The following is a 57671-nucleotide window of genomic DNA, read 5'->3' as shown; positions in this document are numbered from 1 at the left end:
CCCGCGTGGCGTCGCCGCGTGCGGTGACCTCCGGCGGCATGGCGTTGTCCAGCGCGAACGCCAGGCCGCGGCTGCGCGCCATCGGCCCCATCATCGCCTCCAGTTCGGCGATCAGCCGGCCCAGGTCGAACGGCTGCTGGTCCAGTTCCAGGCGCCCGGCCTCGATCCGCGCCAGGTCCAGCGCATCGTTGACCAGGCGCAGCAGATGCGAGCCGGCGTCGCGGATCGATTCGGTGTAGCGGCGCTGCCTGGCATCCAGCGGCGTGGCCAGCAGCAGTTCGCTCATGCCCAGCACCCCGGTCATCGGCGTGCGCACCTCGTGGCCCAGCGTGGCCAGGAAGCGGGTCTTGGCCAGCGAGGCCTGCTCGGCCACCTCCTGCTTGTGCACCGCCAGTTGCCAGGCGGCGCGCCGGCGCAGCCGGCGCCGGTACAGGTACGCGAGCAGCCACAGCGCCAGCACCGCCAGCACCGCCAGCCCGGCCACGCCCCAGGGGCTGCGCCACCACGGCGGCAGCACGCGGAAGCGCAGCGTGACCACCTTCGACCACACCTTGTCGGCGGTGCGCGCCTGCATCTCCAGCACGTAGTGGCCCGACGGCAGACGCGAGAACAGGCGCTCGCCGCTGGCGCCCACGTCGACCCAGTCCGGGTCGTAGCCGCTGAGGCGGAAGCGATAGCTGTTGGCCTCGGTATCGGAGAACGACAGCAGCCGCGCGACCACGTGCAGGTCGCGGTCGCCTTCCTGCAGCACGATCTGACCGGCGTGCAGCAGGTCCAGCCCGCGCTCGCCACGACGCACGCCGATCCGCTCGATCACCAGCGGCGGCTGCCGCCGCGACGGCACCACCTGCGCCGGCTCGAACAGCACCACGCCGTCGGGGGTGCCGCCGAGGATCTGGCCGCTGCGCGCCTGCACCAGGCTGCGGGTCTGGAACTCCTGGTTGGGCAGGCCGTCGTGCACGCCATAGGAGCGGATCGCCTTGCTCGCCGGGTCGACCCGGATCAAGCCGCGCATGCTGCTCAACCAGGCGACGCCGCTGGCATCGACCACCAGGCCGTTCGGCGCCAGCGCGGGGAACTCCTGCTCGGCGTCGATGCGGTCGAGCAGGCTCAGCCGGCGGCCATCCCACAGATAGCGCTCCAGGCAGCCGACACTGGCCAGCCAGACCACGTTGCCGTCGCTGATCGCCATGGCGCTCAAGGGGCGCTGCGGCGCGCCCGGCACCGGCTCGAAACGCGCCTGCGCCGGGTTCCAGGCCAGCAATCCATGCTGCCCCAGCAGCCAAGGCTGACCCTGCGGCCCTGGGCCTGCCTGCTGCACCACCAGGTCGGCGGGCACGCCGGCGGTCCCCGGCGTCATGTTGCGCAGCACGTGCCCGTCGAGGTCGCGCACCTGCGCGCCGCCGAGGTCGCTGAAGATCCAGACATGGCGGTCGCCGCTGAAGGCGATCCGGTCCACCAGGTCCATGATCGGCGCATCGGCACCGGCGTCCTTTTCCCAGCGCCGGACCTCGCCGGTGGCCGGGTCGTAGCGCAGCACGGCCCCGGCTGCGGCCGCCCACACCCGGCCCTGCGGGTCCTCGGCGATCGCCCGTGTCCAGTCCATACCGAACATCGCCCGCATGTGCCGATGCACCGCGCCGGTGGCCGGATCCAGCTTGTCCAGCACCCCGCGCGTGCCGGCCAGCCATACGCCGCCATCGCGGGAGGCGGCGGTGGCCAGCACATAGGGATTGCCCATCGACTCCGGGTCGTCGACCCGGTAGGACAACACCGAGAACTGCTGCCAGTTGGCCGGCAGGTGCCACAGGCCGGCATTGGTGCTGGCGAACCAGAGGCCGCCCTCGCGGTCCTCGAAGGCCAGCGACCAGTTCGGCTTGACCAGCCCATGCGCGGAATTGCTGTACAGCGGCACGTTGCGGATCACCGCGGATTCGCTTTCGCGGCCCAGCCCATCCAGGGTGTCGAACCAGCGGGTACCGTGGCGATCATGCACCAACATGCCCAACACGCTTTCGCCGGGCATGTTGCGCCAGTACGGCTCCACCACGCTGCCGTCGGCACGCACCAGGCGCACCCCGCCGGTGGTGGCGACCCACAACGTGCCATCGCGCTCGGGGGTCAGCCCCTGCACGTCCGGCCGCGGCAGCGCAGTGGCGGCGACGCGCTGGAAATCGTGCCCGGTCCAGCGCGCCAGGCCGCCGCGGGTGCCCACCCACAAGGTGCCGTCCGGGGTGGTCGCCAAGTGGGTGATGCTGGCCGAGGGCAGGCTGCGCGCGTCGCCGGGAATCGGCATGAAGCGGCGCAGGCGCCCATCCGGCTGCAGTTGGTGCAGGCCGCCGGCGGCGGTACCGAACCAGACGCTGCCGTCCGGCGTGGAGGTGATGGCCCAGACGGTGGTGGAGCCGATCTGCGGATAGGTGCTGCGATCGTAGTAGCGGAACTGCCGGCGGTCGGCCGACAGCACGCCCAGGCCCGCGCCGTCGGTGCCGAACCAGACCCGGTTCTGCGCATCCACGTGCACCGACCAGATCTTGTTGTGGTGCAGGCCGTCCTCGATGCGCCAGATGCGGTAGCCGCGTCCGTCGAAGCGGGCCAGGCCGTCGCTGCTGGCCAGCCACAGATAGCCGAGCTTGTCCTCGGCGAAGCCATTGATGCTGTTGGACGGCAGGCCGTCGGCCACGGTCAGTTGGCGCGGCTGCGGCGTCGGCGGCACCGCCGCGGCGGCGACCGCGGACCACGCCAGCAACAGCCATCCCAAGATCCGTCTCGCCCGCATCGCCTTTGTCTCCCCCGACAGGCATCCGTCCCGCGTCACCGGCGCCATCGTCGGCGATAACCGCCGGCGCTGGCAACCGCGCCGCCTGGGTCGGCTCAGTTGGGCGGGGCGCCGTCCAGCACCGCGTCGATGGCGTCTTCGAGCATCTGCCCGGTGACCGGCTTGCGCACGAATCCGGCGAACCCGGCGGCGCGCGCCGCGGCCTCGGCCTCGCCGTCGGAGCGCGCGGTCACCGCCAGCAGCGGGAAGCCATAGCCCAGCGCGCGCAACTGCCGCGCCAGTGCCAGGCCGTCGAGCGCCGGCAGGTCCAGGTCGAGCAGGCCGATGTCGAAACTGCCCTGGCTGGCCTCGGTCAGCGCCTCCAAACCGTGCGCGGCCCAGGCCACCTGGTGGCCGCGGCCGCGCAGCAGTTCGACCATCACCTGGGCCACGGTCGGTTCGTCCTCGACCAGCAGGATGCGCAGCGCGGTGCGCGCACGCGCGGCCGGCGCCGGCGTCGCCGCGGGTTCCTGCGCCGGGCACCAGCGCAGCGGCAGGCGCACGCGGAAACGCGCGCCATGCCCGAGCCGGCTCTCGACCTGGATGCGTCCGCCCATCGCCATCGCCAGTTCCTGGCTGATCGCCAGGCCCAGGCCGCTGCCGCCCTGGCGCACCGCGGTGCGCGGACCGTCGCCCTGTTCAAAGCGCTGGAACAGCCGCGCCTGCTGCTCTGCGCCGATGCCCGGGCCGGTGTCGGTCACCTCGATGCACAGCCCGTGGCCGTCCTGCGTCGGCACGACCTTCAGCCCCACCGAGCCGCTGCTGGTGAACTTGATCGCGTTGCCGAGCAGGTTCAGCAGGATCTGCCGCACCCGCAGCGCATCGCCCTCCACCGTGGTCGGGCCGGGCATGCCGTCGTGCAGATCGAAGCGCAGCCCGCGCGCCTGCGCCAGCGGCGCCATCAGGTTGACCACCTCGGCGATCAGCGCCTGCAGCGCGAACGGTTGCGATTCCAGGCGCAGGCGCCCGGCCTCGATCCGCGCCAGGTCCAACGCGTCGTTGACCAGGTGCAGCAGATGGGTGCCGGCGCGGCGGATCGACTCGGTATAGCCGCGCTGCTTCGGATCCAGCGGCGTGGCCAGCAGCAGCTCGCTCATGCCCAGCACCCCGGTCAGCGGCGTGCGCACCTCGTGGCCGAGCGTGGCCAGGAACCGGGTCTTGGCCAGCGAGGCCTGCTCGGCGAGTTCCTGCTTGTGCAGCGCCAGCTCCCAGGCGTGCTGGCGGCCCAGGCGGCGCCGGTAGGCGCGCAGCGACACCAGCAACAGCAGGCCGGCCACGGCGAGCAGCCCGACGATGCCCCAGACGCTGCGCCACCACGGCGGCTGCACCTGGAACGGCAGGCGCAGCGTCGGCGACCAGGCGCCGTTGCGGGTCCGCGCCTGGATCTCCAGCACGTGCGCGCCGTCGGGCAGCTGCGGCAGGGTGCGTTCGCCGCTGGCGCCGGTGCTGACCCAGTCGCGGTCGTAGCCCGGCAGGCGGAACCGGTAGACGATGTGTTCGGGATCGATGTAGGACAGCAGCCGCACCGCCACGCGCAGGTCGCGGTCGTCCGAGCGCAGGGTGAAGCCGCCTTTGGTCGGCAGCGCCAGCAGGCGCGGGCCGCGCCGCACCTGCACGCTTTCCATGCTCAGCGCCAGCGGCACCGGCACCGGGTCCGGCTGCTGCGTGTCCAGCAGCGCCACGCTGCCGTCGGCGGCCGAGGCCACCAGCACGCCGTCGGCGGTCATCAGCAGGCCGCGCCGCACCAGTTCCTGGCTGCCGAGCCCATCGCGGGTGCCGAACGCGCGCACCGCCGGCGTGCGCCGCGGATCGACCCGGAACAGGCCGCGGCGCATGCCCAGCCAGGCGCGCCCCTGCGGATCGGCGACCAACGCGCTGGACTCGGTAGCCGGCAGTCCCTCGGCCACCGCATAGCGCTGGCTGCGCTGCCAGTGCGTGCCGGTGCGCCGCCACAGTTCCAGCCCGGACAGCCGGTGCACCCACAGCGTGCGCGCATCGGCGAAGGCGAACGACTGCACTTTTTCGCCGGCCAGTTCCGGCGGCGTGCGGAACTGGCCGGCCGCCTCGTCCCAGTGCTGCAACTGTTCGTCGGCCACCCACGGCGTGCCGTCCGGGGCCATCGCGAACGCGGCGATGTCGGTGCCGGCCAGGCCGTGCTGGCCGCCGGGGATGTTCTGCAGGACGTGGCCATCGCCATCGCGCACCTGCACGCCATAGCCCGGCGCGGCGATCCACAGCCGCTGACGCGCGTCCAGTTGCAGCCAGGCCAGAGTGCCATCGGGAATTGCATCGGCCTCGCCGGCGGCGCGGGTCCAGCGCTGCAGGTTGCCGCCGTCCAATGGACCGCGCAGCAGCGCGCTGCTGCCGCCGATCCACAACGCCCCGCGCGGGTCGTCCAGCACCGACAGCGTGCGTCCGCTGGGCGCGCCGTTAGCCCAGTGCGGCGCGCTCAGCGTCCCGCTGGTGGTGTCCAGGCGGAACACGCTGGCGCCGGAGCCGAGCAACCACACCCCGCCGGCGTGCGCCGGCGCCAGGCCGACGTACTGGTCGGCGGGCAGGCCCTGCGCGGTGCCCAGCACCGCCAGGCGGCGCCAGTCCGGACGCAGGTAGCCCAGGCCGCGCGTCGGCAGCGGCACCCACAGGCCGCCTTCGCGGTCGCGCAGCACGGTTTCCACCACGCTGGCACCGGACACCGCCGCGCCGCCGGTGTCCACCCGCCGCGCCGGCCCGTCGGCCGGCTTGTGCCACAGGCCCTCGCCATTGCCGAGCCAGTAGCCGCCCGCACCGTCTTCGGCGATCGCGCTGACCGCGCGGTGCAGGTCGTCGACCCAGTCCGCGCGCAGCCAGCGCCCGGCGCGGTCGCGCCGGAACAGGCCGGTGTTGCCGCTGAACCACAGGCCGTCGCTGAGCGGGGTGATCGACGTGATCACCTGCGCCTTGTCCGGCACGCCGTCGTCGATGCGATACGCACTGACGCGCTGTCCGTCGTAGCGCAGCAGGCCCTTGAAGGTGCCGACCCACAGCATCCCGGCATCGTCGAAGGCCAGGGTCAGCACCGCGCTGTCGAGCAGCGCGTCCACGTTCGGGTCGCCGGCGCGGATGCGCTGCACCCGGCCATCGCCGCCCAACCGGTACAGGCCGCCGCGGTAGGTGCCGAAGAACACCGCATCGCCACGGCTGGTGATGGCGAACACTTCGTCGCTGCGCATCGCCGGCTGCGTGGCCATGTTGAAGTGGCGGAAGCCGCGCCGGTCGGCGCCGAGCATGCTGAGTCCGCCGCCCTCGCAGGCCACCCAGATGCGGTCGCGCGCGTCGATGTGCATGTCCTGCACGTAGTTGCAGCGCAGCGAGGCCGGATCGGCGGGGTCGTGGCGCCAGACCCGGAACTCGCGGCCGTCGTAGCGGGCCAGGCCGTCGCCGCTGGCGATCCACAGATAGCCGTCGCGGTCCAGCTGCAACCCGGAGATGTCGCTGGACGGCAGCCCCTGCTCGCTGGAGAACACCCGGAAGCGCGGCAGTTGCGGCACGCCGGCGCAGGCGTCGGCGCAGAGGCCGGCCAACGCCAACAGGCACAGCAGCCCCCAGCGGCGCCACGGGCGTGGGGAACGCGGGATGGGGGACATGGACATCGGCTCCGGCAAGGGACGGCGGCGGATGAACACCGGCGCACTGCCGGGGCCGGACGCGCAGGGCGGCCGCTCCGTATGCCGCTCGCCGCGGCAGCGTTCTTATACCCCGCGGCCGCGGAAAAATCACACCCGCCACGGCGTGCAACGAACCGTTACGCGCGGCGGGTACGCAGCCGGCCCGGACTGTGACTAGAATCCGGCGACCTCCCCGTGCGGCCCGGCTCCATGCTCAAACCCCCTCTCGTGGCGCTCCTGCTGGCCTTGCCGGGCGCCGTCCTGGCCGCGCCGGCGCAGTACGCGCTGGACCCGGTGCACACGCGGGTGCTGTTCGCGATTGAGCACGCCGGGTTCTCCAAGGCGCTGGGCACCGTGTCCGGCAGCACCGGCACCCTGGTGTTCGACCCGGACGACTGGCGCAGCGCGCGGCTGCAGGCGCGGGTGCCGTTGCAGCGGCTGGACCTGGGCGACGAGAAATGGAACCGCGCCGCGCTGGCGCACAACCTGCTCGACGGCGCGCGCTACCCGGAAGCGCAGTTCGTTTCCACCCGCATCGAGCCGATCGACGCGCAGCACGCCAAGGTGATCGGGCAACTGACCCTGCACGGCGTCACCCGCGAAGTGACCCTGGACGTGACCCTGAACGCGGTGAAGCGCCATCCGCTGCCGCCGTTCCGCCGCACCGCCGGCTTCTCCGCCACCACCACGCTGCAGCGCGCCGACTTCGGCATCGACGCCTGGCCGTCGGTGATCGGCGGCACCGTGGAGCTGCGCATCGAGGCCGAGGCCACCCGCGAAGGCGGCGCCAAGGCCGAGCCGGATCCGGCACCGGGCACCACCCCGGCCACCCCCACCGACACCACCGCGCCCGCGGCGCAGGACGACACGCCATGAGCGCCCGCAACACCCCCGACCGCTGGGGCAGCGTCAGCCAGACCCTGCACTGGCTGATCGCCGCGCTGATCCTGCTGCTCGGCGTGGTCGGCCTGACCATGGGCGAGCTGCCGAAGACGCCCAAGTATTTCTGGGTCTACACCGCGCACAAGTCGCTGGGCCTGACCGTGCTGGCGCTGGTGATCGTGCGGCTGGGCTGGCGCCTGTACGCCGGCGCGCCCAAGCCGGTGCCGGGCACGCCCGGCTGGCAGGAGCGCATCGCCAGCGCCACCCACGCACTGCTGTACGTGATGATCTTCGCCATCCCGCTGTCCGGCTGGCTGTACGACTCCAGCAGCGGCCTGCGCCCGTTCCGCTGGTTCGGCCTGGTCGCCGTGCCCAAGCTCAGCCCGCCCGACGAGCACCTGCGCCAGCTCTCGCACGCCGTGCACGAATGGGGCTTCTGGCTGCTGATCGCGGTGGTCCTGGCGCATGCCGGCGCCGCCTTCTACCACCACCTGTTCCAACGCGATGCCACCCTGGCGCGGATGCTGCCGCGCGGTTGGCTCACCCCCAAGTCCTGAGGAGCCGTTTCGATGTCGACCCGTTTCGCGTCCCCCGCCGCCGTCGCCGCCAGCCTGGTGGCCCTGCTCGCCGCCGCCCCGGCGGTACAGGCCGCCGACTATGTGCAGGCCCCCGGCTCGACCCTGGTGTTCGCCAGCAAGTACGACGGCGAAGTGTTCACCGGCCAGTTCCCCGGCTTCGACACCAAGCTCAGCTTCGACCCGGCCAACCTGGCCGGCGCCAAGCTCGACGTGACGATCCCGCTGGCCGGTGCCAAGAGCGGCAACAACGACCGCGACTCCACCCTGCAGGGCGCGGATTTCTTCGACGTCGCCAAGTTCGCCACCGCGCACTACCGCGCCGACAAGTTCCGCGCGCTGGGCAACAATCTGTTCGCCGCCGACGGCACCCTGGAGCTGCGCGGCGTGTCCAAGCCGGTGACCCTGACCTTCACCTGGACCCCGGGCGCGCAACCGGTGCTGGCCGGCAAGGCCACGGTCAAGCGCCTGGATTTCGGCGTGGGCGGCGGCGACTGGGCCGACACCAAGACCATCCCCAACGAAACCGCGATCAGCACCAAGGTCGTGTTCAAGGCGAAGTGATTCGCCACAGGCCGCGGCGCGCGGCCGCTGGGCGGCGGATTTCCTCGTCGGGTCCGCCGCTTTTTTTATGCGCGTTATGCGCGACTCAGGCGCGTTCGTCCGAACCAGCCAGCCAGACGCGCACGCCGGCGGCATCGAACGGCCAGTCCAGTTCGCGCCCGTCGGCGGCGCGCAGCACCGGCACGCGCACGCCGTAGCGCGCCTCCAGGGTCGCCTGGTCATCGATGAAAACGCTTTCCAGGTCGGCCACGCGCGCCTGCGCCAGCACCTGCAGGGCCTGGTCGCACAGATGGCAGTCGTCGCGCTGGTAGAGGGTCAGGGACATGGTCGCGTGCGATGCTGCGCTGCGGACCTGTGCCGCGCGCCGGAAGCATAGAATAGACGGTCTTTCGCCCACCCCTCGGCACGCGCATGGCTGTCAGCACCTTCGACCTGTTCAAGATCGGCATCGGGCCGAGCTCCTCGCACACCGTGGGGCCGATGCGCGCCGCCGAGCGCTTCGTGCACCGCTGGCTGTTCGACCAGGGCCGCCTGCAGGACGTGGTGCGGGTGCGTGCCGAAGTGTTCGGCTCGCTGGCCCTGACCGGGCGCGGCCACGGCACCGACAAGGCGGTGCTGCTGGGCCTGGAAGGCCAGCGCCCGAACCTGATCGACCCGGACATCATTCCCGGCGCGCTGGAGCGCATTCGCGGCAGCAAGCGCATCAACCTGCTCGGCCAGCACGAGATCGCCTTCGACGAGAAGCGCGACCTGGCGATGAACAAGCGGCAGAAGCTGCCGTACCACACCAACGGCATGCGCTTCACCGCCTACGCCGCCAACGACGAAGTGATCGCCACGCGCGACTACTACTCGGTCGGCGGCGGCTTCGTGGTCAACCAGGACGATGCGGCCGACGACCGCATCGTCGCCGACGAGACGCCGCTGCCCTACCCGTTCAAGAGCGGCGACGAGCTGCTGGCGCAGGCCGCGCGCAGCGGCCTGAGCATCGCCGCGCTGATGTTCGAGAACGAGAAGTGCTGGCGCAGCGGGGACGAGATCCGCGCCGGCCTGCGCGAAATCTGGGGGGCGATGCAGGCCTGCGTGACGCGCGGCATCCGCGAGGAAGGCACCCTGCCCGGCGGCCTGCACGTGTCGCGGCGCGCGCCGGCGCTGTACCGCGAGCTGTCGTCCAAGCCGGAGGCGGCGATGCGCGATCCGCTGACCACGCTGGACTGGGTCAACCTGTACGCGCTGGCGGTCAACGAAGAGAACGCCGCCGGCGGCCGCGTGGTCACCGCGCCCACCAACGGCGCGGCCGGCATCATTCCGGCGGTGCTGCACTACTTCGACCGGTTCTGCCCCGGCGCCGACGAACAGCGCGTGTTCGACTTCCTGCTCACCGCCGCGGCGATCGGCATCCTGTACAAGGAAAACGCCTCGATCTCCGGCGCAGAAGTGGGCTGCCAGGGCGAGGTCGGCGTGGCCTGCTCGATGGCCGCCGGCGGCCTGGTCGCCGCGCTCGGCGGCAAGCCGGGACAGATCGAGAACGCCGCCGAAATCGGCATGGAGCACAACCTCGGCCTGACCTGCGACCCGATCGGCGGCCTGGTGCAGATCCCGTGCATCGAGCGCAACGCAATGGGCGCGGTCAAGGCGATCAACGCCAGCCGCATGGCGATGCGCGGCGACGGCAAGCACAAGGTGTCGCTGGACAAGGTGATCCGCACCATGCGCGACACCGGCCGCGACATGCAGGACAAGTACAAGGAAACCAGCCGCGGCGGGCTGGCGGTGAACGTGATCGAGTGCTGAGCCCCCGCCATGGACGCTGGCCCACGCGATCGCCAGCGTCCCCGCCGCTGCGCGGATAAAGATCGGCGCGGCGATGCCGCTAACGACAGTGACGTCGGCCGATCCGGCACTGGCATGCTTTTGCGGTTTCCATACGCCTCCTGGCGCCTGCTGGCGCTACAGCTGACCATGCTCTCGACAGCGTGGAGCGCGTGTGTGCCGCAGGCGCGGGCGCTGCAGCCGGACAAGCAGTTCAATCACTACGAGCGCGAAGGCTGGGGCCTGGACCAGGGCCTGCCGCAGCTGAGCGTGCAGGCGTTCGCGCAAGACCGCCTGGGCTATCTGTGGATCGGCACGATGGGCGGGTTGACCCGCTTCGACGGCGTGCGCATGACCTCGTTCAACGAGGGCGCGCCGGCGCACCTGCCCGGCAATCTGATCAAGGCGCTGCACGTGGACCCCACCGGCACGCTGTGGATCGGCACCTACCGCGGCCTGTCGCGCTACCGCGATGGACGCTTCGCCACGCTGCTGCCGCAGGATCCGCAGGCGCCGCTGCTCAACATCGAGGCGATCGCGACCGATGCGCGCGGCACCGTGCTGGTCGCGGCGCAGGATGGCGTGTACGCAGTGCAAGGCGATCACCTGCAGTTGCGCCACCGCATCGCCGGCGGCGCCAACGCGTTGTTGCCGCGTGCCGACGCGCTGTGGGTGGGGACGCATGGCGCGGTGCTGCGCATCGTCGCCGGCCAGGACGCCCCGGTGGCGCTGCCCTTGCCGCCGGACGCGGGCGCGGCGCCGGTGCAGCACCTGGTGGAGGCGCAAGGCACGATCTGGGCCGGCACCCGCGGCGGCCTGCTGTTGCGCCGCGACGGACGCTGGCAATGGCTGGCCGATGCCACCGGTGCGAGCCGGCGCGCGGTGCAGGCCTTGTTCGAGGACGGCGACCGCAACCTGTGGGTGGGACAGCCCGGCGCGCTGCTGCGCGTGCGCGATGGCGCGGTCGTCGAGCGCACTCCCGAGAGCAAGCCGAACGTCGGCGTCAACGCCATCTTCGAGGACCGCGAGCGCAACCTGTGGCTGGGCAGCAACTGGAACGGCGCGAGCCGGCTGTGGAACGGCTGGACCCGGCGCTACAGCACCCACGAAGGACTGGACGACGCGCTGGTATGGACGCTGGCGCGCGATCCGGACGGATCGCTGTGGGTCGGCACCGACAGCGGCCTGTCGCAGCTGCGCGATGGCCGTTATCAGCAGCGCCTGAGTCTGGCGCAGTTGCACAACGAGGCGCCCTACACCTTGCTGGCCGAACCCGGACAGCTGTGGATCGGCACCCGCCACGGCGCCGCCCTGTACCGCGACGGCCGGCTCGGCCAACCGGCCTGGCTGGCGCCGCTGCGCGAGCTGCAGATCAGCGGCATCGCCCGCGATCGCGCGCAGCGGCTGTGGTTCGCCAGCGACGACGGCCTGTTCCGCAGCGACGGCGCGCGGCTGCGCCGCTACGGCACCGCCGACGGCCTGCGCGATCCGCGCGTGCGCCTGGTCCACGAGACCCGCGACGGCCGCCTGCTGGTCGGCACGCAAGCGGGCCTGTACGAACTGCGCGGCGAACGCCTGGTCGCCCTGGCCGCACCCGGCTCGGCGCTGGCCAGCGCCGACGTTACCGCGATCCACGAACTGCCCGACGGGCAATGGCTGGTCGGCACCCTCAGCGAACAGCTGTGGCTGTTCGACGGCACGCACTGGTCTGCGTTCGGCGAGCAGGACGGGCTGCCGGTGAACGCCGCCTTCTTCATCGCCGACGACGGCCGCGGCGGGATCTGGGTGGCCGGCCTGCGCGGGGTCTACCGCGTACGCCTGGCCAACCTGCAGCGCCACGCAATGGCGCCGCAGGCACCGCTGAACGCGGAACTGATGCTCACCGAGCGTGCGCAGCGCCACGGCGGCGTGCAGGGCATGTGCTGCAACGGCGCCGGCAACGGCAAGGGCTTCATCGAGCACGGCGCGCTGTGGCTGCCCAGCCGCGACGGCGTGGTCGCGCTGGACACCGCCGGGATCGTCAAGAATCCGGTGGCGCCGCAGCCGGTGGTGGAGCGGGTACGCGCGCTGGGCCAGTGGCTGACCCCGCAGGCGCTGCCCAGGCCGCTGCCCGAAGGCGCGCGCGACCTCGACTTCGAGTTCACCGCCGCCTCGTTCCAGGCGCCGCAGAACGTCGAACTGCGCTACCGGCTGCTCGGCTACGACCGCAACTGGCGCACCCTCGACGACATCCGCCAGCGCGCGGTCAGCTACACCAACCTGCCCGGCGGCGACTACGTGTTCGAGGTCACCGGCAGCAACAACGCCGGCGTCTGGGCGGCGGCGCCGGCGCGGCTGCCGCTGCGGATCCAGTTGCACTTCCAGGAGACGGCGCCCTACAAGCTGCTGCTGGCGCTGGGCGCCCTGGCCCTGCTGCTGATCGTCGTGGGCCTGGCGCGGCTGCGCAACCGGCGCCAGCGCGACGCCCTGGAGCGCCAGGTGCGCGAACGCACCCAGGCGCTGCAGGCGGCCAATCAGCGCCTGCAGGAGGCCAGCTTCACCGACGAGCTGACCCAGTTGCGCAACCGCCGCTACCTGTCGCTGCACATTCCCAGCGACATCGCCCTGTACCGGCGCATGGCCGCCAACGACGAGGACATGCTGTCCTCGGGCATGCTGTTCGCGCTGATCGACATCGACCATTTCAAGTCGATCAACGACAGCGGCGGCCACCACACCGGCGACGCGGTGCTGCAGCAGATGGCGCAGTTGCTGGTGCGGCTGACCCGCGAAAGCGACTACGTGGTGCGCTGGGGCGGCGAGGAATTCCTGCTGGTGCTGCGCTCGGCGCCGCGCGAGAACCTGACCGTGGCCGCCGAACGGTTGTGCCGCTCGGTGGCCGCGCACCCGTTCGTGCTCGACCACGGCCGCCAGGGCCGGGTCACCTGCTCGATCGGGCTGGCAGAATTCCCGTTCGTGCACGACCCCGACAACCTGCTCGGCTGGGAACAACTGCTGGTCCTGGCCGACCGCGCGCTGTACCAGGCCAAGGCCAAGGGCCGCAACGGCTGGGCGGCATACCGGCCGGTGCTCGGCGCGCAGGCGGAGCAGGTGCTGGCGGCGCTGCACGAGCCGCTGGCGCAGATGCAGCACCACGCCTGCCTGACCCTGGTGCACAGCGGCGGCGGCCTGCCGCCGGGGTGATGCGTTGACGCTTCGCAAGCACGGACCGGGCTAAGGTCGTGGTCCATCACGCCTGCCGTCCCGCTCCCATGCGCCATTGCCTGCTGCTCGCCGCCCTCGCCCTGTCGCCGCTCGCCTCCGCCACGGCCGCGGACCCACCGCCGCGCTACGGCGCGCAACTGGAAGGCTTCGCCTATCCCTATCCGGTGCATTGGTACCGCTTCGAGTCGCAGCGCCAGCCGCTGCAGATGGCGTACATGGACGTGGCCCCGACCGGCACGCCGAACGGCCGCACGGTGGTGCTGCTGCACGGCAAGAACTTCTGCGCGGCGACCTGGGAATCGACGATCGCCGCGCTGGTCGCGCAAGGCTACCGGGTACTGGCGCCGGACCAGATCGGCTTCTGCAAGTCGAGCAAGCCGCAGGCCTACCAGTTCTCCTTCGCGCAACTGGCGGCCAACACCCACGCATTGCTGCAGCAGGCCGGGGTGAGCCGCGCGGCGATCGTCGGCCATTCGATGGGCGGCATGCTCGCCGCCCACTACGCGCTGCAATACCCGCAGGACGTGAGCCAGCTGCTGCTGGTGAACCCGCTCGGGCTGGAGGACTGGAAGGCCGCCGGCGTGCCCTGGCGCAGCGTCGACGACTGGTACGCCAAGGAGCGCAAGACCGACGCGGCCTCGATCAAGCAGTACCAGCAAACCGTCTACTACGGCGGCCAGTGGAAGCCCGAGTACGACCGTTGGGTGAGCATGCAGGCCGGCCTGTACGCCGGCCCCGGCGGCGATCGCGTGGCCTGGAACCAGGCGCTGACCTCGGACATGGTGTTCAACCAGCCGGTCGTCCAGCGCTTGCCGCAACTGCGCGTGCCGACCACGTTGTTCATCGGCCAGCGCGACCGCACCGCGATCGGCAAGGATCTGGCGCCGCCGGCGCTGGCGGCGACCCTGGGCGACTACCCGGCGCTGGGCAAACGCGCGGCCGCGGCGATTCCCGGCGCGCGCCTGGTCGCGTTCGACGATCTGGGCCATTCGCCGCAGGTGGAAGCGCCGCAACGGTTCAACACGGCCCTGCTCGAGGCGCTGGCCGCCGCCCCCTGAGCGCGCCATGCCGGCGGCTGCGGTCCCCCTCGCCGCGGCGCGCGCGCTTTGCCGCAAGACCGGACCGACGGTCGCCGCGGCGCCGACCACGATCACGACGGCGACCGAACGCTACGGCACGGCCTGCGGCGCGGCGTGGCGCCGGCACGCCCCCTGTGCCGGCACTTCCGCGCGGCGCCCTCGTCGCCATTGCGCTGCAGCATCCTGGCTTGCCATGAAAACGTTGTCATCGCTGCAATCCTGGATCCGTCTCGCATTCGCCGGAATTGTCAGTTGACAACGTTGTCTCTTGACGCGAACCCTGCGCCTGCCCGGCCTGTGCGCACCGCCAAACGATGTCGGCGCCACGCGTCCCCAGCGTCCCGGGTGATCGGATCGAAGGAGAACCAGACAGCGGCCGACCGCCGCTCCTCAGTCGCGCTACCTACCGCATCGGAGGCGTCACCATGCACACGAAATCCGCTGGATCGTGGTTGCTGTTCTGTTGTCTCGTCCTGGCCGGCCTCGCGCCCGGCCGAGCCTGGGCCGCCGCCTGCAGCGGGGTCGCTGCCTGGAATCCGGCCACCGTCTACGCCGCCGGCGACACTCTGACCTACGCCGGCCACCTGTACCGCGCCAACGCTCCGATCTGGAACACCGCACCGACCTACTGCACCAGTTGCGGCTGGTATCAGGACCTTGGCACCTGCGACGGCAGTTCCGCCAACCAGCCGCCGAGCGTGGTCCTGACCGCACCCGCCGCCGGCACCCGCTTCGTGGTCGGCAACACCATCACCCTGCAGGCCTCGGCCAGCGATCCCGACGGCAGCGTCGCGCGGGTCGAATTCTTCCGCGGCGACACCTCGCTGGGCAGCGTGGGCGGCGCGCCGTACACGCTGGCCTGGAGCGGCGCGGCGGCCGGCGACTACCGCCTGACCGCCGTGGCCACCGACGACGCCGGCGCCCGCACCACCTCGGCCGCGGTCGCGATCAGCGTGGCGGCGGTGACGTCGAACGACACCACCGCCCCAAGCGTGCCGACCGGCCTGGCCGCGGCCACGCGCGCCAGCAACGCCATCACCCTGAGCTGGAACGCCGCCGCCGACAACGCCGGCGGCAGCGGCCTGGCCGGCTACGACATCCTCCGCGACGGCAATCGCGTGGGCACCTCCACCACCACCGGCTACACCGATTCGGCACTGACCGCCGACACCGCGTACGCCTACGCGGTCCGCGCCCGCGACAACGCCGGCAACGTCTCGGCCAGCAGCGCCACGTTGAGCGTGCGCACCCTGCCGGCCAGCGCCGGCGGCGGCAAGCGCGTGATCGGCTACTTCACCCAGTGGGGCATCTATGGGCGCAATTACCAAGTGCGCGACATCCAGGCCAGCGGCGCGGCCGCCTACCTGACCCACCTCAACTACGCCTTCGGCAACGTCCGCAACAACCGTTGCGAAGTCGGCGTCACCCAGCCGTCGGACAGCAGCACCGGCGCCGGCGGCGACGCCTTCGCCGACTACACCAAGGCGTTCTCCGCCGCGCAGAGCGTGGACGGCGTGGGCGACACCTGGGACCAGCCGCTGCGCGGCAACTGGAACCAGCTGAAGAAGCTCAAGGCCGCGCATCCGGGCTTGAAGGTGCTGATCTCGCTGGGCGGCTGGACCTGGTCGCGCGGCTTCTCCAGCGCCGCGCACGCCGAGAACCGCCAGGCCTTCGTCGCCTCGTGCATCGATGCCTACATCCGCGGCAACCTGCCGGTCACCGATGGCGCCGGCGGCAGCGCGGCCGCGGCCGGCGTGTTCGACGGCATCGACATCGACTGGGAGTATCCAGTGGCTTGCGGCATCGCCTGCGGCAGCGCCGAGGACCGGCAGAACTTCACCGCACTGCTAGCCGAGTTCCGCCGCCAGCTCGACCAGGTGCGGCCGGGGCTGCTGCTGACCGTGGCGGTCGGCGCCGGCATCGACAAGATCCGCGTCACCGACCCGAACCTGTACGCGCCGTACCTGGACTACCTCAACGTGATGACCTACGACTTCCACGGCGCCTGGGACCCGCAGACCAATCATCACTCCGCGCTGTTCGAGTCCTCCGCCGATCCGTCCAGCGGCGACCAGCGCTACTACAACAGCAACGACGCCATCCAGGCCTTCCTCGACCGCGGCGTGCCCGCCGCCAAGCTCAACCTCGGCATCGGCTTCTACGGGCGCGGCTGGACCAACGTGCCCAACGTCGACCACGGCCTGTACCAGAGCGGCAACGCCGCGCCGGGCACCTACGAGGCGGGGATCGAGGACTACAAGGTGCTGCGCGGCCGCGCCGGCAGCAGCTACGTCGATGCGCAGGCGCACGCGCACTGGAAGTACGACGGCAGCACCTTCTGGAGCTACGACAACCCGGCGCTGGTCACCGAGAAGATGAACTACGTCAAGGCCCAGGGCCTGGGCGGCGCGTTCTTCTGGGAGTTCAGCGGCGACTACCAGGGCGAGTTGCTGAAGACCATGGGTCAGGGGCTGCAATGAGTTGAGGTGCCGGCCGCCGCGCTGCGCGCGACGGCCGCACCGCGTGACCCGCACGCATCGACGTGCGGGCAGCGTTGCCCCCACGCTGACTGCCAGTCGGTATCACCCCGGCCCGAACCGCGAGACCCGCACCTGATGCGGGCCTCGCTTGCGTCGCTCAGCGCACCGCGATCCGCAGCACGTCGTCGAGCAAGGCCGCCGCGGTGACATCGGCACCGGCGCCCGGTCCCTGGATCAGCAGCGGTTGCTGCAGATAGCGGTCGCTATGGATGGCGACGCGATTGTCGGTGCCGGCACCGCTGGCCAGCGGATGCGTCGGCGGCAGCGCGCGCAGGCCCACCGAGGCGCCGTGCGCATCGAAGCGGCCGACGAAGCGCAGGCAGGCGCCTTCGGCCTGCGCCTGCGCCAGGCGCGCCGCCAGCGGCGCGTCCAGTTGTCCCAACGCGGCATCCAGCTGCGCCAGCGGCACCGCGGCCAGGTCGGCCGGCACCAGCGACGCCACCTGCACCTGTTCGGCGCGCAGCGGCAGGCCGGCGGCGCGGGCCAGGATCAGCAGCTTGCGCCGCACGTCCTCGCCGGACAGGTCCTCGCGCGGATCGGGTTCGGTGTAGCCGGCGGCCGCGGCCTCGCGCACGCAGTCGGAAAAGGAACGACGGCCGTCGTAGCGATGCAGCAACCAGGCCAGCGACCCGGACAGCACGCCTTCCACCGCGTGGATGTGGTCGCCGCCGGCGACCAGCGCGCGCAGGCTGCTCAGCAACGGCAGCCCGGCGCCGACCGTGGCGCTGTCGCCGTAGTGGGTGCTGGTCGCATGCCGCGCGGCATGGATCTGTTCGGCACGCGCCAGCGCGGCGCCCTGGCCGAGCTTGTTGGCGGTGACCACGTGCACGCCGCGCCGCAGCCACTCGGCATGGCGCTGCGCCACCGCCTCGCTGGCGGTGGCGTCGACCACGATGTCGCCCTGGCCCAAGTCGTCCGGCAGCGTCACCGCCTGCGCTGCGCGCGCGGCGGCATTGGCCGTGGCCAGCGCCTGCGCCGGTGTCAACGTGCAGGCGGCGACGGTGCGCGAATTGGCCAGCCAGGCGAAGGTCGGCAACCCGGGGCGGCGCTGCTGCAGCGCCTGGTAGCGCGCGACGAAGGCGCGGCCGACGGTGCCGGTGCCGAGCAGGCCCAGCCGCGGGGTTGCCGCGACGGGCGCGGTGCGCAGCGGCGCCGCCGGCGCAGCGGCCAGGCCGCTGCTCACGCGTCCACCCGTTTGCGTGCCAGCGCCTCGCCAGCGCGCTGGGCGCGCTGCAGGCCGGCCTGCAGGTCGGCGATCAGGTCTGCGCTGGATTCGATGCCCACCGACAGGCGCAGCAGGCCATCGGAAATGCCGGCCTTGGCGCGCGCCTCGGCGGTCATCGCCGCATGCGTCATCGTCGCCGGATGCGCGATCAGGCTCTCCACGCCGCCCAGCGATTCGGCCAGGGTGAAGTAGCGCAGGCCATCGACGAAGGCGCGCACCTCGGCCTCGCCGCCGGCCAGTTCGAAGCTGATCATCGCGCCGAAGCCGCGCTGCTGCCGCGCCGCCACCGCGTGGCCCGGATGCGAGGCCAGGCCGGGGTAGTACACCTGGCGCACCGCGGCGTGCGTGGTCAGCAGCTCCACCACCGCCTGCGCGTTCTCCTGGTGCGCGCGCAGGCGCGCGTCCAGCGTGCGCAGGCCGCGCAGGGTCAGGAACGCATCGAACGGCGAGCCGGTCAGGCCCAGCGCGTTGGCCCACCACACCAGCTGCTGGTGCAGCTCGGCATCGGCGGCGATCACCGCACCGCCGACCACGTCGCTGTGGCCGTTGACGTACTTGGTGGTGGAGTGGATCACCAGGTCCGCGCCGAAGGCGATCGGGGTCTGCAGCGCCGGCGACAGGAAGGTGTTGTCGACCACCGCCAGCGCGCCGGCCTTGTGCGTGGCGTCGATGACGAAGCGCAGGTCGGTGATGCGCAGTAGCGGGTTGGACGGGGTCTCGATCAGCACCAGCTTCGGCGCCTGCGCCAGCGCATCGGCCAGCGAGCGCGGATCGGTCAGGTCGGCGGTGATCAGTTCGAAGTGGCCCTTCTTGGCCAGCGCGTTGAACAGCCGCCAGCTGCCACCGTACGCATCGTGCGGCACCACCAGCTTGTCGCCGGGCTGCAGCAGCGCGTTGAGCACCAGGTTGATCGCGCCCATGCCGGTGGCGGTGATCACGCCGCCGGCGCCGCCCTCCAGTTCCGCCAGCGCTTCGCCGAGCAGGTCGCGGGTCGGATTGCCGCTGCGGGTGTAGTCGTACTGGCGCTTGTTGCCGAAGCCGTCGAAGCTGAAGTTCGACGACAGCACGATCGGCGGGGTCACCGCGCCGTAGGCGGTGTCGCGGTCGATGCCGGCACGGACCGCGGCGGTGGCGGTGCTACAGGGCAGATCGGTGTCGTGGGCAGTGCTCATGCGGCAACTCCGGTGGGGCGAAGGGCGGTGGCGAGAATCGCGTCGATGCGATCGGTTTCTTTCAGGAAGGCGTCGTGGCCATAGGGCGAACGCAGCACGCGCAGGCTGCCGCGCGAGCCCAGGCCTTCGACCAGGGTCACCAGGTCCGACAGCGGCACCAGGCGGTCGCCCTCGACCGCCACCACCACCGTGGGCACGGCGACGGCGGCCGGATCGATGCGGTGCAGGTCGATGGATTCGGACAGGCGCAGGTAGGCGTTGACCTGGGTGCGCGCCACGTACTGCGCGCCGGCGGCGTCCAGGTAGTCTTCGGCGGCGACGCGGACGCGGCCGTTGATCACTTCCGGCGCGGCGTCGAAGCGCTCGCCGAATTCCTCGGGGGTGCGGTAGCTGAGCATCGCGAACTGCCGGGCCAGCGACAGCCCGTGGCTTTCGGCGCACTGCAGCTGGCCCAACGCCACCGCACGGCGCTGCAGCGCGCGCCAGGCCGCGGCATACGGATGCGCGCGGTGTGCGCCGCTGACCGCGATCAGCTTCTGCAGGCGCTGCGGATGCCGCACCGCCAGCTGCAGGCCGACCAGCGCGCCGTAGGAGTAGCCGACGAAACCCCGCAGTTGCGGGATGTCCAGCGCGTCCAGCAGCGCGGCGATGGCGTCGGCCTGGTCGGCACTGTCGATCGGCGCGTCCAGGCTGCCGTCGGCGCCGACGAAGTCGAATGCCAGCAGCCGCCGCTGGGTCGGGTCCAGCGCGCGGCCCGGGGCGACCAGGTCTTCGGCCCAGCCCTTTTCGGTAAAGGTGGCATTGGCGGCGAGGTGGCGGTGCGCGGAGATGCCGCCGGCGACGAACACCACCGGCGCGCCCGCGGGACCGCTCAACTCGTAGCGCAGGCGCAGCAGTTGCACGCCGGCGTGGCGCAGCGGCAGCGCCACCGCGATCTCGCCGCGCATCGCGTGCACGCCGTCGGCCGGCGCGGCAACGCGGTCGTGGGACGGGATGGCGGAGGTGGGGCGATCAGGCGAGTTCACGAGGCGCATGGCGGTATCCAGGGAGGAACGGCCATCGAGCTTCGCGGAGCTCGCGTTCGCCATGCGGAGGGCATGGATCGAACCATCTTTCGGCGGACGCGTGGGTCCCCGCAGGATTTGGCACCGACACGGGCGCTCGCGCGTCCGCTGGCTGCCCCGGCATCAAAGGGCCTGTCCCTCCGCCGGTCTCGATGGTGACGCCACGATGCCAGCGATTTTCGCCACTGTCAATCTCTTTATTCGGATGAAGCGATATGACTTTTCGATCCCCGGCCTCGGCCATACTCCGTTTCCCCCATCGCCTCCCGCATCCGTGCGCCGACGCCGCCCCCGCCGCTGGCTTGCCGTGGTCCTGTCGCTGGCGGCGGCCAGCGCGTCCGCGCAGCCGTTGCTGCACTGGAATGCCCCGCCGCCCGTGCCGCAACCGCCCCCGGCCTGGCTGCAGGTGATGCCACGCGACGGCGGCGTGCGCGAGATCGCGCTGGGCAATCCGCTGGGCGGCCCGGTGCAGATCCGCCTGCTGGGCGACAGCGCCGGCTTCACCGCGGTGCCCGCACTGCCGCTGACCGTGGAGCTGGCCGCCGGCGAACGCCGCGTGGTCGCTCGCCTGTATCCGCCCGGCGACCTGGCCGAGACCGGCGGCGACGGCGCCCGGCTGCACATCGCGGCGGTGCCCGGTTCGCCGCGCGCCCATGCCGACGCGGTGCTGTACGCCCTCCCCTTCGCCGATCGCCCGGTGCGCATCGATCAAGGCTTCGGCGGTGCGTTCAGTCACCGCGATCCGGCCAACGCCTACGCCCTGGACTTCGCCCTGCCCGAAGGCACGCCGGTGCTGGCCGCACGCGAGGGCGTGGTGATGGAGGTGCGTGACGACTTCCACGAATCCGGCACCGACCCGCGCCTGGGCCAGGCCGCCAACCTGGTGCGGGTGCTGCACGCCGACGGCAGCATGGCGATCTACGCGCACCTGGCCGCCGGCGGCGTGCAGGTGCGGGTCGGCCAGGCGGTGCGGCGCGGCGAGCGCCTCGGCCTGTCCGGCAACACCGGCCTGAGCAGCGGTCCGCACCTGCATTTCGCGCTGCAGCTCAACCGCGGCCTGCGCCTGGAGTCGGTGCCGTTCCGGATGGCCGGCCCGTTGGGCGAACTGCACTTCCCCCGTCCCGACCCGCCCTGAGCCGCCGCCGGCACGCCGTTCGTCGGCAGACGCCTTGACATCCGCCAAGTGTATTGATGTATTAATACACATGGATGCAAACCACCTCCACGTGCAACCCAGCGCCCCGGAACCGATCTACCGGCAGATCGCCGAGCAGATCCGGCGCCTGGTCGCCGCCGGGCAACTGCGCCCGGGCGACGGCCTGCCCTCGGTGCGCGAGGTCGCCGCCGCCCACGCGGTGAACCCGATGACGGTCTCGCGCGCTTACAGCCAGCTCGAGGCGGAGGGCGTGCTGGAACGCCTGCGCGGCCGCGGCATGGCGGTGGCCGCGACCGCCGCCGCGCCGCAGCGGCAACGCCTGCAACTGATCGAACCGCGTCTGCAGGAACTGGTCCGGCATTGCCGCGAACTGGGCCTGCCGTCCTCTTCCGTGATCGAACGTCTTGAACACCTGTTTGGAGAAACTGGCGATGAGTAGCGTGGTGATGGCGGCCGCAGCCCAGGCCGATCTGGATATGCAACTGCCGCTGGCGGCGCAGGATCTGCACCTGGCCTTCGGCGCCCGCCCGGTGCTGCTGGGCGTGGACCTGCAGGTGGCGCGCGGCGAGGTGGTCGGGCTGATCGGCCGCAACGGCGCCGGCAAGAGCACCTTGCTGGCCTGCCTGCTCGGGCTGCTGCAGCCGCAGCGCGGCCAGGCACGGGTGTTCGGCGGCCCGGCGCTGCGCCTGGACGATGCGCGCAAGGCGCAGTTGGGCTTCGTGCCGCAGCAGCCGCAGGCATTCGGCTGGATGCGCGTGGAGGAACTGCTCGCCTTCGCCGCACAGCTCTACCCCCACTGGGACGCGCAGCGCGCGGACACGCTGCTGCGCCGCTGGGAACTTGACCGCACCCAGAGCATCGGCAAGCTCTCGCCGGGCCAGGCCCAGCGCCTGGCCCTGGTGCGCGCGCTGGCCGCACGGCCGGCACTGCTGGTCCTGGACGAACCCGCCTCGGCGCTGGATCCGGTCGCACGCCGCGACCTGATGCGCGAGATCGTCACCGAAACCTGCGACGCCGGCACCACCGTGCTGTTCTCCAGCCACATCGTCAGCGACCTGGAACGCGTGGCCTCGCGCGTGGCGTTCCTGCACCAGGGCCGGCTGTTGCTGGACCAGCCGCTGGACGAGCTCAAGGACAGCGTGCTGCGGGTGACGCTGCCGCCGAAGGCCGCCGCACTGCTCGGCGACGCCGTGCTGCGCGGCGAACTCGCGCGGCGCCACAGCGCCGACGGCGGTATCGCCGTACTGCTGCATGCCAGCGAACCGCCCTCCGCCCTGCTCGGCGTGCCTGGTCTGCGCGTCGACCGGCTCGGCCTGGAGGATCTGTTCATCGAGGTGGCGGGATGAAGCGCCCGCTCGCCGATCTGCGTCTGCTATACACGGCATCCGGCCGGACCAGATGGGTCTACCCCTGGGTGATCGCTGCGGCGTTCGCCCTGACGTGGGTCGACAATCCGCCATCGCCGCTGGTGCTGACCTGTCCCATCGTGCTGCTGCTCTGGACACGACTCGGCGCACGCTTGCTGAGCCTGCTCGACCAGGCGCATCGCCTACGCCTTCCAGGGCTACGCCGTCGCTTTGCGCGCCTGTTCGCATGGGCGGTGACCGGCACCGTGCTGTTGCCGGTCTTGCTTTACACGCCGCGCGGCAGCGATCCCAGCCTGACGGCACCGACGCTGCTACTGTGCGCGTCCGGCGGGCTGCTGCTGGCAACAGCGCCTGCGTGGTCCAGTACCGCGTTGCTGTGCCTGCCCCCTCTTGGCTTCATGCTGCACTACTGGGTCGGCGTCCCATTGGACGCATACCCGCGCACCACCATGCTGGCCGTCGCTGCAGCCTGTGTCGCGGGCGCGACGTGCGCGTACCGCCTTGGCAACTCGCCTCGCCCCGTTGCGCTAACACCCTGGCTGCGTCCGCTGTGGATGAATCTGCAGCCACGCCCGCCCGGCGACGGCGCCATCAGGCAGGTGGTCGCATCGCAAAACGGGCACTGGGCCTGGATGCAGGGCATTGCGCGCCCCAGCGTTCCCTCGGACCTGCACCGCGCACCAGAACGCACCATTCGCTTCGCACTCGGCCCGGGCTTCGCTCCCGGCAGCGTGGCCGCCACCGTGCTGGCCGTCCTCGCCATGCCGTCGCTGGTGCTGCTGTGGACGCTGTTGCTGGCGGGCACGCAATCGCCGACCCTGCCGCTGATCCTGGCCAACGTTCTGGCCAACCTGTCCAGCGCGAAATTCCTGCAACGGCTGTGGCTGTGGCGCAAGCACGGCAACCTCGGCCTGATGGAAAGCGCGCTGTTGCCCGGCCTGGGCGCACCCGGGCAGATCGGCACGCTGTTCAACCAGGTGGTGTTGAAATGCGCGATCGCGGCGATGCTGCCGTGGCTGGGCCTGTCCTGGCTCCTCGGCCTGCTCAGACACGCCCCGGCCGCCTACTACCCACTGACCATGTCGATCACCCTGACCGGGACCCTGCTAGCCAGCACCATCCTGCTGGCCTGCCTGCGCTGGCCGCGCAGCGTGTCGGCGCTGGTCGTGGCGCACTGCACGCTGGCGCTGCTGGGCGCCATCAGCATCGGCCAGGTCGGCCTGCCCGGCGCCATGGCGCCGCACTGGCTGGCACCAACCTGGAGCCTGCTGCTGCTCGGCATGGTCATCGCCTACAACCTGGTGGCCCGCCAGTCCAGCAAGCGCCCGCATCCCTGGCTGCTCAACTGAACGGCACATACGGGAAGCCCGCTATAATCGCCGGCTTCCTCCGTTGCCGATGACGCCCCTTGCGGGCGTGCCGCCCATGTCCGAAGTCGCCACCGAAGCTGCGCGCCGCCGCACCTTCGCCATCATTTCCCACCCCGACGCCGGCAAGACCACGCTGACCGAAAAGCTGCTGCTGTTCGGCGGGGCGATCCAGATGGCCGGCTCGGTGAAGGGCCGCAAGGCCGCGCGCCACGCCACTTCGGACTGGATGGCGCTGGAAAAGGAGCGCGGCATCTCGGTGACCTCGTCGGTGATGCAGTTCCCGTACGAAGGCAAGATCATCAACCTGCTCGACACCCCCGGCCACGCCGACTTCGGCGAGGACACCTACCGCGTGCTCACCGCGGTGGACTCGGCGCTGATGGTGATCGACGTGGCCAAGGGCGTGGAAGAGCGCACCATCAAGCTGATGGAGGTGTGCCGGTTGCGCGACACGCCGATCATGACCTTCATCAACAAGCTCGACCGCGAAGGCAAGGACCCGATCGACCTCCTCGACGAGGTGGAGACGGTGCTCGGCATCGAGTGCGCGCCGGTGACCTGGCCGATCGGCATGGGCCAGCGCCTCAAGGGCGTGGTGCATCTGGTGACCGGCGAAGTGCATCTGTACGAGCCCGGCCGCAACTTCACCCGCCAGGATTCGACCATCTTCCCGTCGCTGGACGCGCCCGGCCTGGCCGAGAAGATCGGCGAGCAGATGCTGGCCGAACTGCGCGACGAACTGGAACTGGTGCAGGGCGCCAGCCATGCCTTCGACCTGGACGCCTACCGCGCCGGCAAGCAGACCCCGGTGTTCTTCGGCTCCGGCGTCAACAACTTCGGCGTGCAGCCGCTGCTGGACTTCTTCGCCGAGCACGCGCCGCCGCCGCAGCCGCGCGCCACCACCGGCCGCCAGGTGCAGGCCGGCGAGGACAAGCTCACCGGCTTCGTGTTCAAGATCCAGGCCAACATGGATCCGCAGCATCGCGACCGCGTCGCCTTCATGCGCATCTGCTCCGGCCGTTTCGCCGCCGGCATGAAGACCCTGCATGTGCGCACCGGCAAGGAGGTCAAGCTGGCCAACGCGCTGACCTTCATGGCCAGCGACCGCGAGATCGCCGCCGAGGCCTACCCCGGCGACGTCATCGGCATCCACAACCACGGCACCATCTCCATCGGCGACACCTTCACCGAGGGCGAGTCGCTGTCGTTCACCGGCATCCCCAACTTCGCCCCGGAACTGTTCCGCCGCGCGCGCCTGCGCGACCCGCTCAAGCTCAAGCAGTTGCAGAAGGGCCTGGCGCAGCTGTCCGAGGAAGGCGCCACCCAGTTCTTCCGCCCGCTGATGAGCAACGACCTGATCCTCGGCGCGGTCGGCACCCTGCAGTTCGACGTGGTCGCCTACCGGCTCAAGGACGAGTACGGCGTGGACGCCAGCTTCGAGCCGGTCGGCGTGGTCACCGCGCGCTGGGTGCACTGCGACAACCCGAAGAAGCTGGAAGAGTTCCGCGAGAAGAACGCGATGAACCTGGGCATCGATGCCGCCGGCGAACTGGTGTACCTGGCGCCGACCCGGGTCAACCTGCAACTGGCCCAGGAACGCGCGCCGGACGTGCGCTTCGCCGCCACCCGCGAACACGCGCACAGCGTGGCGATGGAATGACCACCGTGTGACCATGGGCGTGCGCCGGCTGAGCGCACGCCCAACCGGTGTCGCAGTGCTGCGCCGCAGCGGATGCGAACCGCTCGCAATTGCGCTACCTTGCGGACCATGGATGCAGACCGGTCGCCCGCCTACTCGAACGCCGACGCGCAGCCTTCCACGGACTGGCGCGACGAACTCGCCAGTGCGCTGACCCACGGCCTCGGCGCGATCGCCGCACTGGCCGGCGGTTCGGTGCTGATCACCCTCGCCGCGATCTACGGCGACGGTTGGCAACTGGCCACCGCCATCGTGTTCAGCGTCACCTTGTTGCTGCTGTACGTGGCCTCCACGCTGTACCACGCCATTTCCCATCCCGGCGCCAAGGCGCGCCTGCAGATCTTCGACCACTGCGCGATCTACCTGCTGATCGCCGGCACCTACACCCCGTTCACCCTGATCGGCCTGCGCGGTCCGTGGGGCTGGAGCCTGTTCGCGGCGATCTGGACCATCGCCGTGGCCGGGGTGATCTTCAAGCTGTTCTTCACCGGTCGTTTCCGCCTGCTCTCGACCATCCTCTACATCGCCATGGGCTGGCTGATCGTGGTCGCGATCGAACCGCTGCTGCGTTCCATCGACGCCTGGACCCTGGGCTGGCTGCTGGCCGGCGGCCTGTTCTATACCCTGGGTACGTATTTCTATCAGCGCGACACCGTGCGCTACTTCCATGCCATCTGGCATCTGTTCGTGCTCGCCGGCAGCGTCTGCCACTTCGTCGCGGTGACCGGCCAGGTGCTCTGAAGCGGCCGATCGCTTTCGCACCCCGTGCACGGCGGCCGCCTAGGATGGCCGCATGGCTCGCGAACCCGTTTCCGCATCCGGCGCACGCCGCCGCTCCTGGCCCTGGCGACGCAACGACGGCCGCCTGCGGCGCTGGCCGTTCGTGCTCGGCGCGCTGGTGCTGCTCCTGCTCGTCATCATCCTGATCTTCGACTGGAACTGGTTCAAGGCGCCGGTGGAACGCGCGGTGCAGGCACGCACCGGGCGCGCCTTCCATATCGACGGCAACCTGGACGTGGACCTGGGCCGCATCGTCACCGTGCGCGGCGATCGCCTGCGTTTCGCCAATGCCGGCTGGTCGAAGCAGGCGCAGATGGCCAGCGCCGACCGAGCCGAGCTGGACATCGCGCTGTGGCCGTTGCTGCGCGGCCGCGTGCGCATCCCCGAGATCCGTCTGACCAAGCCGGATCTGTTGCTGGAGACCGGGCCGGCCGGACAGCCCGGCAACTGGGTGTTCGGCGCGTCCGACGGCGGCCGCCCGGTCGTACTCGGCGCGCTGCTGGTGCAGCAGGGACACCTGCGCTTCCAGGATCCGGCCGGGCGCACCGAGATCGACATCGCCGTCGACAGCCAGGTCGGACAGCGGCGCCGTGGCGATGCCGCGCCGCCGATCGCGGTCAGCGGCGACGGCCGCTGGCGCGGCAATCCCTTCACCCTCAAGGGCAACACCGCCTCGCCGCTGGAACTGAGCGAGAGCGACCATCCGTTCCGCGTCGACCTGCGCGGCAGCGCCGGCAGCACCCGCGCGCACATGCGCGGCACCCTGACCAACCCGTTCCAGTTGCGCGTGTTCGACCTGCAATTGCAGCTGGCCGGCACCGACATGGCCCACCTGTATCCGCTGCTGGGCATCGCCATTCCGTCCACCCCGCCCTACCAGTTGGACGGGCGCCTGCAGCGCGACGGCGATCGCTGGCGCTACCAGGACTTCCGCGGCCGCGCCGGCGACAGCGACCTGGCCGGCACGGTGCAGATCGACACCGCCGGGCAGCGCCCATTCCTGCGTGCCGACCTGCGCTCGCAGCGGCTGGATTTCGACGACCTGGCCGGCTTCGTCGGTGCACCGCCGCGCACCGGCGCCGGCGAGACCGCCAATGCCGAACAGAAGGCGCAGGCGGCCAAGCTGGCCACCGCCGACAAGGTGCTGCCGTCCACCCCATACGACCTCGGCAAGCTGCGCGCGATGGATGCCGACGTGCGCTGGAAGGCGCAGCGCATCAATGCACCGTCGCTGCCGCTGGAGGACATGGACGCGCACCTGAAGCTCGACGACGGCGTCCTGCTGCTGCAGCCGCTGAATTTCGGCGTGGCCGGCGGCGACCTGCGCTCGGACATCCGCATGGACGCGCGCAAGCCCACCCTGCAGACCCGCGCGCAGCTGTCGATCCGCGGCGTGCAGCTGGGCAAGCTGTTTCCCGACGGCAAGCTGGCCAAGGAGGCGGCCGGCGCGATCGGCGGCGAGATCGCACTGACCGGCAGCGGCAACTCGATCGCGCAGATGCTCGGCAGCGCCGACGGCAACGTCGCGGTCGGCATGGGCAAGGGCCGCATCAGCAACCTGGTGATGGAGCTGGCCGGCCTGGATCTGGGCGAATCGCTGAAGTACCTGGTGACCAAGGACCGCGAGATCCCGGTGCGCTGCGCGTTCGGCGACTTCGGCGTGCAGCGCGGGGTGATGACCTCGCGCGCCCTGGCCTTCGACAGCACCGACACGCTGCTGGTCGGCAGCGGCACCATCGACCTGGGCCAGGAGCGCCTGGACCTGCTGCTGAAAGCGCAACCCAAGGACCACAGCATCCTCGCCCTGCGCTCGCCGCTGCGCGTCGGCGGCACCTTCAAGGACCCCAGCTTCCGCCCCGACTTCAAGGCCCTGGGCGTGCGCGGCGCGATCGCCGTGGCCCTGGGCAGCATCGCCCCGCCCGCCGCCCTGCTGGCCACCATCGAGACTGGGCCGGGCAAGGATATTCAGTGCGGGCATTGAAGCCGGGAATGGGGAATCGAGAATAGGGAATGGCAGGATCAAAAGCGCATTGCGCGCGTCGATCTTGTCAGGCGACCGATGTCCCAGGATCGCGTCAGGAGATCGCTGCTTTTGATTTCCTATTCCCGATTGCCCACTCCCGATTCCCAGCCCCTCAGCTCCTGATGTACTCCTGCAACTGATCCAGCTCCTGGCGCTGCTCCTCGATCACCGCCTTGACCAGGTCGCCGATCGAGATCACGCCGACCACGGCGCCGGCGTCCACCACCGGCAGGTGGCGGATGCGGTGTCCGGTCATCAGTTCCATGCACTGCTGCACGCTCTGCGAGGAGTCGACGGTGTGCACCTTGCCGCTCATGATGTCGCGCACCGGCGTGGTCGCCGAGGAGCGGTCCTGCAGGACCACCTTGCGTGCGTAGTCGCGCTCGGACAGGATCCCGGACAGCTGTCCGTCCTGCATCACCAGCACCGCGCCGATGCCCCTGGCGGCCATCAGCCGCAGCGCCTCGATCACCGCCGTGTCCGGCGCGACCGCGTGGATCTCATTGCCCTTTTCGCTCAAGACCTGCCGTACCGTGCGCATCGCTGCCTCCCGGTTCGCTGGATCGCATGGCCGAGCATACTCCTTCGCCCGGTGCACGCCAGGTGTCCACCAGGTACAGCGGTCGTTGCTTGGATTCCTCGTACAGACGACCCAGGTATTCGCCGATCAGGCCCAGTGCGATCAGCTGCACGCCGCCCAGGAACAGGATCACCGCCATCATCGTCGGCCAGCCGGCCACCGGATCGCCCCACAGCGCCGCCTTGACCACCACCCAGATCGCGAACAGGAAGGCGCCGACCGCCGTCGCCAGCCCGAGGTAGGTCGCCACCCGCAACGGCGCGGTGGAGAACCCGGTGATGCCGTCCAGGGCGAAGTTCCACAGCCGCCACAGGCTGAACTTGCTGCGCCCAGCCAGCCGCGGCGCGCGTCGGTACGGCACCGCCAGGCGGCGGAAGCCGATCCAGCCGAACAGCCCCTTCATGAAGCGGTGACGCTCGCGCAACTGCCGCAGCGCGGCCAGCGCGCGCGGCGACAGCAGGCGGAAATCGCCGGTATCGGCGGGGATCGGCGTCTTCGACAGGCGCCCGATCACGCGGTAGAACAGCGCCGCGGTGCCGCGCTTGAGCCAGCTCTCGCCTTCGCGCACCAGGCGCGTGCCGTAGATATCGTCGTAGCCGGCGCGCCAGTGCACCACGAACTGCCCGATCAACTCCGGCGGATCCTGCCCATCGGCATCCAGCAGCATCGCCGCGCCGCGGTCGACGCAGTCCAGGCCCGCGGTCAGCGCCAGTTCCTTGCCGAAATTGCGCGACAGGCGCAGCGCGCCGACCCGCGGATCGGACGCGGCCAGCGCCTGGATCGCCTCCCAGGTGGCATCGCGACTGCCGTCGTCCACGTACAGCACGCGCCCCTCCAGCCCGGGCAGGCCATCGAGCGCGGCGAGGATGCGCGGGTGCAGCAGCGGCAGGCTCTGCACCTCGTTGAACGCAGTGACGACGACGGTGAGACGTTCGGATTCCATCGGCGGATGGTACGGAGCGGCCTGCGCGTTCACCAGCGGCCCGCGCATCGCCTGACGAGTTCCACCCTTCTCCCACCGGGACAAGGTGCCCCGAAGGGGCGGATGAGGGTCCACCTCCGCCGAATCCCAATCCGCCCGTGCGGCCGCACCCTCACCCCACCCCCTCTCCCGATAAGAGAGGGGCTTTGAGTTCCTTCTCCCCTCGGGAGAAGGTGCCCCGAAGGGGCGGATGAGGGTCCACCTGCCGCCGAACCCCAATGCGCACGTGCAACCGTACCCTCCCCAACCCCTCTCCCGACGGGAGAGGGGCTTTGAGTTCCTTCTCCCCTCGGGAGAAGGTGCCCCGAAGGGGCGGATGAGGGTTCGCCTGCCGCCGAATCCCAATCCGCACGTGCGGCCGTACCCTCACCCTAACCCCTCTCCCGACGGGAGAGGGGCTTCAAGCCTACGGCGCCTGCAGATAGGCCGGTCCGCCCAGTTGCCGGGTCTGGCGTTGGATCCAGTTGGCCCGCCCCTGCACATAAGGGCCGGGACGGGCGGCGTTGTAGCGCTGCGGCGCCGGCAGCACCGCCGCCAGCAGCGCGCTCTGCGCCGGCGTCAGCTGCGCCGCGTCCTTGTTCCAGAAGCTGCGCGCCGCCGCCTGCGCGCCGTACACGCCGTCACCGAACTCGGCCACGTTGGCGTACACCTCGAGAATGCGCTGCTTCGACCACAGCGCCTCGATCAGCACCGTGTACCAGGCCTCCAATCCCTTGCGCAGCCAGCTGCGGCCCTGCCACAGGAACAGGTTCTTGGCGACCTGCTGGCTGATCGTGCTGGCCCCTCGCAGGCGCCCGCCGCGCGCGTTGTGGTCGCGCGCCTTCTCGATCGCGTCCAGGTCGAAGCCATGATGGCTGGGAAAGCGCTGATCCTCCGCGGCGACCAGCGAGATCGGCAGGCTCGGTGCGATCTGCGCGGCATCGCGCCAGTCGTAGGCGATGCGGTACGACCAGTCGCCGCCGGCCCAGGCGCCCAACTGCCGCTCCAGCATCATCGCCGAGAACGGCGGATCGACGAAGCGCAGCAGCAGCACCTGCGACGCGCTCGCCAGCACGAAGACCAACGGCGCCAGCAGCACCCAGCGCCGCCAGCGCCTGGAGCGCGGACGCGCCGGCGCGGCGCCACTTGCATCGCGGCGCGCCGCCCCCATTCCTATGCGTTCTTCGACCTGGTCCACCGTGATGATCCACTATCGTGCGGTCGCCATCTTCCCATGCGCAGCGAGGCCGCAATGCATTCTTCCGACGATCGTCTGACCCGCTTCCTGCTGCCCGACGCCGGCGTGCGCGGCGTGCACGTGCGCCTGCACGACACCTGGCGCGAGATCCTGGCGCCGGCCAGCTACCCCGCCGCGGCCACCGAACTGCTGGGCGAGGCCTGCGTCGCCGCAGCCCTGTTCACCGGCCACACCAAGGTCGACGGACGCCTGTCGGTGCAGTTGCGCAGCCAGGGCGCACTGCGCACCCTGTTCGCCGAATGCACCGCCGCCGGCACGCTGCGCGGCATCGTCCAGCTGGGCGAAGGCCAGGACGCGCCGCGCGACCTGCGCGCGCTCGGCGACGACGCCCTGCTGGCGATCACCATCGAGAACCCCGGCCTGGACCCGCGCGAACCGCAGCGCTACCAGAGCCTGGTGGCGCTGTCCTCGGCCGAGCTGGACGAGGCCTTCGAGGACTACTTCCGCCAGTCCGAGCAGTTGCCGACGCGGCTGATCCTGGCCGCCGACGGCAGCCACGCCGCTGGCCTGCTGCTGCAGAAGCTGCCCGGCGACGCCGGCGACGAGGACGGCTGGAACCGCGCCGGTGCGCTGTTCGAGACCGTTGGCGAGGCCGAACTGCTGGCGACACCGGCCGAGACCCTGCTGCACCGGCTGTTCCACGAAGAGACCCCGGAACTGCTGGGCGACCGCCCGCTGCGCTTCGGCTGCTCGTGCTCGCGCGAGCGGGTGGCGGCGATGCTGCGCTCGCTGGGCGAGGAGGAAGCACGGGCCGCCGCCGAGGCCACCGGCCAAGTTGAGATCCGTTGCGAGTTCTGCGGCCGGCACTATGACTTCCCTTTGACGGAATTCGGCGTATTGTTTGCCGTAACGCAGGCTGAACCGACATCCTCGGAGCGCTTGCACTAGCTGAAACGCGCGTCGCGACCGGGGAGTCCGACTTGTTAAAGAAACATAAATCCACTAGCATCGACCACCCTGCCCGGCGGGAACTTTTGTGCCCGCCCCAAGTCTCAGACTGCTGATGCGACCCTTTCTGCGCCTACCGCTCGCCCTGCTGATCGCCCTTGCGGCGAGCACGGGCGCACACGCGCAGAACAAGCCGGCCACTGGCCAGGACCGCACCGTGCTGCCGGTCTGGAACAAGGGCAGCGGCAAGGTCGAGGCACTGTTGTATCTGGAGCCCACCGGCGAGCAGGCGGTCGGCGCGCGCTGGCATTTCGGCCGCAACTCCCTGGATGCCGCGTTCGGCCTGTCCTCCGGTGACTCGCTGGGCCTGCTGTGCAACAGCGCCAGCGGCAGCAGCATCAGCGGGCTGGCCAGCCACTGCATGCTGGCCAGCCTGGGCGACGACGACGGCACCACCGGCCACCACGTCGCCGCCACCACCACCTTCAACCGCCCCGGCGGGCGCCTGTCGCTGTCGGCCGGCACCGGCCGCGAGAACCTCCCCGCCTGGCTGGCCGGCGCCAACAAGACGCCGTCGATGCGGATGGAGCAGAACGACCTGACCGTCTTCGCGCAGCAGAACATTGGCCGCGAGGGCTTCGTCTCGATCGGCGGCACCTACGCCAAGGCGCGCCTGGTCCCGATCGCCGACGCCACCCCGGCGATGCTCGACCGCTGGGACAGCAAGAGCCTGAGCATCGGCGGCGGCTACGGCTCGTTCAGCGCCAACGTCATCGGCCGTGTCGTCGACGCCCCCGGCCAGCCCGGCAAGTGGACCGGCCTGGGCGTGGGCCTGACCTGGCGCACCCCGTGGAGCGGCCAGCTGACCGTCGGCGCCGAGAACGTCATCACCCGCGGCAAGAACCCGTTCTCGCCGAACAACATCAGCACCGAAGAAGGCACCATTCCCTACGTGCGCTACGAGCAGGATCTGTAGCGGCCACTGGCAACGTGCTGTTTCGAAACGAAAAAGCCTCCTCGCGGAGGCTTTTTTATTGCCTGAACAAGCGTGATATACATCACTGAAATTACACGCCCATTAACGACTCTTTAATTTCTCTGAAGACAAAGTTAACATCGGCTTACCCCGCGGTTTTTGGCATCGCTTTTTCGGCGCCTCCGCAGGAGAACTCAGCTGACATACACCTTTCGGAGAGAGAGCCAATGAATTGCAAGACCCATCGCTTGCGCGACGCGATCGCGTGCGCCCTCGCTGCCGGCACCACCGCGTTGCTCAGCACCGGCGCGGCCGTGGCCCAGGACAGCTCCTCCAACGATGCGTCCAAGACCCTGGACACCATCCAGGTCACCGGCTCGCGCGTTGCCCGCGTTGAAACCGAGACCGCCAGCCCGGTGGTCGTGATCGATCGCGCCGCGATCGAGCAGACCGGCAAGCTGACCCTCGGCGACCTGGTCCAGGAACTGCCGGCGATGTCCGGCGCGCCGGCCACCCCGGCGGTCAACAACGGCGGCGGCGACGGCAAGTCCTCGGTCGACCTGCGCGGCCTCGGCGACGAGCGCACCCTGCTGCTGGTCAACGGCCGTCGCGTCGTCAACAACGACGTCAACTCGATCCCCGCCAGCGCCGTGGAGCGCATCGAAGTGCTGACCAGCGGCGCCTCGGCGGTGTACGGCTCCGATGCCGTGGCCGGCGTGGTCAACTTCATCCTGCGCAAGGACTTCGAAGGCCTGGCGGTCAGCGTCGACTACGGTCAGGCGACGCATCTGAACGACGGCGCGCGCAGCGGCGGCTCGCTGACCTTCGGTCAGGTCGGCGATCGCGGCAACATCATGGTCGGCCTGAACTACAACAAGTTCGACGGCATCTCCTCCGCCGACCGCAAGTACTCCAAGGACGCGACCTACCTGTACAGCGGCGCGGTCACCGTGCTCGGCTCCAGCCGCAATCCGCGTGGCCGCATCACCGTGCCGGCCGCCCTGCGTCCCCAGTACGGCGGCTGCTCCACCGTCACCCTGAAGCCCGGTGCGACCGGCGCCTCGCAGGGGGATTATCGCTGCTACTCCGGCGCGACCGACTCCTTCAACTACCAGGCCACCAACCTGATCATGACGCCGCAGGAGCGCACCAACGCGTTCTTCCTGGCCAACTATCAGATCACCGACAGCATCAACGCCTTCGCCCAGGTCTACCACAACAAGACCAGCTCCAACTTCGCGATCGCGCCGCTGCCGTTCGACGCCCGTGGCGACAAGGTGGTGATCTCCGCCAACAACTTCTACAACCCGTTCGGCACCAACTTCGGTGCGGACAACGGCGGCAACCAGTACAACCAGTTGCTGACCCGCTTCACCTCGCTGGGCCAGCGCCGTTCCTACTACAGCACCATCACCGACCAGGTCGTGGCCGGTCTGGAAGGCTTCGTCGGCGACAGCACCTGGAAGTGGGACGCGGCCATGAACTACGGCCACTACACCCGCGAGAACACCAGCTACGGCTACGTGTACTACGCCGGCCTGCGCGACGCGCTGGGCCCGTCGTTCCGCGACACCGATGGCGTGGTCAAGTGCGGCAGCGCCGGCGCGGTGATCGCCGGCTGCACCCCGTTGAACATCTTCAACATCAACGACCCGCAGACCATTGCGACCCTCGGCAAGTACGAGGCGCGTCCGACCTACTCCACCACCTACCAGATGCGCAGCTTCGAAGCCAACGCCAGCGGCGAGCTGTTCTCGCTGCCGGCCGGCGCCACGCAGCTGGCGGTGGGCGTGTCCTGGCGCGAGGAGTACCAGAAGAACGCGGTCGACTACATCGCCATCGCCAATGCCAACGGCAACTGCTTCATCTCGCAGGAAGCCTGCGGCACCCCGCTGAGCGGCAAGTACAACGTGAAGGAACTGTACGCCGAACTGTACGTGCCGCTGCTGTCCGAGGTGCCGTTCGCGCACCTGCTGGCGCTGACCCTGGGCTCGCGCTATTCGGACTACAACACCTTCGGCAACACCACCAACAGCAAGGTCCAGCTGGAGTGGCGTCCGATCCAGAGCCTGCTGCTGCGCGGCACGGTCGCCGAGGTGTTCCGCGCGCCGACGATCGAGAACCTGTACGCCGGCGCCAGCGGCGATGCGCCGAATTTCGCCGATCCCTGCCTCGGCTACGGCCGCACCGGCACCCCGCGCGACCATGAAGCGGCGTGCGGCGCCGGCGCCGGCGCGACCGCCATCCCGGGCGCCACCGGCATCACCCCGAGCGGCATGTCGCAGACCACCGGCGTGTGGTCGGGTTCGGTCGCTGCGGGCTTCGACCTGAAGCCGGAACAGGGCAAGTCGTTCGACTGGGGCGTGGTCTATGACCCGGAATGGCTGCCGGGCTTCTCGGCCAGCCTGGACTACTGGCGCCTGTACCTGAACGACACGATCAACCGCGCCGATGCGCAGACCGTGGCCGACATCTGCTACACCGACAACAACAGCCCGTTCTGCGGCTTCATCAACCGCTATGCCGACGGCCAGGTGAACTTCATCCGCGAGCCGATCGTCAACCTGGGCCGCCTGGATACCAAGGGCTGGGATCTGGCGCTGCGCTACCGTCTGCCGGACACCGCCTGGGGTAGCTACACCTTCGGCCTGGACGGCACCTACATCGCGCGCTACGACAACAAGACCAACCCGGCCGATCCGGCGGGCGTGGTGACCCATATCGCCGGCACCTACAACAAGAGCTACGGCCTGTACTCGCGTGTCCGCGGCCGCCTGTTCGTGAACTGGCAGAAGGGCGACTTGGGCGCGAGCTGGCGCGTGCGCTACGTCGGTCCGTTCGACATCGGCAGCGCCGATCCGGCGCAGAACCGCAGCGCCGACGCCGGCCTGCCGTACGTGGTGGTTCCCTACGGTTCCTACTTCCTGCACAGCGTCAGCGTGAACTACGCGCTGCCGTGGTTCAATTCGAAGGTGGAAGTGGGCCTGGACAACGTGTTCGACAAGCAGCCGCCCATGCTGTATCAGAACAACGTGCTGAACGCCAACACGGACGTGAACAGCTTCGACACCGTTGGCCGCTACCTGTGGGCTCGCTACAGCATGAGCTTCTGAGCTCGCTCAGTCCGCTCCTGACGTGACGACGAGGGCCGCGCGAAGCATTCGCGCGGCCCTCTTTTTTGGCAGACCGGAATGAACGCACCACAGCTGCAATACGCGATCCATCTCATCGAACAAGGCTGGGCCGACGCGGCAGGCGACCTGTGCCGGCAGGCACTGGCCACGGCGCCGCACGATCCCGGCTGGCACACGCTGCTGGCGATGGCGCTGCAACAGAGCGGCGACGTGGCCGGAGCGGCCACGCACTACCGCACCCTGACCCGCCTGCAGCCGCAGGAGTCGGCGCACTGGGCCAATCTGGGCATGGCGCTGCGTACCCTTGGCGAGCATGCCGACGCCGACCAGGCCTACCGGCAGGCGCTCGCCCTCGCGCCGCAGACCTACCACTATCTGGTCGACCATGGCCTGCTGCTGCTGGACATGGGCGACATCGCGCGTGCGCGGCACCGCCTGCTGGACGCGGTCGACCTGGATCCGGCGCAGCCGGAAGCACGCATCCACGCCGCCATCGCCTGCTTCGAGTGCGGCGATGCGCAGCGGGCCGCCGCCCTGCTCCCGCCGCCAGCAGTGTGGCCGCACTTGCCCGACGACCTGCGCGAGGACCTGGCCGGTGCGCTGATCCAGGTCGGCAGAACCGACGAGGCCGAGGCGTTGCTGTCGCAGGCGCAGCACGGCCAGGCGCCGTCGCTCTCCAACCTGATCCGCCTGGCGCAGCTGCACGAACGCACCAATCGCATCACGCAGGCCGAGACGCTGTGGCAGCAGGCGAGCGCTCTCGCCGCGCAGGACGACCGGCAGACCCGCATCGACCTGCTGCAACTGCAATCGGCGCTGGCGCTGCGCCGCAAGGACTACGCCGCCGCGCGCGCCGCCACGACCGAACTGCTGGCCCTGCAACCGCAGGTGCAGATCGAGGCCAACGCCTACTTTGCGCTGGCCGGCATCGACGACAAGCAAGGCGAGCCCGCCGCGGCGATGGCCATGCTGGAGAAGGCGCACGCTCTGCAGTTCAAGCTCGCCGCCGAGACCATTCCGGAAATCGCCCACTCCGGCGAAGAACCGCTGCAGATCTCCAGCCTGTGGCTGGACAACCCGTTCGCCACGGACCCGCACGGCACGGCGCCGGACAGCGACGCATCGCCGGTGTTCATCGTCGGCTTTCCCCGCTCGGGCACCACCATGCTCGAACAGATGCTCGATGCGCATCCGCGCTACGTGTCGATGGACGAACGCGCGATCCTGCAGCGCTGCATCGAATGGATGGAGGCGCAGGGCAAGCGCTACCCGTACGACCTGGACGCGCTGGACCAGGACCAGGTCGCAGCAATGCGCCAGGTGTACTGGGCGGAAGTCGCCAAGGTCGCGACCCTGGCCCCCGGCCAGCAACTGGTCGACAAGAACCCGCTGAACATGTTGCGCCTGCCGGTGATCATGCGCATGTTCCCCGCCGCGAAGATCATCCTCGCCCTGCGACACCCCTGCGACGTGCTGTTGAGCTGCTACATGCAGAACTTCCGCTCGCCGGCCTTCATGGTGCTGTGCTCCACGCTCGAGCGCCTGGCCAAGAGCTACGTGAACGCGATGCGTTTCTGGATCCACCATCAGGCGCTGCTGCAGCCGCAGTTGCTGATCCTCAAGTACGAGGAAACGGTGGCCGATTTCCTTGCGCAGGTGCAACGCATCGGCGACTTCCTGGGCATCGACCAGGCCGGGTTCCTGGCCGATTTCTCGCAACATGCCGCACGCAAGGGCTACATCAGCACCCCCAGTTATGCGCAGGTGGTGGAACCGGTGAACCAGCGCGCGGTGGGCCGCTGGCATCCCTATGCGCCCTGGCTGGCCAGTGCGCTGCCGATCCTGCAGCCGGTCGCGACACATTGGGGCTATGACCTGGAGGCGCGCACCCCATGAAAGCGCTGAGCGACTACATCCGCAGCTACGACGACGCGCTGCCCATCCCGTTCTGCCAGCAGTTGATCGACGGGTTCGAATCGTCCCGCGCGCACCACCTGCGCAACGGCAGCACGCTCCACGCCGCGCTCGCCGAGAGCAACTGGACCGAGCTGGACGTCGGCAAGCTCGCCGATCCGGCCTTCCTGGGCTTTTTCCTGGACCGGATCGAGCACTACCTGGCCCGCTACAACCAGGAGCTGGGCCTGACCCTGCCCATCCCGTACCGGCCGACGATCGACCGACTGATCCTGAAGAAATACCAGGTGGGCGGCACCGATCGCTTCCAGCCGCACTTCGACGCGCTCGACGCGGTCTCGGAGCGCTACCTGGTGTTCCTGTGGTACCTCAACGACGTCGGCGAAGGCGGAAACACGCGCTTCTGCGACCTCGACGTGGAAACCGCGCCCCGCGCGGGCAGGCTGCTGATGTTCCCGCCCTACTGGATGTACCAGCACGTCGGCGAGCCGCCCGTTTCCAACGACAAGTACATCCTCTCGACCTACCTCATGTTCAAGCGCTGAGCTGCGCCGCGGAGCGCACGACGCGCACCGCGGCCGGCGCCGCTCAGACGCCGGCGCGCAGGTTGAACGCGCCGATCGTCTCGACCAGTTGCCGCAGCGCCTGCGTCTCGGCTTCGTCCAGATCCGGGTGCCAGGTGTCCAGGATCGTCACCACCCGTACCCGCTCGCTGCGGTTCCAGGCCTGGTGCAGGCAGGTGTCGTTGAAGGTGACCAGGCGCCCGACCTCCCAGGCATGCGCGATGCCGGCGACCTCGAGCGCGCAGTCCGGCGGCACGATCAAGGGCAGGTGGGTCACCACGCGCGCATTGGTCACGCCGTAATGCGGCTTGATCGTGGTGCCGGGCGCCAGGATCGAGAACAAGACCTCCGGCGCATGCCCGTCGATCCGGGTCAACGGCACCTGTGCCAACGCGGCGGCCGTGCGCGGGCAATGCTGCAGGTTCTGCGGGTAGGCCTGCCCGTGCCGGTAGAAGAAATACGCATCCCAGGCGCCGTCGCCGCGCTGGCCGACGAGATAGTCCTGCGGCGACGCGCCGTTGCTGAAATCCAGGAACGGTTGCACCGACTGCCGCGACGCCAGGACCTGGTGCACCTCCTCGACGATCCCGGCGGCAGCGTCCTGCAGCCGGTCGTACCAGGGGAAGCGCGCAGCCCCCAGATAGGGCGACGGATCCAGATCCGGGACGTACAGGAAGGTCGGATGCTGGCCATCGTCCGCAGGCCGCGCCTGCAGCCCGAGATAGATGCGCAATGCCGCCATCACCCGGCGCAGCGCGGTCTCGCCGAAGCGATCGAGCAACGGCTGGATCGCGGCGACAAACAACGCGTGCCGCCCCTGATCGATCCGCTGCATCGCGGCGACCACGCGCGTCCGTAATTCGGGCGCGGTACTGGCCTGGTCGAGCCAGCGCCCCTTGGCCTGCGCCGTGCGCACCGCCGCGAAGTACATCGGCAGCGCCTCGTCGTGGCGCCCGAGCGCCTCCAGGCTTTCGGCATACCACAGCCGTACCAGGAACGCGTCGGCGGCCAGCTGCAAGGCGCGCTCGAACGCGGGCACGGCCTGCGCATGCTCGCCGAGGCGGGCCAGGCAGATCGCGCTGCGGCTGCATGCCTCCACACTCGGTTCGGCCGCCGCCAGCAGCGCCCAGGCGTGGGCGGCGCGCGCGAACGCGCCGCTGTCCATCAGCAGCAGCGCATGCGCGCGGCGTAGCGCCAGATCGGCGGGCGCAGCGTCCAAGGCGCGCTCGCACAGCGCATCGGCAGCCCGGTAGTCGCCCGCGGCCACATGCCGATGCACGGCCTCCAGGGCGTCGGCAGCGACGGGACCGTGCGCCATCAGCCCGGAATCAAGGTCACGATGACGTGTTCGACGTAGGCCTCGAAGTCCTCGCGCGCCTGCTTGGGCTGGTGCAACTGCAACGACAGCTGCAGGAAGCCGACGTAGGCGGCATAGGCCAGACGCGCGCGGTGCTGCGCGTCGGTGCGGCTGAGTCCGGACTGGCGGAACGAGGCGATCAGATACTCCATGCGCCGCTGCGAGACCCGGTCGATCACCGGCCGCACCGCGGGATGGTCGAGCGCCTTCAGCAACTCGCTGTAGATGACGTGCGGCTTGACCTCGTGCGCGACCAGCTGGAACAGCGCGCGCAGCCGCGTACGCGGATCCGGCACTTCTTCCAGGCTGCCGAACACCTGTTGCTGCTCGACCAGTTCCCAACGCTCCAGCGCGGCCTGCAGCAACGCATCGCGCGACGGGAAGTGCCAGTAGAAGCTGCCCTTGGTGACGCCCAGGCGCCGCGCCAGCGGCTCCACCGCCACCGCGCTGACGCCCTGTTCGGCGATCAGGTCCAGGGCGGCCTGCGCCCAGTCTTCGGCGCTGAGCCGGTTGTTGCGGCCGCCGCCGGAAGCGGCGCCGTCGTCGGAGGAAGGAGCGGGCGCGGTATTCATCCGTGGATTTAACCATACGGGGACGTCGGTTGCAGTATGTGGCCTTCACAAGGCCGGCGCAAATGCCCGGCAGCATTGGCTTTTCGCACCCATACTGCATCGTATTGACATGCCGCGCAGGGCGACCATACTATCTCGTATGGTTTCCGCTGCCGCCACCGTCCCGCATGCCGTCTCGGCCGCCCTGTCCGGCGCCGGCGAGCTGACGCTGGCCGCGACCGTCACCGGTCCCGGCGAGGCCGGATCGGTGCTGTTCGCGCATGGTTTCGGGCAGACCCGGCACGCCTGGACGGCGACCGCCGCGGCGCTGCAGGCGCATGGCTACCGCAGCGTCGCCTACGACGCGCGCGGCCATGGCGATTCGGCCCGCAACCCGGCGGACCTGCCCTATCGTGGCGAGCAGTTCACCGACGACCTGATCGTGGTCGCCGGCGAGATGTCGCCGCCCCCTGTGCTGGTGGCCGCCTCGATGGGCGGGCTGTTCGGGCTGATCGCCGAGTCGCGCTGGCCGGGCCTGTTCCGCGCGATGGTGCTGGTGGACATTACCCCGCGCTGGCAGCCGGCCGGGGTCGAGCGCATCCTCGCGTTCATGACCGCGCATCCGCAGGGCTTCGCCACCCTGGACGCCGCGGCCGACGCCATTGCCGCCTACCTGCCGCAGCGCGCGCGCAAGTCGCCCGAGGCGCTGCGCAGCGTGCTGCGCCAGCACGCCGACGGCCGCTGGTACTGGCACTGGGATCCGCGCCTGGTCGAGGAACTGGCGCGCGACAGCGAACAGCACCAGGGCGCGATCGCGCAGGCCGCCGCGCACGTGCAGTGCCCGCTGCTGCTGATCAGCGGCGGGCGCAGCGACCTGGTCACGCCGCAGACCATCGAAGAATTCCTGTCGCTGGTGCCGCACGCGCAGCATGCGCATCTGCCCGAAGCCACGCATATGCTGGCCGGCGACGACAACGCCGCATTTACCGCCACTGTGTTGCACTACCTGGACGCCCTGCCACCGGCCAGCGCCGGCGCATCGTCCGCCGTCACCGAGTACCTCCCCGGAGCACGCCCATGAGCATCATTGCCCCCTTCCTCGTGTTGTTGCTGGCCGGCGCGTTCGCCGCCTATCACCGCATGCGGCTCGCCGTCTGGGCCGCGTTGAGCGCCACGCTGCTGGTCGCGTGCTGGCTGCTCGGCGCCAGCCACGTCGCCACCATCGTCGCGGCCGTCGTGCTGGCGGTGGTCGCAGTGCCGCTGCTGTTGCCGTTCGTGCGCAAGCCGCTGCTCACCGCACCGATGCTGAAGGTGTTCCGCAAGGTGCTGCCGCCGCTGTCGCAGACCGAGCGCATCGCGCTGGAGACCGGCTCGGTCGGCTTCGAAGGCGAACTGTTCACCGGCGATCCGGACTGGCAGAAGCTGCTGAACTATCCCAAGCCGCAGCTGACCGCCGAAGAGCAGGCCTTCCTCGATGGCCCGGTCGAAGAGCTGTGCCGGATGACCAACGACTGGGAAATCACCCACGTCCACGCCGACCTGCCGCCGGAGCTGTGGAGCTTCATCAAGAAGAACAAGTTCTTCGGCATGATCATTCCGAAGGAATACGGCGGTCTCGGCTTCTCCGCGCTGGCCCACCACAAGGTGATCCAGAAGATCGCCTCGGTCTCGAGCGTGGTCAGCTCCACCGTCGGCGTGCCCAACTCGCTGGGGCCGGGCGAACTGCTGCTGCACTACGGCTCCAAGGAGCAGAAGGACTACTACCTGCCGCGCCTGGCGGTGGGCCAGGAAGTGCCCTGCTTCGGCCTGACCGGTCCGTTCGCCGGCTCCGACGCCACCTCGATCCCCGACTACGGCATCGTCTGCAAGGGCGAGTGGAACGGCGCCAACGTGCTCGGCGTCAAGCTGACCTTCGACAAGCGCTACATCACCCTGGCCCCGGTGGCGACCCTGGTCGGCCTGGCGTTCCGCATGTACGACCCCGACGGCCTGATCGGCGACACCAAGGACATCGGCATCACCCTGGCGTTGCTGCCGCGCGAGACCCCCGGGGTCGAGATCGGCCGCCGCCACTTCCCGCTGAACTCGCCGTTCCAGAACGGGCCGATCCACGGCCGCGAGGTGTTCATCCCGCTGAGCCAGCTGATCGGCGGCGTGGAGATGGTCGGCAAGGGCTGGAACATGCTCAACGAGTGCCTGGCCGTGGGCCGCTCGATCACCCTGCCCTCCACCGCCAGCGGCGGCGCCAAGTTCGGCGCGGTCGTCACCGGTGCGTATGCGCGCATCCGCAAGCAGTTCGGCCTGTCGGTCGGCCGCTTCGAAGGCGTGGAAGAGGCGCTGGCGCGGATCGGCGGCAAGGCCTATGCGATCAGCGCGCTGTCGCAGGCCACCGCCGCGGCGGTGGACCGCGGCGACGTGCCGTCGGTGCCGTCGGCGATCGCCAAGTACCACTGCACCACGATGAGCCGCGAGGTCATCAGCGACGTGATGGACGTGGTCGGCGGCAAGGGCATCATCCTCGGCCCGCGCAACTTCGCCGGCCGCAGCTGGCAGGCCGCGCCGATCGCGATCACCGTGGAAGGCGCCAACATCATGACCCGCAGCCTGCTGATCTTCGGCCAGGGCGCGATCCTGTGCCATCCGTGGGTGATGAAGGAGATGAAGGCCGCCGGCAACCCGGACCACCAGGCCGGCGTCGACGATTTCGACCGCAACCTGTTCGGCCACATCGGCTTCGCCATCTCCAACGCGGTGCGTTCGCTGTGGTTCGGCCTGACCGCCGCGCGCATCGGCGCCGCGCCGGGCGACGCCTACACTCGCCGCTACTTCCGCAAGCTCGACCGCTACTCGGCGAACCTGGCGCTGATGGCCGACGTGTCGATGCTGATGCTCGGCGGCAAGCTGAAGTTCAAGGAGTCGCTGTCCGGGCGCCTGGGCGACGTGCTGAGCCACATCTACATGACCAGCGCGATGCTCAAGCGCTACCACGACGACGGCGCGCCGGCGACCGACCAGCCGCTGCTGGCCTGGGCCTTCCACGACAGCGTGCACAAGATCGAGCTGGCACTGTCGGCGGCGCTGCGCAACTTCCCGATCCGTCCGGTCGGCTGGCTGATGTGGGCACTGATCTTCCCGTGGGGCCGCCGTGCCGAAGCGCCGGGCGACCGCCTGGGCCACCGCGTCGCCGCGCTGCTGATGACCCCCAACGAAGCCCGCGACCGCCTGGGCCAGGGCGTGTTCCTGACCCCGTGCGAGCACAACCCCGGCGGCCGCATCGCCAGCTACCTGACCAAGGCGGTGCTGGCCGAGCCGGTGGAGCGCAAGTTCCTGAAGGCGCTCAAGAGCAAGGGCATCGAGGCGCTGGACTTCGCCTCGCAGTTGGACGAGGCGGTGCGCGAAGGCGTGCTGTCGGCCGACGAGCGCCGTCAGTTGGAGGAGCTGCGCGAGATCACCATGGACACGATCAGCGTCGACGACTTCGACACCGACGAACTGCGCTCGGCGAGCTACTACCAGCGTGCCGCAGCCGCGACCGACGATGGGCATTCGCGCGAAGCAGCCTGATCGTCCTGACCATGCGACACCCACGACGGCGGACTTCGGTCCGCCGTCGTGCGTTTGAGGGTCCGGTGGCGATCCCGGCAGCGGACGCCACCAAGGACGGGGTCTTGCCGCACGTCGGCCGACCGCCCCAGCGCCTCGCGGATCGGCTGGCGGCGACCATGCGCCGACACGGCGCGCGCCGCCGGACATACCGGTGCGGCGCGAGGACACCGACCATCGCACGCACCCAATCAAGTAGATGCAAGGCGCCCGTTCACCGTAGGAGCGACGTCAGCCGCGACGGGCGTTCCCGGTGACGCCCGTCGCGGCTGAAACCGCTCCTACGCGACACTTCTTGGAGCGAATGACGAGGCGCTCGGCGCGGGCCGGCGCACGCAGATCGCACGCGCCGCGTACGCGGCGGCGACTCAGTACGCCAGCAGCACCGCGACGATCGCCAGCGCCGCCGGCAGCGCCTGCACGAACACGATGCGGCGGCTGACGCTCCAGCCGCCGTACAGGCCGGCCACGACCACGCAGCCGAGGAAGAACAGCATCACGTCGACCCGCTGCGCGAGCAGACCCCAGGCCAGGCCGGCGGCGAGGAAGCCGTTGTAGAGCCCCTGGTTGGCCGCCAGCACGCGCGTGGCCTGCGCCTTCTCCGGGCTGTTGCGGAACACCTTCATGCCCAGCGGGCGCGTCCACAGCACCATCTCCAACACCAGGATGTACAGGTGCAGCAGCGCGACCGCGCCCACCAGGATCGAAGCCAACAGGATCATCGTGCTATCCGGCACAGGAGACAGGGCGCCAGCATAGCCACCGTCCCGATGGGCGACCAGCCCCCTGCCACGCTGTGCCGGCTCACGGTGGCGGCGTGCGTTCCGGCGGCAGCTTGGCCGCCTCGCGCAGCAGCCGCCACGCGCCCAGGGTCATGCCGGACGCGGCCAGCACGCCCGCGACGAACACCACCTGCGAGCCGAATCCCGACAGCAGCTTGTACAGCCAGGCGAAGCTGAGGTCGCTGCCGCGGTAGATCACCGTATCGATCGCCGCGCCGGCCTTGTAGCGCCATTCGCGGCCGACCCGGGTGTACAGGGTCTCGCGGGCCGGCTTGGCCAGGGAGAACTCGCCGGCGCGAGTCACCACCTGCACCACCGCCACCAGCATCGGCAGCGGCGACACCGCCAGCACCGAGTAGCCGAGCAGGATCGCGCAGCCGGGGATCAGCAGCGCCGGCCCGATGCCGAAGCGCGACAGCAGCGCGCGGGTGACCAGCAACTGCAGGACCAGGGTCAGCGCGTTCACCGCCAGGTCGATGCTGGCGTAGAAGGCGGTACTGGCTGCCGCATCGGTGTACAGGCGGCGCACGATCGCCGCCTGTTCGTTGTACAGCAAGGTGCCCACGCCCACCCCGAACACCGACATCAGCGCCAGCCAGCGCAGCAGCGGTTCGCGTGCGATCAGCTTCAACCCGGCCAGCACGTCGCCGCCCATCGGCACCTCGCCGCCGGCCACGCCGCGCGCGCGCTCGCGGGCGACCGCCCACAGCCGCAGGCGCAGCAGGCAGATCACGCTGATCACCAGGAAGCCGGCCGACACCAGCATCAGGTTGGCGATGCCGATGCGCTCGACCAGGCTGCTGGCGATCACCGGCCCCAGGAACGCGCCGAGCGTGCCGGCGGCGCCGATGTAGCCGTAGCAGGCGCGCGCTTCGGCATTGCTGAAGACATCGGCCATGAAGCTCCAGAACACCGCCACCGCGAACAGGTTGAATACGGAAATCCACAGGAAGAAGGCCATGCCGCGCCCGGGCACGCCGCTGTCGAACAGCACGTAGAACAGCAGTAGCGTGGCGATGAAGAAGCCGTACACCACCGGCAGGAACACCCGCCGCGGATAGCGGCTGACCAGCGCGCCGTAGACCGGCTGCAGCAACAGCATGATCAGGAAGGTGCAGGTGAACAGCACCTGCAGCGCGAATTCCTTCAGCGGCATGCCGTGCGCCGCGAAGAACGCGATCATCGCCGGCGGGAACACCGCGGCCACGTCGGCGGAGGCGCCCATCGCCTCGCGCACCGGCCGCAGCACGTAGTAGCCGCTGAGCAGCGAGAAGAAGTACAGGAACGCCCACGCCAGCGGCGGCGAATCGCGCAGGGCGCCGCGCAACCGCGCCAGCGCGCCGGGGGCATGCGGGGCGGCGCTCATCGGCGGCGGACCCTGGCGCAGGAACGGGACATCGGCGATTTTCGGGGTCGGAAAACGCGCACGGTAGCTGATGCACCGCAACACCGCCAGCGCGCGCGGCCCTCGCATCCCGTGCCGCACGCGCGCCGCGGCCGGCGGCGGGCCGCGCCGAGCATATGCTCTATCCTCGGCAACTAGCGTCGGCGCCAGGAACTCAAGGGACACCGCGGGTGTACGACTACATCATCATCGGCGCAGGCTCGGCCGGCTGCGTGCTCGCCAACCGCCTGAGCGAGGACCGCCACTGCAAGGTGCTGCTGATCGAGGCCGGCCCGCGCGACCGCAATCCCTTCATCCACATGCCCGCTGGCCTGGCACGCCTGGCCAACAACCGCCGCCTCAACTGGAACTACCTCACCGAGGCCGAGCCGGCCTTGGACGACCGCCGCCTGTGGTGGCCGCGCGGCAAGGTGCTGGGCGGTTCCAGTTCGATCAACGCGATGTGCTACGTGCGCGGCGTGCCCGCCGACTACGACGACTGGGCCAGCGGCGGCGCCGATGGCTGGGATTGGCGCGGCGTGCTGCCCTACTTCCGCCGTAGCGAATGCAACAGCCGCGGCGGCGATGCGCTGCATGGCGGCGACGGCCCGCTGCACGTCTCCGACCTGCGCTACCACAACCCGCTCTCGGACGTGTTCGTGGCCGCTGCGCAGGAGGCGGGCTTTCCGTACAACCCCGATTTCAACGGCCCCCGGCAACAGGGCGTGGGCCTGTACCAGGTCACCCAGAAGGACGGCGCACGCTGCTCGGCCGCGGTCGCCTACCTGGCGCCGGCGCGCGCGCGGGAGAACCTGCAGGTGGTCACCGACGCGCTGGTGCTGCGCCTGCTGATCGAGGGCGGGCGCGTGGTCGGCGTCGCCTATGCCCAGGACGGCCGCGAGGTGCAGGCGCGCGCCGCGCGCGAGGTGCTGCTCAGCGCCGGCGCGGTGAACTCGCCGCAGCTGCTGATGCTCTCGGGCATCGGCCCGGCCGCCGCGCTGCGCCGCCACGGCATCGCGGTGCAGCTGGACCAGCCGCAGGTCGGCGCCAACCTGCAGGACCACCTGGACGTCTGCACGCTGTACCGGACCCGCCCGGGCATCAGCTACGACCGCCGCAACCAGGCCAAGATCGCCTTCGACTATTTCCTGCGCGGGCACCGCGGCGCCGGCAGCAGCAACATCGCCGAGGCCGGCGGCTTCATCCGCTCGCCGCTGGCCCCGGACGCGCGCGCCGACATCCAGTTGCACTTCGTGCCGGCCATGCTCGACGACCACGGCCGCAACCGCCTGCCCGGCGACGGCTTCACCCTGCACGCCTGCCACCTGCAGCCGCGCAGCCGCGGCCGCATCGCGCTCAACGACGCCGACCCGCGCACGCCCGCCCGGATCCAGGCCAACTACCTGAGCGACCCCGACGGCTTCGACCTGCGCATGCTGGTGGAATGCGCGCGCCTGGCGCGGCACATCCTGCGGCAGCCGGCGTTCGATGCGTGGCGCGGCGCACCGCTGCTGCCGGCGCGCGAGGATCTGGACGACGCCGGGCTGATCGCCTTCATCCGCGCCAAGGCCGAAACCATCTATCACCCGATCGGCACCTGCCGGATGGGCTGCGACGCGCAGGCGGTGGTCGACCCGCAGTTGCGCCTGCGCGGTCTCGACGGCCTGCGCGTGGTCGATGCCTCGGTGATGCCGCGCCTGGTCAGCGGCAACACCAATGGCCCGACGATGATGATCGCCGAACGCGCCGCCGATCTGATCCGTGGGCGTACCGTCCTGCGGGAGGGGTGAAGCGGGCGCTGCGCGGCGCGTCGTGGCGCGGCGGCGATTTGCCGACCATCGCTAGCAGGTCTCGGTGTTGCTGGACGGCACACCCTCACCCCACCCCCTCTCCCGGTGGGCGAGGGGCTAAGTACGCCTGGCGCGGCACGCCGGTTGCATGTCCATCGGCGTCCGCCGCAGTCCCGCCATCGCCCCGCCGGCAGGTCCGCGCAATCCCCGTCCGACACGGGAAATCCCCAGCAGGATCAAGGCGATGCCTATTCATCTTCTCCCAGTTTGTGCATTCGAGAAATCCGGCGCTAGAATCGTTGCCGGCAGCACCTCACAGGCCTCAGGCGCAATGACACAGAACAGCAGGCACCGGCTCCTTCGACCGGTGGCAACCGGGTTGCTCGGGGCATTGCTGCCCTTTGCGATGTCCTCCACCGCACAGACGCCGGCGCCCGCACAACCGCTGCCGCCGCCGTTGCATACCGAAGCCACGCGCTACACCTCGCCGACCCAGCCGCTGCCCTACCGCGCGTCGCTGACCCAGAGCCAGGTGCTGCCGCTGGCCAGGGGCTTCGACGTGGCCGCACTGGAGTCGGCCGCCGAACAACTGACCTACGGCGAGCGCGTGCCCGGGCTGGCGATGGCCATCGTGCACAACGGCCAGGTGCTCAGCGCGCGCGGCTACGGCGTCACCGACGTCAACCGCCCCGAGCCGGTCGATGCGCACACCGTGTTCCGCCTGGCCTCGCTGTCCAAGGCGTTCGCCGGCACCATGGCCGGCCTGCTGGTCAACGACGGCACCCTGCGCTGGGACAGCAAGGTGGTCGACTATGTCCCGGGCTTCCAGCTCAGCGACCCGGTGGCCACGCGCCAGTTGAACGTCGCCGACCTGCTCAGCCACCGCGTCGGCCTCACCTTCAACGCCTACGACCGCGACGTCGAATCCAACCTCGACTACTACACCCTCAGCCACAAGCTGGCCTATGCGCCGCTGAAGTGCGCGCCGGGCGAGTGCTACGCCTACCAGAACGTCGCCTTCAGCCTGATCGGCGACGTGGTGTTCGCCGCGTCCGGCAGCTTCTACGAGCAGTCGGTGGAACGCCGCATCTTCAAGCCGCTGGGCATGAACGACGCCAGCATGGGCCTGGCCGGCATCCAGGCCAGCCCGCGCTGGGCGCGCCCACACGTGCGCAGCCGCAACGGCTGGGTCTCGCTGACGCCCAAGCCGACCTACTACCGTCTGGCGCCCGCTGCCGGCGTCAACGCCAGCATCAGCGACATGGCGCAGTGGCTGATCGCGCAGACCGGGCATCGCCCGGACGTGCTGCCGGAGCCGCTGCTGGCGACGCTGCACGCGCCGCTGATCCTCACCCCGGGCGAGATGCGCTCGGGCTGGCGCCGCGCCCGGGTCAACTCGGCGAGCTACGCACTGGGCTGGCGCGTGTTCGACTACTCCGGCCACCAGGTGATCTTCCATGCCGGCGCGGTACAGGGCTACCGCGGCCTGATCGCGCTGGTGCCGGAACGCGACTTTGCCGTGGCGATTCTGTGGAACGGCGAAAGCGGCCTGCCCTCGGGCCTGCTGCCGACCGTGCTCGACCGCGCGATCGGCCTGCCGGCGCAGCGCTGGCTGGACGTGGACACCGACTTCGGCAGCGACAACCTGATGGCCGAGCGCCCGGACCCGAAGGACAAGAAGGGCGCGTCCTCGTCCAAGTCGGTGGCCTCGCCGCACTGAGCGCGCGCGCCGGCGGCATCCTCGCAGAAGGCGGCGCAAGCCGCCTTTCTGCTGTCTGCGACGCTGCGCTGTACAGCCCCACCCTGCTCCGACGCTGGGATGCCGCCCTGTCGCAGTTGCGACGACGCAGCGATACGGCGCGCGATCGCGTCACCCGATGCTGCTGCAACGGCCGACGTCATGCCACGCCGCGCGATCAGTGACTGCGTCGCCCCGACGACAGCGGCTGTCCGAGCGCCCGCGTGAAGCACGGCGCTGGCGCGCCGTCGCCTCCACGATCGCGTGCAGGGCGCCCACCGCGTCCTCTCGGCGGCGTCCACGATCCCGCGACGCTGGGCACGGCACCCCGCGTCGCCGCAGGCGGCCGCCAGCGTGCCGGCAGCCCGGTGCACTGTCGCACGCGTGCGCTGGGCAGCGCGCATGCGCAGATCGCGCCTGCAGGGCACCGCCAATGACGACGAGACGTGTCCCGTACGAGGGGCTTCAGCCGCCACGGACGTTACCGGGAATGTCCGTCGCGGCTGCAGCCGCTCCTACGGAAAAGCTGCATCCGGCTCGAGTGTCGCGAAAACAGGTGGTTGGAGCATCCCCGTGGTCCACGCAATGCGCGGAAAGAGCGATGAGGTGTCGACTGTCACGGCACGACGCGCTGGCGCGTTGCGCACGCCCCCCCCTTGGCCGGGTCAACGGATGCCAGGCGCGTCGCGGTTGCCGCAGCGGCCCCGATCCCGGCGATCGGTCGATCCACGTCCGGGTCGGTTCATTGAACGCGATGCGCCGCCCTTGGCTGCCGCCTACCGTCGTGTCGTGACCCAAGTATCGCTGTCGCGTAAGTCATTCGCCGAAGCCGACTGTCGGCTCCTCCCGGTACTCACGTGGCTGCCGAGGCAGCACCTGCATGCCAGGGAAATCCGGTGGATGCGTGGCCATCCCCGCAGGCGCCGGCCGCGGCACGGAGCTGACGCGGCGTGCCGCGCCCGTTGCCGATGCGATAAGCACAGGCGCGATGTCCACCTCGCGACCTGGCAAGCAGGGCACGGAGGACCATCTGCGTGGATCGAGAAGACGGACGCCGAGGGATCGTCGGGCGGAGGCACTCTCGCGTCGGGACTGAAGTCCCTCCCACAACGCAGGCTGCGAGCGCGCACGGCAGGACGCCGCCAATAAAAAACTCCCTCCCCGCTGGGCACCGGGGAGAGAGTCTAGGAACAGCGATCGGGATGGATCAGATCAGCGGCGCGGGCGTGGCCGGCAGCGCGACCGGAGCGGCCTTCTTCTTGCGAGCGGCCGGCTTCTTCTTCGCCACGGTCTTCTTGGCGGTGGCCTTCTTCGCGGCCGGCTTCTTCGCAGCCGCCTTCTTCACCGTCTTCTTCGCCGCGGTCTTCTTGGTCGCAGCCTTCTTCGCGGTCTTCTTCACCGCCTTCTTGGCGACGGCCTTCTTCGCGGTCTTCTTGGTGGCGGCCTTCTTCGCGGTCTTCTTCACCGCCTTCTTGGCAACGGCCTTCTTGACCGCCTTCTTCACCTTGGCGACCTTCTTGGCCACCTTCTTGGCGACCTTCTTGACCGCCTTCTTTACCGAAACCTTCTTCGCTGCCGGCTTCTTGGCGGCAGTCTTCTTGACCGCCTTCTTAGCGGCCGGCTTTTTCGCAGCTTTTTTCGTGGCCATGGGATGGCTCCTCGTCAGTGAACTATGGATTGAAAATGCCCAGTTAAAGCAACCTCGCGGCGATGCTCCGCCTGCGGGAACCGCCGGCGCGCGCTGCGGGCCGGATCGGATACAGAAACACCCGTACCGGATGTCGATACGGGTGCGATGCCAGGGGAGACGTTGCGTTTCTCGGAGGGAAGCGACTCCAACTCCACCATCTTCGGGTTCCTGGCGGATGTCCAAGTTGTGCTTCGCGTTTTGATGTCGATCCGATTCACTCGCTTGCGCAGCAACGTCTGCTGGGCGAAACCTAATCACGGTTTTTTTTACTGTCAACACTTCCGCGCAATTTTTTTTCGACTGGTGCGCGCCGCGCGACCGCGGCATGCCGCGCCGACCGCCGTGCCGGCAGCGCCGATCGCCGCTGCCGGCGTCGCGGGGAAAACGACGCATGCAAAAAAAGCAGGGAAATTTCCGCGTTTTCTGCAACGACGCGGTACCGCCCTCGCGCTGCGGACAGGCATCGGCGACGCGTCGACGGGAACGTCAGGCGTGCGCGCCAGCCTGTCCGCTAGCTGAAAAAAAATTTCGCGACCGCGTGCGGTTCCGGCATCGCGCAAGTGCAAATGCGCAAAAGTGCGCAAACTTTTTCGCGTCGTGCGGCGGCCACTAGGCGTGCGATGCATCGCGTAGCGCGTCGCCGAGACGCGGCGCATCGCGCCATCGCGACACCACCTGCACACGTGCCGCCGACACAGCGCAACGCGGACGACACCCCTCGCCCACCTCCACGTCATGCCTTCCTCGACGTCGTCGCGTGGCGCGTCGACCGGCGCAGGTCGCACCGATCGTCGACTGGCGCCGGCACGCACCTTTCCGTCGCGCATCTGCGACGTGCGCGGTGCGCGCCACATCGCCGCTGCCCGCTCCTCGCCGACCCGCACCGTGCGTGCATCCCGACCCGCTCCTGCGCCGCGCCGGGAGACCGGTACCGCGCGCTGCGCAGCTCGCGCGCAGCGGCTGCCGCAGCGCGTGGCGAACACGTTGCCCCCGCGCTGCTGGACGGCACCGACCTCACGCGGTCTTCGCATTGGCGTGCGCCGCGACGTCGGCGACGGGTTGCCGGGATGGCGATGCGGAGAATGGCGAGCCGACCCGCCGACGACGCGGCGACCGCGGCGCGCGACGCCCAAAAAGAAACCGGCCGCACTGGGCGGCCGGTTCGGGTGTCGCGACGGGCGGTCGGCTCAGTGGCCGTCCTCCTCGAGCAGTTCGGCGTACTCGTCCGGCGACAGCAGTTCGTTCAACTGCTCGGCGTCGTCCGCTTCCAGCACCAGGATCCAGCCTTCGCCGTAGGCGTCCTCGTTGATCGTCTCCGGCTTGTCGCTCAGCGCGGTGTTGACCTCGACCACCTTGCCGCTCAGCGGGCTGTACACGTCCGAGGCGGCCTTGACCGACTCCACCACCGCCACGCCGTTGCCGGCTTCGACGTGATCGCCGACATTCGGCAGCTCGACGTAGACCAGGTCGCCGAGCAGGCCCTGGGCATGGTCGGAGATGCCGATGGTCACGCGACCGTTGCCCTCGACGCGGGCCCACTCGTGGGACTTGAGGAATTTGAGGTCGCCAGGGATCTCGCTCATGGGGCTGCTCCGGAAGAAGACGGTATCGAGGATGGGGGTCTAGTGTAGCGAACCGCGAGCTTAGGGAAGAAGTCGCGCGCGGCGGACGGAACTCAGCCGAGCACGCCGGGCTGGACCTGGCCTTCGCGCACGAACGGGAACTTGACCACCCGCACCGGCACTTCCTTGCCGCGGATGTCCACGCGCACCGCGCCCGGCTCGCCGGCCGGCACCCGCGCGAAGGCGATCGCCTTGCCCAGCGTCGGCGAGAAGGTGCCGGACAGGATCTCGCCGTCGCCGTTCGCGGTCAGCACCTTCTGCCCGTGGCGCAGCACGCCCTTCTCGTCCATCACCAGGCCGATCATCTGCCGCGGCGCGCCGCCGGCCTTCTGCGCCTCGAGCACGGCGCGGCCGATGAAGTCGCGGTCCTCGTCGAGGGTCACGGTCCAGGCCAGCGCGGCTTCGTAGGGCGACACGGTGTCGTCCATGTCCTGGCCGTACAGATTCATGCCCGCCTCCAGGCGCAGCGTGTCGCGCGCGCCCAGGCCGGCCGGCTTGACCCCGGCGCCGCTCAACGCCTCCCAGAACGCCGGTGCCTGCTGCTGCGGCAGCACGATCTCGAAGCCGTCCTCGCCGGTGTAGCCGGTGCGCGCGACGAACAGCGGCACGCCGTCGACCGAGGTCGCCTCGAGCGCGGCGAAACGGCCGAGCTTCTGCGCCGCGGCACGGTCCTGCTCGCGCAGCAGGCCGATCGCCTTGGCGCGCGCGTTCGGTCCCTGCACCGCGATCATCGCGTAGTCGTCGCGCTCGCGCACCTGCACCCCGAACGCCTGCGCCTGCTCGCCGATCCAGGCCAGGTCCTTGGCGCGGGTGGCGGCGTTGACCACCAGGCGGAAGAACGCATCGGACATGTAATAGACGATCAGATCGTCGATCACCCCGCCCTGCGGGTTGAGCATGCAGGTGTACAGCGCTTTGCCCGGCACCTTCAGCTTGTCCACCGAATTGGCCAGCAGGTGGCGCAGGAACGCGCGGACCTGCTCGCCATGCAGGTCGACCACGGTCATGTGGCTGACGTCGAACATGCCGGCGTCGCGGCGCACCTGGTGGTGCTCGTCGATCTGCGAGCCGTAGTGGATCGGCATGTCCCAGCCGCCGAAGTCGACCATCTTGGCGCCGAGGGCGCGGTGGCTGTCGTTGAGGATGGTCTTCTGGGTCATGGCGCGGGTCCGTGAGAAAAGTCCCCCATTATCGCTGGCAGGGAGCCGGGATTGGGGAATCGGGAATCGGGAATGGGGAATCGGGAATCGGGAATCGGGAATGGGGAATCGTAAGAGCGGCTGTCCTGGATCCGAAGGACTGGCGCTCGATCGCCGCTACCGTAGCAGCGGCTTCAGCCGCGACCCGCAGAAGGGCCGGGGATTGGGGAATCGGGATTTGGGATTCGCAAGAGCGGCCGTCCTGAGCCGAAGGACTCGCGCTTGATCGCCGCTCCTACGCGCAGGAAGATTGGGAAGGCAGAGGTGCCGCGCACTCGCGGCACCAATCTCCAATCCCGAATCCCCAATCGCCGCTTTCAAGCCGCCTGGACCAGCAGCGTCATGCCGTCCACGCCGACGATGCGCACGGTGCTGCCGGCCGGCAGGTCGGGGCCGCCGACGACCCAGAAGGCGTCGTCGACCTTGGCGCGGCCGCGGCCGCCCTGGATCGGCTGGTCCAGGGTCACCACGCGGCCGATCAGTTGCTCGGCACGGCGGTTGAGCAGCGGTTGGTCGCTGGTCCGGCCGCGGTTGCGGAACCAGGTGCGGTACACCTGGATCGAGACGAAGCTCAGTAGCACGAACGCGCCGACCTGCAGCAGCAGGGAGATGTCCGGCAGCACCAGCACGGCGAGGAACACCGCCGCGGCGGCGAAGCCCATCCACAGCATGAAGGCGCCCGGCGCCAGCGATTCGGCCGCGAACAGCAACAAGGTCAGGGCGCCCCAGGCCACCACCTCAATGCGCATGACTCAGACTCCGGTGCGCGGCGGCACGCGCGGCACTGCCGGCGGGGTGGCCTGCTTGTTCAACGCCTCGCGCGCCAGCTCGGCGATGCCGGCGATCGAGCCGATGATGCCGCTGGACTCCATCGGCATCAGCACGAACTTCTGGTTCGGCGCGGTGGCCAGTTCCTTGAACGCCTCCACGTACTTCTGCGCGATGAAGTAGTTGATGGCCTGCACGTCGCCTTCGGCGATCGCCTTGGACACCATCGCCGTCGCCCGCGCTTCGGCCTCGGCCAGGCGCTCGCGCGCCTCGGCGTCGCGGAACGCCGCCTCCTTGCGGCCTTCGGCCTCCAGCACCGCCGCCTGCTTCTCGCCGTCGGCGCGCAGGATCTCCGACTGCCGCGAGCCCTCCGCCTCGAGGATCTGCGCGCGCTTCTCGCGCTCGGCCTTCATCTGCCGGGCCATCGCATCGACCAGGTCGCGCGGCGGCTGGATGTCGCGGATCTCGATGCGGGTGACCTTGATGCCCCACGGATTGGTGGCATGGTCGACCACGTTCAACAGTTGCGCATTGATGGTCTCGCGCTGGCTCAGCGACTCGTCCAGGTCCATCGAGCCGATCACGGTGCGGATGTTGGTCTGCACCAGGGCGATGGTGGCGATCTCCAGATTCGACACTTCATACGCGGCCTTGGCGGCATCCAGCACCTGAAAGAACACCACCCCGTCCACGCGCACCACCGCGTTGTCCTTGGTGATGACGTCCTGGCTGGGCACGTCCAGCACCTGCTCCATCATGTTGACCTTGCGGCCCACGCCATAGACCCACGGAATCAAAAAGTGCAGGCCAGGCGACAGGGTGTGGGTGTAGCGACCGAAGCGCTCCACCGTCCACTGGAATCCCTGCGGCACCATGCGCACGGTCTTGAACAGCACCACCACGCCGAAGAACAGGATCACCAGCGTGAGAAAGAAGGTGGACGGCATCAGGTTGCTCCATTAACCAGAAAAGGAATCGAATCCGCAGTATAGCGAGCGTTCGCGCAGGCGCCGGTCACCAGCGGATGCGGCCGAGCAGCATGTCCTTGAACATCATCCAGTCGCCGGCGAACGAGTACAGCGGGTGCCTGAAGGTGGCGGGGCGGTTCTTCTCGAACACGAAATGGCCGATCCAGGCGCAGCCGTAGCCGCAGACCGGCGCCGCCCACAGCCAGCGCGGCTGGCCGGTGCACAGCGCCAACAGCAGACTCGCCAGCACGCCGAGACTGCCGACGAAATGCAGCCGCCGCGACAGCGGATGGCGGTGCTCGCTCAGATAGAACGGGTAGAACTCGCGAAAGCTGGCGAAACGGCGCATGCGATGGCCCTCCCGAGGCGACGCAGGCGTCCAGCATACGCCGGGAACGTGGGCGTCCGCTCGCAGCCCGCAGCCATGGCACGCGGGTGCAGACGTTGGGGGTACTCATGCAGGAGAGGGCAGCGCCGCACCAGGCATGTCCGCGATGCGGCAAGCGCCTGCGGGAGCGGCCTCAGCCCTGCCGCGGCGCAACGATGACGCGTCTCGCGGCTGCGGGGCACCGCCCATCACGCTGGGACGTGCCCTGCGGGAATCGACCGCCATGCGGCCACGACGCGCGACGTGGCGTGCGTTCCGATGACACAATGCGTCGGGACTGAAGTCCCTCCCACAGGGCACCCGCCGCGTTCGCCGCAAGCGCGTGTGGGAACGGCCTCAGGACTGCCGCGGCGCAACGATGACGCGTCTCGCGGCTGCAGGGCACCGCCCATCACGCTGGGACGTGCCCTGCGGGAATCGACCGCCATGCGGCCACGACGCGCGACGTGGCGTGCGTTCCGATGACGCAATGCGTCGGGACTGAAGTCCCTCCCACAGGGCACAGGCCGAGTTCGCCGCAAGTCCCTATGGGAGCTGCCTCAGCCCTGCCGCGGTGCGAAGAAGACATGTCTCGCGGCCGCAA

General features: G+C 70.0%; 43 protein-coding genes, 1 pseudogene and 1 riboswitch (1 of these 45 running past the window's edge). Of the genes and pseudogenes, 25 read left to right on the top strand and 19 right to left on the bottom strand.

Features of this window, described 5'->3' with window-relative positions; all coding sequences use genetic code 11:
* Window positions 1-2779 carry the 5' portion of a hybrid sensor histidine kinase/response regulator gene (locus NKJ47_RS07520; protein ID WP_254460862.1) on the bottom strand. Its footprint begins 800 nt before the window's first position, so the window shows 2779 of its 3579 coding nt (coding positions 1-2779); the start codon lies at window positions 2777-2779; its stop codon lies beyond the left edge, outside the window.
* Between the two features lie 95 nt (window positions 2780-2874).
* The gene (locus tag NKJ47_RS07515; RefSeq protein WP_254460861.1) at window positions 2875-6441 is read right to left on the bottom strand and encodes a hybrid sensor histidine kinase/response regulator; all 3567 of its coding nucleotides are present in this window, start codon (window positions 6439-6441) and stop codon (window positions 2875-2877) included.
* A gap of 231 nt (window positions 6442-6672) precedes the next feature.
* Here NKJ47_RS07515 and NKJ47_RS07510 point away from each other — a divergent pair, with 231 nt between their 5' ends.
* The 3 genes from NKJ47_RS07510 to NKJ47_RS07500 are packed head-to-tail and all read left to right on the top strand — an operon-like array spanning window position 6673 to window position 8483.
* Window positions 6673-7338 (top strand): YceI family protein, encoded by a 666-nt coding sequence (locus tag NKJ47_RS07510; RefSeq protein WP_254460860.1) that lies wholly within the window; start codon window positions 6673-6675, stop codon window positions 7336-7338.
* Window positions 7335-7901, top strand: a complete 567-nt coding sequence (locus tag NKJ47_RS07505; RefSeq protein WP_254460859.1) for a cytochrome b — start codon at window positions 7335-7337, stop codon at window positions 7899-7901. The genes NKJ47_RS07510 and NKJ47_RS07505 overlap by 4 nt, the downstream gene beginning before the upstream one ends.
* Window positions 7902-7913: 12 nt before the next feature.
* Window positions 7914-8483, top strand: coding sequence for a YceI family protein (locus NKJ47_RS07500; protein WP_254460858.1), 570 nt, complete (start codon window positions 7914-7916; stop codon window positions 8481-8483).
* Between the two features lie 85 nt (window positions 8484-8568).
* Here NKJ47_RS07500 and NKJ47_RS07495 read toward each other — a convergent pair whose 3' ends face one another.
* On the bottom strand, window positions 8569-8808 hold the full coding sequence (locus tag NKJ47_RS07495) for a glutaredoxin family protein (RefSeq protein ID WP_254460857.1): 240 nt from the start codon (window positions 8806-8808) through the stop codon (window positions 8569-8571).
* A gap of 86 nt (window positions 8809-8894) precedes the next feature.
* Between NKJ47_RS07495 and NKJ47_RS07490 the strand changes: the two genes are divergently transcribed.
* The 5 genes and pseudogenes from NKJ47_RS07490 to NKJ47_RS07470 all read left to right on the top strand — a co-directional run bounded on the left by NKJ47_RS07490 (window position 8895) and on the right by NKJ47_RS07470 (window position 17058).
* Entirely contained in the window at window positions 8895-10277 is a 1383-nt protein-coding gene (locus tag NKJ47_RS07490; protein ID WP_254460856.1) for an L-serine ammonia-lyase, read from the top strand.
* Window positions 10278-10472: 195 nt separating this feature from the next.
* Window positions 10473-13478: a ligand-binding sensor domain-containing diguanylate cyclase gene (locus NKJ47_RS07485; protein ID WP_254460855.1), complete on the top strand. Its 3006-nt coding sequence runs from the start codon at window positions 10473-10475 to the stop codon at window positions 13476-13478.
* Between the two features lie 68 nt (window positions 13479-13546).
* Window positions 13547-14557 carry an alpha/beta fold hydrolase gene (locus tag NKJ47_RS07480; protein ID WP_254460854.1) on the top strand — a complete coding sequence of 337 codons (1011 nt, stop codon included), beginning with the start codon at window positions 13547-13549 and terminating at the stop codon, window positions 14555-14557.
* 335 nt (window positions 14558-14892) lie between these two features.
* Window positions 14893-15465, top strand: a pseudogene (locus NKJ47_RS07475) (Ig-like domain-containing protein); the annotation flags it as partial.
* Between the two features lie 348 nt (window positions 15466-15813).
* Window positions 15814-17058, top strand: a complete 1245-nt coding sequence (locus NKJ47_RS07470; protein ID WP_254461368.1) for a glycoside hydrolase family 18 protein — start codon at window positions 15814-15816, stop codon at window positions 17056-17058.
* Window positions 17059-17215: 157 nt separating this feature from the next.
* On the opposite strand, the gene NKJ47_RS07465 is transcribed toward NKJ47_RS07470, so the two are convergent.
* From NKJ47_RS07465 to metX, 3 genes are read right to left on the bottom strand one after another with little or no spacing between them, the layout of a single operon-like run.
* Window positions 17216-18265: a homoserine dehydrogenase gene (locus NKJ47_RS07465; RefSeq protein WP_429002526.1), complete on the bottom strand. Its 1050-nt coding sequence runs from the start codon at window positions 18263-18265 to the stop codon at window positions 17216-17218.
* 32 nt (window positions 18266-18297) lie between these two features.
* Window positions 18298-19515: an O-succinylhomoserine (thiol)-lyase gene (locus NKJ47_RS07460; protein ID WP_254460852.1), complete on the bottom strand. Its 1218-nt coding sequence runs from the start codon at window positions 19513-19515 to the stop codon at window positions 18298-18300.
* On the bottom strand, window positions 19512-20549 hold the full coding sequence (metX, locus tag NKJ47_RS07455) for a homoserine O-succinyltransferase MetX (protein WP_254460851.1): 1038 nt from the start codon (window positions 20547-20549) through the stop codon (window positions 19512-19514). Before metX ends, NKJ47_RS07460 begins: the two co-directional genes overlap by 4 nt.
* Before the next feature lie 70 nt (window positions 20550-20619).
* Window positions 20620-20738: riboswitch (SAM riboswitch) on the bottom strand.
* A gap of 148 nt (window positions 20739-20886) precedes the next feature.
* On the opposite strand from metX, the gene NKJ47_RS07450 reads away from it, so the two are divergent.
* The 7 genes from NKJ47_RS07450 to NKJ47_RS07420 all read left to right on the top strand — a co-directional run bounded on the left by NKJ47_RS07450 (window position 20887) and on the right by NKJ47_RS07420 (window position 28932).
* Entirely contained in the window at window positions 20887-21714 is an 828-nt protein-coding gene (locus NKJ47_RS07450) for a M23 family metallopeptidase (RefSeq protein WP_429002500.1), read from the top strand.
* Between the two features lie 70 nt (window positions 21715-21784).
* Window positions 21785-22174: a GntR family transcriptional regulator gene (locus tag NKJ47_RS07445; protein ID WP_254460850.1), complete on the top strand. Its 390-nt coding sequence runs from the start codon at window positions 21785-21787 to the stop codon at window positions 22172-22174.
* Window positions 22167-23081, top strand: coding sequence for an ABC transporter ATP-binding protein (locus NKJ47_RS07440; protein ID WP_254461366.1), 915 nt, complete (start codon window positions 22167-22169; stop codon window positions 23079-23081). Before NKJ47_RS07445 ends, NKJ47_RS07440 begins: the two co-directional genes overlap by 8 nt.
* Window positions 23078-24451 carry a hypothetical protein gene (locus NKJ47_RS07435; RefSeq protein WP_254460849.1) on the top strand — a complete coding sequence of 458 codons (1374 nt, stop codon included), beginning with the start codon at window positions 23078-23080 and terminating at the stop codon, window positions 24449-24451. Before NKJ47_RS07440 ends, NKJ47_RS07435 begins: the two co-directional genes overlap by 4 nt.
* 76 nt (window positions 24452-24527) lie before the next feature.
* The gene (locus tag NKJ47_RS07430) at window positions 24528-26132 is read left to right on the top strand and encodes a peptide chain release factor 3 (RefSeq protein WP_254460848.1); all 1605 of its coding nucleotides are present in this window, start codon (window positions 24528-24530) and stop codon (window positions 26130-26132) included.
* A 108-nt stretch (window positions 26133-26240) separates the two neighbouring features.
* A complete protein-coding gene (trhA, locus tag NKJ47_RS07425) occupies window positions 26241-26912 on the top strand; it encodes a PAQR family membrane homeostasis protein TrhA (RefSeq protein ID WP_254460847.1) in 672 nt (223 codons plus the stop codon).
* A 52-nt stretch (window positions 26913-26964) separates the two neighbouring features.
* Window positions 26965-28932, top strand: a complete 1968-nt coding sequence (locus NKJ47_RS07420) for an AsmA family protein (protein ID WP_254460846.1) — start codon at window positions 26965-26967, stop codon at window positions 28930-28932.
* 154 nt (window positions 28933-29086) lie between these two features.
* Here the strand turns inward: NKJ47_RS07420 and NKJ47_RS07415 are convergent, their stop codons facing one another.
* The 3 genes from NKJ47_RS07415 to mtgA all read right to left on the bottom strand — a co-directional run bounded on the left by NKJ47_RS07415 (window position 29087) and on the right by mtgA (window position 31686).
* Window positions 29087-29515: a CBS domain-containing protein gene (locus NKJ47_RS07415; RefSeq protein ID WP_254460845.1), complete on the bottom strand. Its 429-nt coding sequence runs from the start codon at window positions 29513-29515 to the stop codon at window positions 29087-29089.
* Window positions 29475-30497 (bottom strand): glycosyltransferase family 2 protein, encoded by a 1023-nt coding sequence (locus NKJ47_RS07410; protein WP_254460844.1) that lies wholly within the window; start codon window positions 30495-30497, stop codon window positions 29475-29477. Before NKJ47_RS07410 ends, NKJ47_RS07415 begins: the two co-directional genes overlap by 41 nt.
* A gap of 445 nt (window positions 30498-30942) precedes the next feature.
* Entirely contained in the window at window positions 30943-31686 is a 744-nt protein-coding gene (gene mtgA, locus NKJ47_RS07405) for a monofunctional biosynthetic peptidoglycan transglycosylase (protein WP_254461365.1), read from the bottom strand.
* Window positions 31687-31767: 81 nt separating this feature from the next.
* On the opposite strand from mtgA, the gene NKJ47_RS07400 reads away from it, so the two are divergent.
* The 5 genes from NKJ47_RS07400 to NKJ47_RS07380 all read left to right on the top strand — a co-directional run bounded on the left by NKJ47_RS07400 (window position 31768) and on the right by NKJ47_RS07380 (window position 39230).
* A complete protein-coding gene (locus NKJ47_RS07400) occupies window positions 31768-32661 on the top strand; it encodes an Hsp33 family molecular chaperone HslO (protein WP_254460843.1) in 894 nt (297 codons plus the stop codon).
* A gap of 115 nt (window positions 32662-32776) precedes the next feature.
* Window positions 32777-33637, top strand: a complete 861-nt coding sequence (locus NKJ47_RS07395) for a hypothetical protein (RefSeq protein ID WP_254460842.1) — start codon at window positions 32777-32779, stop codon at window positions 33635-33637.
* A gap of 227 nt (window positions 33638-33864) precedes the next feature.
* A complete protein-coding gene (locus NKJ47_RS07390) occupies window positions 33865-36750 on the top strand; it encodes a TonB-dependent receptor plug domain-containing protein (protein WP_254460841.1) in 2886 nt (961 codons plus the stop codon).
* A 78-nt stretch (window positions 36751-36828) separates the two neighbouring features.
* Entirely contained in the window at window positions 36829-38667 is a 1839-nt protein-coding gene (locus NKJ47_RS07385) for a tetratricopeptide repeat-containing sulfotransferase family protein (RefSeq protein ID WP_254460840.1), read from the top strand.
* The gene (locus NKJ47_RS07380) at window positions 38664-39230 is read left to right on the top strand and encodes a 2OG-Fe(II) oxygenase family protein (protein WP_254460839.1); all 567 of its coding nucleotides are present in this window, start codon (window positions 38664-38666) and stop codon (window positions 39228-39230) included. Before NKJ47_RS07385 ends, NKJ47_RS07380 begins: the two co-directional genes overlap by 4 nt.
* A 43-nt stretch (window positions 39231-39273) precedes the next feature.
* Here the strand turns inward: NKJ47_RS07380 and NKJ47_RS07375 are convergent, their stop codons facing one another.
* Together NKJ47_RS07375 and NKJ47_RS07370 are read right to left on the bottom strand one after the other, a co-directional pair.
* Window positions 39274-40566 carry an aspartyl/asparaginyl beta-hydroxylase domain-containing protein gene (locus NKJ47_RS07375; RefSeq protein ID WP_254460838.1) on the bottom strand — a complete coding sequence of 431 codons (1293 nt, stop codon included), beginning with the start codon at window positions 40564-40566 and terminating at the stop codon, window positions 39274-39276.
* Complete coding sequence (locus NKJ47_RS07370; RefSeq protein WP_254460837.1) at window positions 40566-41177, bottom strand: TetR/AcrR family transcriptional regulator; 612 nt, start codon at window positions 41175-41177, stop codon at window positions 40566-40568. The genes NKJ47_RS07375 and NKJ47_RS07370 overlap by 1 nt, the downstream gene beginning before the upstream one ends.
* A gap of 139 nt (window positions 41178-41316) precedes the next feature.
* On the opposite strand from NKJ47_RS07370, the gene NKJ47_RS07365 reads away from it, so the two are divergent.
* Both NKJ47_RS07365 and NKJ47_RS07360 read left to right on the top strand, forming a co-directional pair.
* Entirely contained in the window at window positions 41317-42237 is a 921-nt protein-coding gene (locus NKJ47_RS07365; RefSeq protein WP_254460836.1) for an alpha/beta fold hydrolase, read from the top strand.
* The gene (locus NKJ47_RS07360) at window positions 42234-44720 is read left to right on the top strand and encodes an acyl-CoA dehydrogenase (protein WP_254460835.1); all 2487 of its coding nucleotides are present in this window, start codon (window positions 42234-42236) and stop codon (window positions 44718-44720) included. The genes NKJ47_RS07365 and NKJ47_RS07360 overlap by 4 nt, the downstream gene beginning before the upstream one ends.
* Window positions 44721-45127: 407 nt before the next feature.
* On the opposite strand, the gene NKJ47_RS07355 is transcribed toward NKJ47_RS07360, so the two are convergent.
* Together NKJ47_RS07355 and NKJ47_RS07350 are read right to left on the bottom strand one after the other, a co-directional pair.
* Entirely contained in the window at window positions 45128-45481 is a 354-nt protein-coding gene (locus NKJ47_RS07355; RefSeq protein WP_254460834.1) for a DUF1304 domain-containing protein, read from the bottom strand.
* A gap of 82 nt (window positions 45482-45563) precedes the next feature.
* Complete coding sequence (locus tag NKJ47_RS07350; protein ID WP_254460833.1) at window positions 45564-46907, bottom strand: NTP/NDP exchange transporter; 1344 nt, start codon at window positions 46905-46907, stop codon at window positions 45564-45566.
* 209 nt (window positions 46908-47116) lie between these two features.
* Here NKJ47_RS07350 and NKJ47_RS07345 point away from each other — a divergent pair, with 209 nt between their 5' ends.
* Complete coding sequence (locus NKJ47_RS07345) at window positions 47117-48715, top strand: GMC family oxidoreductase (protein ID WP_254460832.1); 1599 nt, start codon at window positions 47117-47119, stop codon at window positions 48713-48715.
* 367 nt (window positions 48716-49082) lie between these two features.
* Complete coding sequence (locus NKJ47_RS07340) at window positions 49083-50435, top strand: serine hydrolase domain-containing protein (protein WP_254460831.1); 1353 nt, start codon at window positions 49083-49085, stop codon at window positions 50433-50435.
* Window positions 50436-51660: 1225 nt separating this feature from the next.
* On the opposite strand, the gene NKJ47_RS07335 is transcribed toward NKJ47_RS07340, so the two are convergent.
* Entirely contained in the window at window positions 51661-52101 is a 441-nt protein-coding gene (locus NKJ47_RS07335; RefSeq protein ID WP_254460830.1) for a hypothetical protein, read from the bottom strand.
* 264 nt (window positions 52102-52365) lie between these two features.
* On the opposite strand from NKJ47_RS07335, the gene NKJ47_RS07330 reads away from it, so the two are divergent.
* Window positions 52366-52662 carry a hypothetical protein gene (locus tag NKJ47_RS07330; protein WP_254460829.1) on the top strand — a complete coding sequence of 99 codons (297 nt, stop codon included), beginning with the start codon at window positions 52366-52368 and terminating at the stop codon, window positions 52660-52662.
* 668 nt (window positions 52663-53330) lie between these two features.
* Here NKJ47_RS07330 and gcvH read toward each other — a convergent pair.
* The 5 genes from gcvH to NKJ47_RS07305 form a co-directional block, all read right to left on the bottom strand.
* On the bottom strand, window positions 53331-53726 hold the full coding sequence (gcvH, locus tag NKJ47_RS07325) for a glycine cleavage system protein GcvH (protein ID WP_010344201.1): 396 nt from the start codon (window positions 53724-53726) through the stop codon (window positions 53331-53333).
* Between the two features lie 92 nt (window positions 53727-53818).
* The gene (gcvT, locus tag NKJ47_RS07320; protein ID WP_254460828.1) at window positions 53819-54925 is read right to left on the bottom strand and encodes a glycine cleavage system aminomethyltransferase GcvT; all 1107 of its coding nucleotides are present in this window, start codon (window positions 54923-54925) and stop codon (window positions 53819-53821) included.
* A gap of 356 nt (window positions 54926-55281) precedes the next feature.
* Complete coding sequence (locus NKJ47_RS07315) at window positions 55282-55713, bottom strand: NfeD family protein (RefSeq protein ID WP_254460827.1); 432 nt, start codon at window positions 55711-55713, stop codon at window positions 55282-55284.
* A gap of 3 nt (window positions 55714-55716) precedes the next feature.
* Window positions 55717-56679 (bottom strand): SPFH domain-containing protein, encoded by a 963-nt coding sequence (locus NKJ47_RS07310; protein ID WP_254460826.1) that lies wholly within the window; start codon window positions 56677-56679, stop codon window positions 55717-55719.
* A gap of 67 nt (window positions 56680-56746) precedes the next feature.
* Window positions 56747-57049 carry a DUF962 domain-containing protein gene (locus NKJ47_RS07305; protein ID WP_254460825.1) on the bottom strand — a complete coding sequence of 101 codons (303 nt, stop codon included), beginning with the start codon at window positions 57047-57049 and terminating at the stop codon, window positions 56747-56749.
* Window positions 57050-57671: the final 622 nt, after the last annotated feature.

It is taken from the genome of Xanthomonas sacchari (genome assembly GCF_024266585.1).
In the GTDB taxonomy this organism is placed as follows: domain Bacteria; phylum Pseudomonadota; class Gammaproteobacteria; order Xanthomonadales; family Xanthomonadaceae; genus Xanthomonas_A; species Xanthomonas_A sacchari_C.
This window is presented reverse-complemented; position numbering and strand designations above follow the sequence as displayed.

Coding starts and splice junctions, on each gene's coding strand:
- NKJ47_RS07515 (WP_254460861.1), bottom strand. CDS start 6,441: ATGTCCCCCATCCCGCGTTCCCCACGCCCGTGGCGCCGCTGGGGGCTG.
- NKJ47_RS07510 (WP_254460860.1), top strand. CDS start 6,673: ATGCTCAAACCCCCTCTCGTGGCGCTCCTGCTGGCCTTGCCGGGCGCC.
- NKJ47_RS07505 (WP_254460859.1), top strand. CDS start 7,335: ATGAGCGCCCGCAACACCCCCGACCGCTGGGGCAGCGTCAGCCAGACC.
- NKJ47_RS07500 (WP_254460858.1), top strand. CDS start 7,914: ATGTCGACCCGTTTCGCGTCCCCCGCCGCCGTCGCCGCCAGCCTGGTG.
- NKJ47_RS07495 (WP_254460857.1), bottom strand. CDS start 8,808: ATGTCCCTGACCCTCTACCAGCGCGACGACTGCCATCTGTGCGACCAG.
- NKJ47_RS07490 (WP_254460856.1), top strand. CDS start 8,895: ATGGCTGTCAGCACCTTCGACCTGTTCAAGATCGGCATCGGGCCGAGC.
- NKJ47_RS07480 (WP_254460854.1), top strand. CDS start 13,547: ATGCGCCATTGCCTGCTGCTCGCCGCCCTCGCCCTGTCGCCGCTCGCC.
- NKJ47_RS07460 (WP_254460852.1), bottom strand. CDS start 19,515: ATGAGCACTGCCCACGACACCGATCTGCCCTGTAGCACCGCCACCGCC.
- metX (WP_254460851.1), bottom strand. CDS start 20,549: ATGCGCCTCGTGAACTCGCCTGATCGCCCCACCTCCGCCATCCCGTCC.
- NKJ47_RS07445 (WP_254460850.1), top strand. CDS start 21,785: ATGGATGCAAACCACCTCCACGTGCAACCCAGCGCCCCGGAACCGATC.
- NKJ47_RS07440 (WP_254461366.1), top strand. CDS start 22,167: ATGAGTAGCGTGGTGATGGCGGCCGCAGCCCAGGCCGATCTGGATATG.
- NKJ47_RS07435 (WP_254460849.1), top strand. CDS start 23,078: ATGAAGCGCCCGCTCGCCGATCTGCGTCTGCTATACACGGCATCCGGC.
- NKJ47_RS07430 (WP_254460848.1), top strand. CDS start 24,528: ATGTCCGAAGTCGCCACCGAAGCTGCGCGCCGCCGCACCTTCGCCATC.
- trhA (WP_254460847.1), top strand. CDS start 26,241: ATGGATGCAGACCGGTCGCCCGCCTACTCGAACGCCGACGCGCAGCCT.
- NKJ47_RS07420 (WP_254460846.1), top strand. CDS start 26,965: ATGGCTCGCGAACCCGTTTCCGCATCCGGCGCACGCCGCCGCTCCTGG.
- NKJ47_RS07415 (WP_254460845.1), bottom strand. CDS start 29,515: ATGCGCACGGTACGGCAGGTCTTGAGCGAAAAGGGCAATGAGATCCAC.
- NKJ47_RS07410 (WP_254460844.1), bottom strand. CDS start 30,497: ATGGAATCCGAACGTCTCACCGTCGTCGTCACTGCGTTCAACGAGGTG.
- mtgA (WP_254461365.1), bottom strand. CDS start 31,686: ATGGGGGCGGCGCGCCGCGATGCAAGTGGCGCCGCGCCGGCGCGTCCG.
- NKJ47_RS07400 (WP_254460843.1), top strand. CDS start 31,768: ATGCATTCTTCCGACGATCGTCTGACCCGCTTCCTGCTGCCCGACGCC.
- NKJ47_RS07395 (WP_254460842.1), top strand. CDS start 32,777: ATGCGACCCTTTCTGCGCCTACCGCTCGCCCTGCTGATCGCCCTTGCG.
- NKJ47_RS07390 (WP_254460841.1), top strand. CDS start 33,865: ATGAATTGCAAGACCCATCGCTTGCGCGACGCGATCGCGTGCGCCCTC.
- NKJ47_RS07385 (WP_254460840.1), top strand. CDS start 36,829: ATGAACGCACCACAGCTGCAATACGCGATCCATCTCATCGAACAAGGC.
- NKJ47_RS07380 (WP_254460839.1), top strand. CDS start 38,664: ATGAAAGCGCTGAGCGACTACATCCGCAGCTACGACGACGCGCTGCCC.
- NKJ47_RS07375 (WP_254460838.1), bottom strand. CDS start 40,566: ATGGCGCACGGTCCCGTCGCTGCCGACGCCCTGGAGGCCGTGCATCGG.
- NKJ47_RS07370 (WP_254460837.1), bottom strand. CDS start 41,177: ATGAATACCGCGCCCGCTCCTTCCTCCGACGACGGCGCCGCTTCCGGC.
- NKJ47_RS07365 (WP_254460836.1), top strand. CDS start 41,317: ATGGTTTCCGCTGCCGCCACCGTCCCGCATGCCGTCTCGGCCGCCCTG.
- NKJ47_RS07360 (WP_254460835.1), top strand. CDS start 42,234: ATGAGCATCATTGCCCCCTTCCTCGTGTTGTTGCTGGCCGGCGCGTTC.
- NKJ47_RS07355 (WP_254460834.1), bottom strand. CDS start 45,481: ATGATCCTGTTGGCTTCGATCCTGGTGGGCGCGGTCGCGCTGCTGCAC.
- NKJ47_RS07350 (WP_254460833.1), bottom strand. CDS start 46,907: ATGAGCGCCGCCCCGCATGCCCCCGGCGCGCTGGCGCGGTTGCGCGGC.
- NKJ47_RS07335 (WP_254460830.1), bottom strand. CDS start 52,101: ATGGCCACGAAAAAAGCTGCGAAAAAGCCGGCCGCTAAGAAGGCGGTC.
- gcvH (WP_010344201.1), bottom strand. CDS start 53,726: ATGAGCGAGATCCCTGGCGACCTCAAATTCCTCAAGTCCCACGAGTGG.
- gcvT (WP_254460828.1), bottom strand. CDS start 54,925: ATGACCCAGAAGACCATCCTCAACGACAGCCACCGCGCCCTCGGCGCC.
- NKJ47_RS07315 (WP_254460827.1), bottom strand. CDS start 55,713: ATGCGCATTGAGGTGGTGGCCTGGGGCGCCCTGACCTTGTTGCTGTTC.
- NKJ47_RS07310 (WP_254460826.1), bottom strand. CDS start 56,679: ATGCCGTCCACCTTCTTTCTCACGCTGGTGATCCTGTTCTTCGGCGTG.
- NKJ47_RS07305 (WP_254460825.1), bottom strand. CDS start 57,049: ATGCGCCGTTTCGCCAGCTTTCGCGAGTTCTACCCGTTCTATCTGAGC.